60 protein-coding genes and 7 pseudogenes (1 of these 67 only partly in view) are annotated in these 55191 nt (G+C 67.9%); 32 read left to right on the plus strand and 35 right to left on the minus strand.

From position 1 onward, the window contains the following. Positions 1-116, plus strand: a pseudogene (locus ACWCPY_RS28905) (IS630 family transposase); the annotation flags it as partial. 161 nt (positions 117-277) lie between these two features. Further along, the gene (locus ACWCPY_RS28910; protein ID WP_451269816.1) at positions 278-820 is read left to right on the plus strand and encodes a hypothetical protein; all 543 of its coding nucleotides are present in this window, start codon (positions 278-280) and stop codon (positions 818-820) included. Between the two features lie 34 nt (positions 821-854). Here ACWCPY_RS28910 and ACWCPY_RS28915 read toward each other — a convergent pair whose 3' ends face one another. From ACWCPY_RS28915 to ACWCPY_RS28930, 4 genes are all read right to left on the minus strand, one after another. Next, a complete protein-coding gene (locus tag ACWCPY_RS28915; RefSeq protein ID WP_451269818.1) occupies positions 855-1028 on the minus strand; it encodes a CsbD family protein in 174 nt (57 codons plus the stop codon). Positions 1029-1115: 87 nt separating this feature from the next. After that, positions 1116-1373 carry a hypothetical protein gene (locus ACWCPY_RS28920; protein ID WP_451269820.1) on the minus strand — a complete coding sequence of 86 codons (258 nt, stop codon included), beginning with the start codon at positions 1371-1373 and terminating at the stop codon, positions 1116-1118. Between the two features lie 307 nt (positions 1374-1680). Further along, complete coding sequence (locus tag ACWCPY_RS28925; protein WP_451269822.1) at positions 1681-2235, minus strand: hypothetical protein; 555 nt, start codon at positions 2233-2235, stop codon at positions 1681-1683. Positions 2236-2342: 107 nt separating this feature from the next. Then, on the minus strand, positions 2343-2498 hold the full coding sequence (locus ACWCPY_RS28930) for a DUF6131 family protein (protein ID WP_145763116.1): 156 nt from the start codon (positions 2496-2498) through the stop codon (positions 2343-2345). A 188-nt stretch (positions 2499-2686) separates the two neighbouring features. Here ACWCPY_RS28930 and ACWCPY_RS28935 point away from each other — a divergent pair, with 188 nt between their 5' ends. Beyond that, positions 2687-3910 carry an IS701 family transposase gene (locus ACWCPY_RS28935; RefSeq protein WP_451269824.1) on the plus strand — a complete coding sequence of 408 codons (1224 nt, stop codon included), beginning with the start codon at positions 2687-2689 and terminating at the stop codon, positions 3908-3910. Between the two features lie 286 nt (positions 3911-4196). On the opposite strand, the gene ACWCPY_RS28940 is transcribed toward ACWCPY_RS28935, so the two are convergent. From ACWCPY_RS28940 to ACWCPY_RS28955, 4 genes are all read right to left on the minus strand, one after another. Then, positions 4197-5090, minus strand: coding sequence for a serine hydrolase (locus ACWCPY_RS28940; RefSeq protein WP_451269826.1), 894 nt, complete (start codon positions 5088-5090; stop codon positions 4197-4199). A 32-nt stretch (positions 5091-5122) separates the two neighbouring features. Further along, positions 5123-5491 (minus strand): hypothetical protein, encoded by a 369-nt coding sequence (locus ACWCPY_RS28945; RefSeq protein ID WP_451269828.1) that lies wholly within the window; start codon positions 5489-5491, stop codon positions 5123-5125. 474 nt (positions 5492-5965) lie between these two features. Further along, positions 5966-6631: a response regulator transcription factor gene (locus tag ACWCPY_RS28950; protein ID WP_351267950.1), complete on the minus strand. Its 666-nt coding sequence runs from the start codon at positions 6629-6631 to the stop codon at positions 5966-5968. Between the two features lie 36 nt (positions 6632-6667). Further along, positions 6668-7840 (minus strand): sensor histidine kinase, encoded by a 1173-nt coding sequence (locus tag ACWCPY_RS28955; protein ID WP_451269830.1) that lies wholly within the window; start codon positions 7838-7840, stop codon positions 6668-6670. 162 nt (positions 7841-8002) lie between these two features. On the opposite strand from ACWCPY_RS28955, the gene ACWCPY_RS28960 reads away from it, so the two are divergent. The 10 genes from ACWCPY_RS28960 (at position 8003) to ACWCPY_RS29005 (ending at position 15483) form a co-directional block, all read left to right on the plus strand. Further along, positions 8003-8728, plus strand: coding sequence for an ABC transporter ATP-binding protein (locus tag ACWCPY_RS28960; protein ID WP_451269832.1), 726 nt, complete (start codon positions 8003-8005; stop codon positions 8726-8728). 104 nt (positions 8729-8832) lie between these two features. After that, a complete protein-coding gene (locus tag ACWCPY_RS28965) occupies positions 8833-10065 on the plus strand; it encodes an FtsX-like permease family protein (RefSeq protein WP_451269834.1) in 1233 nt (410 codons plus the stop codon). Further along, positions 10062-10247 carry a hypothetical protein gene (locus ACWCPY_RS28970; protein ID WP_383976847.1) on the plus strand — a complete coding sequence of 62 codons (186 nt, stop codon included), beginning with the start codon at positions 10062-10064 and terminating at the stop codon, positions 10245-10247. Before ACWCPY_RS28965 ends, ACWCPY_RS28970 begins: the two co-directional genes overlap by 4 nt. Continuing rightward, positions 10238-10999, plus strand: a complete 762-nt coding sequence (locus ACWCPY_RS28975) for a DUF4097 family beta strand repeat-containing protein (protein ID WP_451269837.1) — start codon at positions 10238-10240, stop codon at positions 10997-10999. The genes ACWCPY_RS28970 and ACWCPY_RS28975 overlap by 10 nt, the downstream gene beginning before the upstream one ends. A gap of 588 nt (positions 11000-11587) precedes the next feature. Beyond that, positions 11588-13084 carry a D-alanyl-D-alanine carboxypeptidase/D-alanyl-D-alanine endopeptidase gene (gene dacB, locus ACWCPY_RS28980; RefSeq protein ID WP_451269839.1) on the plus strand — a complete coding sequence of 499 codons (1497 nt, stop codon included), beginning with the start codon at positions 11588-11590 and terminating at the stop codon, positions 13082-13084. Between the two features lie 57 nt (positions 13085-13141). Next, on the plus strand, positions 13142-13507 hold the full coding sequence (locus ACWCPY_RS28985; RefSeq protein ID WP_451269841.1) for a helicase associated domain-containing protein: 366 nt from the start codon (positions 13142-13144) through the stop codon (positions 13505-13507). Then, a complete protein-coding gene (locus tag ACWCPY_RS28990) occupies positions 13504-13935 on the plus strand; it encodes a helicase associated domain-containing protein (RefSeq protein WP_451269843.1) in 432 nt (143 codons plus the stop codon). The genes ACWCPY_RS28985 and ACWCPY_RS28990 overlap by 4 nt, the downstream gene beginning before the upstream one ends. Then, the gene (locus tag ACWCPY_RS28995; RefSeq protein WP_451269845.1) at positions 13907-14047 is read left to right on the plus strand and encodes a hypothetical protein; all 141 of its coding nucleotides are present in this window, start codon (positions 13907-13909) and stop codon (positions 14045-14047) included. The genes ACWCPY_RS28990 and ACWCPY_RS28995 overlap by 29 nt, the downstream gene beginning before the upstream one ends. 200 nt (positions 14048-14247) lie before the next feature. Next, a complete protein-coding gene (locus ACWCPY_RS29000; RefSeq protein ID WP_451269847.1) occupies positions 14248-14718 on the plus strand; it encodes a protein kilB in 471 nt (156 codons plus the stop codon). Positions 14719-15135: 417 nt separating this feature from the next. Then, complete coding sequence (locus ACWCPY_RS29005; RefSeq protein ID WP_451269849.1) at positions 15136-15483, plus strand: hypothetical protein; 348 nt, start codon at positions 15136-15138, stop codon at positions 15481-15483. Positions 15484-15933: 450 nt separating this feature from the next. Here the strand turns inward: ACWCPY_RS29005 and ACWCPY_RS29010 are convergent, their stop codons facing one another. After that, positions 15934-16422: a hypothetical protein gene (locus ACWCPY_RS29010; protein WP_451269851.1), complete on the minus strand. Its 489-nt coding sequence runs from the start codon at positions 16420-16422 to the stop codon at positions 15934-15936. Positions 16423-16655: 233 nt separating this feature from the next. Here ACWCPY_RS29010 and ACWCPY_RS29015 point away from each other — a divergent pair, with 233 nt between their 5' ends. The 4 genes from ACWCPY_RS29015 to ACWCPY_RS29030 all read left to right on the plus strand — a co-directional run bounded on the left by ACWCPY_RS29015 (position 16656) and on the right by ACWCPY_RS29030 (position 19537). Beyond that, entirely contained in the window at positions 16656-17420 is a 765-nt protein-coding gene (locus ACWCPY_RS29015; RefSeq protein WP_451269853.1) for a hypothetical protein, read from the plus strand. Between the two features lie 44 nt (positions 17421-17464). Beyond that, a complete protein-coding gene (locus tag ACWCPY_RS29020; protein ID WP_451269855.1) occupies positions 17465-18376 on the plus strand; it encodes a hypothetical protein in 912 nt (303 codons plus the stop codon). Between the two features lie 104 nt (positions 18377-18480). After that, entirely contained in the window at positions 18481-18948 is a 468-nt protein-coding gene (locus tag ACWCPY_RS29025) for a hypothetical protein (protein WP_451269857.1), read from the plus strand. A gap of 121 nt (positions 18949-19069) precedes the next feature. Next, positions 19070-19537 carry an RICIN domain-containing protein gene (locus ACWCPY_RS29030; protein WP_451269859.1) on the plus strand — a complete coding sequence of 156 codons (468 nt, stop codon included), beginning with the start codon at positions 19070-19072 and terminating at the stop codon, positions 19535-19537. 156 nt (positions 19538-19693) lie between these two features. Here the strand turns inward: ACWCPY_RS29030 and ACWCPY_RS29035 are convergent. Then, a pseudogene (locus ACWCPY_RS29035) lies at positions 19694-19931 on the minus strand (IS5/IS1182 family transposase); the annotation flags it as partial. Between the two features lie 124 nt (positions 19932-20055). Beyond that, complete coding sequence (locus ACWCPY_RS29040) at positions 20056-20202, minus strand: hypothetical protein (protein WP_451269861.1); 147 nt, start codon at positions 20200-20202, stop codon at positions 20056-20058. Positions 20203-20930: 728 nt separating this feature from the next. Here ACWCPY_RS29040 and ACWCPY_RS29045 point away from each other — a divergent pair. Both ACWCPY_RS29045 and ACWCPY_RS29050 read left to right on the plus strand, forming a co-directional pair. Next, positions 20931-21752, plus strand: a complete 822-nt coding sequence (locus tag ACWCPY_RS29045) for a phytanoyl-CoA dioxygenase family protein (protein ID WP_451269863.1) — start codon at positions 20931-20933, stop codon at positions 21750-21752. Further along, positions 21749-22219, plus strand: a pseudogene (locus ACWCPY_RS29050) (DUF6309 family protein); the annotation flags it as partial. The gene ACWCPY_RS29045 and the pseudogene ACWCPY_RS29050, both read left to right, overlap by 4 nt. Before the next feature lie 42 nt (positions 22220-22261). On the opposite strand, the gene ACWCPY_RS29055 reads toward ACWCPY_RS29050, so the two are convergent. Then, positions 22262-23011 (minus strand): SDR family oxidoreductase, encoded by a 750-nt coding sequence (locus ACWCPY_RS29055; RefSeq protein WP_451269865.1) that lies wholly within the window; start codon positions 23009-23011, stop codon positions 22262-22264. A gap of 90 nt (positions 23012-23101) precedes the next feature. On the opposite strand from ACWCPY_RS29055, the gene ACWCPY_RS29060 reads away from it, so the two are divergent. Then, entirely contained in the window at positions 23102-24436 is a 1335-nt protein-coding gene (locus tag ACWCPY_RS29060; protein WP_451269867.1) for an aspartate aminotransferase family protein, read from the plus strand. Between the two features lie 87 nt (positions 24437-24523). On the opposite strand, the gene ACWCPY_RS29065 is transcribed toward ACWCPY_RS29060, so the two are convergent. Continuing rightward, on the minus strand, positions 24524-25678 hold the full coding sequence (locus ACWCPY_RS29065; RefSeq protein ID WP_451269869.1) for a peptidoglycan-binding protein: 1155 nt from the start codon (positions 25676-25678) through the stop codon (positions 24524-24526). A gap of 224 nt (positions 25679-25902) precedes the next feature. Between ACWCPY_RS29065 and ACWCPY_RS29070 the strand changes: the two genes are divergently transcribed. Further along, positions 25903-27696, plus strand: coding sequence for a GH25 family lysozyme (locus tag ACWCPY_RS29070; RefSeq protein WP_451269871.1), 1794 nt, complete (start codon positions 25903-25905; stop codon positions 27694-27696). 327 nt (positions 27697-28023) lie between these two features. Here ACWCPY_RS29070 and ACWCPY_RS29075 read toward each other — a convergent pair whose 3' ends face one another. The 4 genes from ACWCPY_RS29075 to ACWCPY_RS29090 form a co-directional block, all read right to left on the minus strand. Beyond that, positions 28024-29466: a multicopper oxidase family protein gene (locus ACWCPY_RS29075; RefSeq protein WP_451269873.1), complete on the minus strand. Its 1443-nt coding sequence runs from the start codon at positions 29464-29466 to the stop codon at positions 28024-28026. Between the two features lie 319 nt (positions 29467-29785). After that, positions 29786-30013: a hypothetical protein gene (locus tag ACWCPY_RS29080; RefSeq protein ID WP_451269875.1), complete on the minus strand. Its 228-nt coding sequence runs from the start codon at positions 30011-30013 to the stop codon at positions 29786-29788. 159 nt (positions 30014-30172) lie between these two features. Beyond that, on the minus strand, positions 30173-30586 hold the full coding sequence (locus ACWCPY_RS29085) for an SgcJ/EcaC family oxidoreductase (protein ID WP_451269877.1): 414 nt from the start codon (positions 30584-30586) through the stop codon (positions 30173-30175). Between the two features lie 153 nt (positions 30587-30739). Next, complete coding sequence (locus tag ACWCPY_RS29090; RefSeq protein WP_451269879.1) at positions 30740-31006, minus strand: hypothetical protein; 267 nt, start codon at positions 31004-31006, stop codon at positions 30740-30742. Here ACWCPY_RS29090 and ACWCPY_RS29095 point away from each other — a divergent pair. Further along, entirely contained in the window at positions 30998-31291 is a 294-nt protein-coding gene (locus tag ACWCPY_RS29095; RefSeq protein WP_451269881.1) for a hypothetical protein, read from the plus strand. The two genes, ACWCPY_RS29090 and ACWCPY_RS29095, sit on opposite strands and share 9 nt — an antisense overlap. A 307-nt stretch (positions 31292-31598) precedes the next feature. Here the strand turns inward: ACWCPY_RS29095 and ACWCPY_RS29100 are convergent, their stop codons facing one another. From ACWCPY_RS29100 to ACWCPY_RS29120, 5 genes are all read right to left on the minus strand, one after another. Then, a complete protein-coding gene (locus ACWCPY_RS29100) occupies positions 31599-31997 on the minus strand; it encodes a hypothetical protein (protein ID WP_451269883.1) in 399 nt (132 codons plus the stop codon). Positions 31998-32892: 895 nt separating this feature from the next. After that, entirely contained in the window at positions 32893-33666 is a 774-nt protein-coding gene (locus tag ACWCPY_RS29105) for a transposase family protein (protein WP_451269885.1), read from the minus strand. A gap of 72 nt (positions 33667-33738) precedes the next feature. Then, the gene (locus tag ACWCPY_RS29110) at positions 33739-34500 is read right to left on the minus strand and encodes a hypothetical protein (RefSeq protein WP_451269887.1); all 762 of its coding nucleotides are present in this window, start codon (positions 34498-34500) and stop codon (positions 33739-33741) included. A gap of 2 nt (positions 34501-34502) precedes the next feature. After that, a complete protein-coding gene (locus tag ACWCPY_RS29115; protein ID WP_451269889.1) occupies positions 34503-35111 on the minus strand; it encodes a TetR family transcriptional regulator in 609 nt (202 codons plus the stop codon). A 160-nt stretch (positions 35112-35271) separates the two neighbouring features. Continuing rightward, positions 35272-35934 (minus strand): hypothetical protein, encoded by a 663-nt coding sequence (locus ACWCPY_RS29120; RefSeq protein WP_451269891.1) that lies wholly within the window; start codon positions 35932-35934, stop codon positions 35272-35274. Between the two features lie 145 nt (positions 35935-36079). Between ACWCPY_RS29120 and ACWCPY_RS29125 the strand changes: the two genes are divergently transcribed. Further along, the gene (locus tag ACWCPY_RS29125; RefSeq protein WP_451269893.1) at positions 36080-36577 is read left to right on the plus strand and encodes an IS5 family transposase; all 498 of its coding nucleotides are present in this window, start codon (positions 36080-36082) and stop codon (positions 36575-36577) included. A gap of 320 nt (positions 36578-36897) precedes the next feature. Here the strand turns inward: ACWCPY_RS29125 and ACWCPY_RS29130 are convergent, their stop codons facing one another. The 3 genes and pseudogenes from ACWCPY_RS29130 to ACWCPY_RS29140 form a co-directional block, all read right to left on the minus strand. Further along, entirely contained in the window at positions 36898-37233 is a 336-nt protein-coding gene (locus ACWCPY_RS29130; RefSeq protein WP_451269974.1) for an IS3 family transposase, read from the minus strand. After that, positions 37210-37431 (minus strand): annotated as a pseudogene (locus ACWCPY_RS29135) (DDE-type integrase/transposase/recombinase); the annotation flags it as partial. The pseudogene ACWCPY_RS29135 and the gene ACWCPY_RS29130, both read right to left, overlap by 24 nt. Positions 37432-37675: 244 nt before the next feature. Next, on the minus strand, positions 37676-38422 hold the full coding sequence (locus tag ACWCPY_RS29140; RefSeq protein WP_451269895.1) for a GNAT family N-acetyltransferase: 747 nt from the start codon (positions 38420-38422) through the stop codon (positions 37676-37678). Positions 38423-38731: 309 nt separating this feature from the next. Between ACWCPY_RS29140 and ACWCPY_RS29145 the strand changes: the two genes are divergently transcribed. The 3 genes and pseudogenes from ACWCPY_RS29145 to ACWCPY_RS29155 all read left to right on the plus strand — a co-directional run bounded on the left by ACWCPY_RS29145 (position 38732) and on the right by ACWCPY_RS29155 (position 40305). Next, complete coding sequence (locus tag ACWCPY_RS29145) at positions 38732-38905, plus strand: hypothetical protein (protein ID WP_451269897.1); 174 nt, start codon at positions 38732-38734, stop codon at positions 38903-38905. 213 nt (positions 38906-39118) lie between these two features. After that, positions 39119-39652 (plus strand): annotated as a pseudogene (locus tag ACWCPY_RS29150) (transposase family protein); the annotation flags it as partial. A 191-nt stretch (positions 39653-39843) separates the two neighbouring features. Continuing rightward, a complete protein-coding gene (locus ACWCPY_RS29155; protein ID WP_451269899.1) occupies positions 39844-40305 on the plus strand; it encodes a hypothetical protein in 462 nt (153 codons plus the stop codon). Positions 40306-40515: 210 nt separating this feature from the next. Here the strand turns inward: ACWCPY_RS29155 and ACWCPY_RS29160 are convergent, their stop codons facing one another. Continuing rightward, complete coding sequence (locus tag ACWCPY_RS29160) at positions 40516-41064, minus strand: aquaporin (protein ID WP_451269976.1); 549 nt, start codon at positions 41062-41064, stop codon at positions 40516-40518. On the opposite strand from ACWCPY_RS29160, the gene ACWCPY_RS29165 reads away from it, so the two are divergent. Further along, positions 40946-41611: a TetR/AcrR family transcriptional regulator gene (locus ACWCPY_RS29165; RefSeq protein ID WP_451269901.1), complete on the plus strand. Its 666-nt coding sequence runs from the start codon at positions 40946-40948 to the stop codon at positions 41609-41611. The two genes, ACWCPY_RS29160 and ACWCPY_RS29165, sit on opposite strands and share 119 nt — an antisense overlap. Positions 41612-42128: 517 nt before the next feature. On the opposite strand, the gene ACWCPY_RS29170 is transcribed toward ACWCPY_RS29165, so the two are convergent. Then, on the minus strand, positions 42129-42383 hold the full coding sequence (locus ACWCPY_RS29170; protein ID WP_326763256.1) for a DUF6332 family protein: 255 nt from the start codon (positions 42381-42383) through the stop codon (positions 42129-42131). A 94-nt stretch (positions 42384-42477) separates the two neighbouring features. Beyond that, positions 42478-42720, minus strand: coding sequence for a peptidoglycan-binding domain-containing protein (locus ACWCPY_RS29175; protein ID WP_451269903.1), 243 nt, complete (start codon positions 42718-42720; stop codon positions 42478-42480). On the opposite strand from ACWCPY_RS29175, the pseudogene ACWCPY_RS29180 reads away from it, so the two are divergent. After that, positions 42631-43870 (plus strand): annotated as a pseudogene (locus ACWCPY_RS29180) (IS3 family transposase). The gene ACWCPY_RS29175 and the pseudogene ACWCPY_RS29180 sit on opposite strands and share 90 nt — an antisense overlap. A 218-nt stretch (positions 43871-44088) precedes the next feature. On the opposite strand, the gene ACWCPY_RS29185 reads toward ACWCPY_RS29180, so the two are convergent. Beyond that, a complete protein-coding gene (locus ACWCPY_RS29185; RefSeq protein WP_451269978.1) occupies positions 44089-44769 on the minus strand; it encodes a hypothetical protein in 681 nt (226 codons plus the stop codon). Between the two features lie 860 nt (positions 44770-45629). Here ACWCPY_RS29185 and ACWCPY_RS29190 point away from each other — a divergent pair. Beyond that, complete coding sequence (locus tag ACWCPY_RS29190) at positions 45630-46928, plus strand: serine hydrolase domain-containing protein (protein WP_451269905.1); 1299 nt, start codon at positions 45630-45632, stop codon at positions 46926-46928. Between the two features lie 519 nt (positions 46929-47447). On the opposite strand, the gene ACWCPY_RS29195 is transcribed toward ACWCPY_RS29190, so the two are convergent. Continuing rightward, positions 47448-47708 carry a hypothetical protein gene (locus ACWCPY_RS29195; protein WP_451269907.1) on the minus strand — a complete coding sequence of 87 codons (261 nt, stop codon included), beginning with the start codon at positions 47706-47708 and terminating at the stop codon, positions 47448-47450. A gap of 653 nt (positions 47709-48361) precedes the next feature. On the opposite strand from ACWCPY_RS29195, the gene ACWCPY_RS29200 reads away from it, so the two are divergent. Continuing rightward, positions 48362-48736, plus strand: coding sequence for a hypothetical protein (locus ACWCPY_RS29200; RefSeq protein WP_451269909.1), 375 nt, complete (start codon positions 48362-48364; stop codon positions 48734-48736). A 185-nt stretch (positions 48737-48921) separates the two neighbouring features. Here the strand turns inward: ACWCPY_RS29200 and ACWCPY_RS29205 are convergent, their stop codons facing one another. Next, on the minus strand, positions 48922-49350 hold the full coding sequence (locus ACWCPY_RS29205; protein WP_451269911.1) for a VOC family protein: 429 nt from the start codon (positions 49348-49350) through the stop codon (positions 48922-48924). A gap of 97 nt (positions 49351-49447) precedes the next feature. Here ACWCPY_RS29205 and ACWCPY_RS29210 point away from each other — a divergent pair, with 97 nt between their 5' ends. Beyond that, positions 49448-50050: a TetR/AcrR family transcriptional regulator gene (locus ACWCPY_RS29210; protein WP_451269913.1), complete on the plus strand. Its 603-nt coding sequence runs from the start codon at positions 49448-49450 to the stop codon at positions 50048-50050. Between the two features lie 906 nt (positions 50051-50956). Continuing rightward, positions 50957-51439, plus strand: a complete 483-nt coding sequence (locus tag ACWCPY_RS29215) for a hypothetical protein (protein ID WP_451269915.1) — start codon at positions 50957-50959, stop codon at positions 51437-51439. A gap of 127 nt (positions 51440-51566) precedes the next feature. Here ACWCPY_RS29215 and ACWCPY_RS29220 read toward each other — a convergent pair. From ACWCPY_RS29220 to ACWCPY_RS29235, 4 genes and pseudogenes are all read right to left on the minus strand, one after another. Beyond that, positions 51567-51890, minus strand: a pseudogene (locus tag ACWCPY_RS29220) (aminotransferase class I/II-fold pyridoxal phosphate-dependent enzyme); the annotation flags it as partial. 60 nt (positions 51891-51950) lie between these two features. Next, complete coding sequence (locus ACWCPY_RS29225; RefSeq protein WP_451269917.1) at positions 51951-53168, minus strand: cytochrome P450; 1218 nt, start codon at positions 53166-53168, stop codon at positions 51951-51953. Beyond that, the gene (locus tag ACWCPY_RS29230; protein WP_451269919.1) at positions 53149-54327 is read right to left on the minus strand and encodes an acyltransferase family protein; all 1179 of its coding nucleotides are present in this window, start codon (positions 54325-54327) and stop codon (positions 53149-53151) included. Before ACWCPY_RS29230 ends, ACWCPY_RS29225 begins: the two co-directional genes overlap by 20 nt. Before the next feature lie 185 nt (positions 54328-54512). Next, a protein-coding gene (locus ACWCPY_RS29235) for a glycosyltransferase (RefSeq protein ID WP_451269921.1) crosses the window boundary here: on the minus strand, positions 54513-55191 show its 3' portion. 368 nt of this gene lie beyond the right edge of the window; the window shows 679 of its 1047 coding nt (coding positions 369-1047); its start codon lies beyond the right edge, outside the window — the gene reads right to left on this strand; the stop codon is at positions 54513-54515.

Genomic DNA, 55191 nt, shown 5'->3' on the forward strand with positions numbered 1-55191 from the left:
TCTTCATCGACAAGGTCCCCGACGTCGTGGGCCTCTGCCTCGACCCGCCGGAGAAGGCCCTGGTCCTCTGCGTGGACGAGAAGTCGCAGATCCAGAGCGATCCGGTCCGACAACCGCTCACCCGACGACTTCACCTGTCCAGGCCTTGGCACACCACACCCAACGACCCACCACCAACAGAGTCACCGGTATTGCGTCTAGCCGGTGTATTGCTGTTTGAGGTGGTATGAGGTCATGAATGAAAGCCACCGCGAAAGGTGACGAGGAGGTGGGTCCGATGCGCAAGAACACGGAACGGCGCAGAGATGACGAGCGCCATGAGCGGCGTCCAGGGCTGCTGCGGCGGTGGCGGGAAACCCTGGACGAGCACACCAGCCCCACCCAGCGTTCGCTCCTTGCGACCTGGCTCTCCTTCGGGGCCACTTTTGGGGGCGCACGCCTGATCACTCACGGGATTCGCAGCGGCCGACTGCCTTGGGGCAACATCTCCACGTCGGGCGGGACCCACATGCACCATTACAACTTCGGGATCGCCACACTGGCTGGCGTCGGACTGGTCGCCGTAAGGGGTGACGCACAATACGTCGGTCATCCCGGCGTCGGGGCGGCCTATGGCGCCGGAACGGCGCTCATCGCCGACGAATTCGCCCTCCTCCTGGACCTGAAGGACGTCTACTGGGCCAAACAGGGCCGGATCAGCGTCGACATCTCGCTCGGTATCATCTCCATCCTCGGTCTCTACCTCACCGCTGCCCCCTTCTGGCACGAACTGAGCAAAGTGACCCGCCGACATGCCCTGGAGCATCACATCCCCGCGTAGAGCCCCTGTGAGTCGGGTCGAGAGGGTCCAACGGTCAGTGCTTGAAGGCGTCCTTGATCTTCGCTCCAGCCTGTTTGATGTTGCCCTTGATCTGGTCGCCTCGTCCTTCCGTACGCAGACGGGGGCTACCTGTGGCGCGGCCGACGGACTTCTTGGCGCTGCCTTTGGCCGCTTCGGTTTTGTGCGCGAACTTCTTGGAGATACTCATGGTCAACCCTAATTCGTGAGTCTTCTGCTGGGTCATCGGGAGGCCGGCGAGTCAGCTGTTCTGCGGACGTGGCGGCAGCCGGGTTGGTCAGGTGCTGAGCAGGCGGTTGAAGGACGAACGGTAGCGCTGGAGCGCAAGGCGCAGATCTTCGGTTGCCACCTCTTCACCGCGTTGCCACTGGCCTTCGAGGCCTCGCTTGTGCTCGGAGAAGGTCGTGGCCAGTGCCTGCATCGTCTTGGCGACCAGCTGGTCGGCGGCGTTGACGGCGTTCTGGGGGTCGTCGACGAATTCGCCCTGGATCCTCTGCCACCTGGCGCGGAAGTCCTCCTGCTCATTCCCGAGCAAGGGCTCATTCTCCTCGTCCGGTTCCGCTTCCCTGCGCTCACTGGCGGATGCCCACCCGCCACTTTCCTCCCGACTCTCCCTGCCGGTGGTCGTGGCCTCCCCGGGGTACTCCGGTGGCGCGCCGGTCAAGTCCGGCGCTTCGTCTCGGGGGTCCTGCCGGGCACCGGTCAGGTCTCCCGTGGACAGGACGCCCTTGTCCCGCTGGGGTGTTTCTTGGTTGCGCATCTCTTCACTCCCGTCCCTCACGTGTGGGGCCCCGGCATCGACTGGGCCAGGATCGTCATCCTCAAGTCGCCGACTGCGGGCCTCATGCCTGGCCCTCGCGCGGCCGGTCGCAGTTGTGGAGCAGTTCCCCGAACAGCGCGCGGTAGTGCACCATCGCGCCCCGCAGCTCCTCCGTAGTCACCTGTTGGCGGCTGCTGCGGTCGCTGACCTCGTGGGCGGCGCGATAGTGCTCCAGCGTGCGCCCGTGTTCGACCGACAGATCCTTCAACTGCTGCTCGTACCCCTTGGTCGGATACCCGCGTTCACTCATGAGCGTGGTCACGAGCCGGTCCGCCTCGTGGACCGCGTCGCCGGGCCGGTCGACGAACCTCTCCTGCACCCGGGTCCAGTCCTGGGTGTAGCGGTCGCGGACAGGTGCTGGCAGTGGCTTGATGTCCAGCGCGTCGTGGCGTTCCTCGCGCTCGCGCAGCCCACGCTCGCCCGCCCGGCGGCCATGCTTGGCTTCCACGGCCCGCTCGTACTCAGGGCCGAACTGTTCCCGCAGCTTCCGCCGGCGCGTAGTTACCATCCACGCTGCCACCGTGCACAAGAGAAGCACCAGCACGACAGCAATGATGATCACAATAGTTGGGGACATTGAGTCCTCCGCTCGTTAGCCGAGTGAGCCCCCGTGCAATGCGGCCGCCGCCCCTGCCAAAGAGGGCGGTCCACCCGCCCACGCTGTACAGCGGGGCAAGGTCGCGTCTACCAGTAATGCCGTCGACCGCCCACCGCGTGACCCAGGCGTCCCAGCAGGAACAGGATGGCCCCGATCACGATCAGGATGATCCCAACAGTCCACAGAATGGTGATCTTGGCCAAGAACGCCACAATCAGCAGAACGACTCCGATGACGATCACGGTTTCCTCCGATCACGCACGCACTCCACATCTAATACTCCAGCAGGATTTCGCTGTCTGAGCTGGTCTTTCGCCGGGTGGCGGGTGTGTAGCGGGACTTCGGTCGTGCGGGGGCGGTCTCACGGCGACCGCCCCTCGATCGTGCGACAACGCCGCAGGTAGTGACAGCGGCGGGGCAGCCTCCAAGGGTGATCACCGAGTCTGCCACCGCGCAGTGGGACCTGGAACCGGACGATCTCTTCCTGACCATCGGCCATCATTTCGGCCGTGTGGAGCTTCGCGGCCGCATGCGTGACTACGTACGCGGGCTACTCGCCCCGGTGGCCCGCAAGAACAGCTGGCAGCTGGCCGAACAGGCCGGTCACGCCACCCCCGACGGCCTGCAGCACCTCCTCGCCGGTGCGAAGTGGGAATCCGATGAAATCCGCGACGACCTGCAGGAATACGTCGCCGGCAAGCTCGGCGAGGCCGGCGGCGTCCTGATCATCGACGACACCGGCTTCGTCAAGAAGGGCATCACCTCCGCCGGGGCCCAGCGCCAATACTCCGGAACCGCCGGCCGGACCGAGACCTGCCAGATCGGCGTCTTCGCCGCCTACGCCTCCGCCCGCGGCCGCGCCCTGGTCGACCGCGAGCTCTACCTCCCGAAATCCTGGACCGAGGACCGGGAACGCTGCCGCACCGCAAGGGTCCCCGACGAGCGGGAGTTCGCCACCAAGGGCGAACTGGCCCGGCACATGGTGCTGCGGGCTCTCGCCTCGCCGCTGCCCATCACCTGGGTCACCGCGGATTCCGCCTACGGTCAGGACAACCGCTTCCGCCGGCTGCTGGAACAGTCGGGCGTCGGCTACGTGCTGGCCGTCCCCAAGTCTCGATTCAGCGGGGGCTGCCCACGGATCGATGTTCTGTTCGCACAGGCCCCGGACGAGGCGTGGGAGAAGATCTCATGCGGCGACGGCGCGAAGGGACCCCGCATCTACCACTGGGCAGCGGTGCGGCTGTCGGCCGTCGCCGAGTTCGACTACCAGGGCGAGGTGCCTCACCGGATGCGGTGGGCACTGGCCCGTCGCAGCATTAGCAAGCCGGACGAGATCGCCCACTACCTCGCCTACGCACCCCTGCAGACCACGGTTCAGGAGCTGGTGCGGGTCGCCGGGGCACGCTGGGCGATCGAGGAGTGCTTCCAGGCCGCGAAGAACGAGTGCGGCCTGGACCAGTACGAGGTCCGCCGCTACGTGGACTGGTACCGGCACATCACTCTGGCCATGCTCGCGCACGCCTTCCTGGCCGCCACGGCGCACCAGCCCCCGGAAAAAGGGGCGGAACCGGTGAGACAGCCGGGGTCATCGGGCTCACAGTGGCGGAGGTTCGGCGACTCCTGGCAGCTTGTCGTGCCCGGCCCCCGCACCTGAGCGGACACCGAGGGCTACACCACGCGCTGAGCTGGTCGAACTGGCGCCGCCGACGCCAAGCCGTCGCCCGCCGCTGTCACTACCTGCGGCGTTGTCGCACGATCGAGGGGCGGTCGCCGTGAGACCGCCCCCGCACGACCGAAGTCCCGCTACACTCCCGCCACCCGGCGAAAGACCAGCTCAGACAGCGAAATCCTGCTGGAGTACTAACGAGGTGGTGCACGTTCACTTGTACGCCGACACCGGATGCCGCAGCGCGCATCACCAGCATGTGCGTGTTCGGCGCTCATCGCTGCCGGAGCCAGTCCACCGCCTGGGCGGCCGCGAACCCGATGAAGGCGTCGCGCGCGGGGACCCTCGAACGAGCGTCGACGGCCCTGGTGAAAACGGCCACCGCGTACCGGCCGCCGTCGGGGTACTCGACCACGCCGATCTCGTTGCGCACCGTGGGAAGGGTGCCGGTCTTGCCGCTGACCCTGACCTCGTCGCCGAAGCCGGAACGCAGCCTGTGCGGCCACACTTGCAGTTCCATCCAGCGCCGGACATCCGCGCAGGCCGCAGCAGGCGCGGCTTCGTCGCGCCAGATCAGTCCCAGCAAGCGAGTGGCCTCCTGTGCGCTGGTCCGGCAGGTCGCTTCGGGAGTCAGTGCGCGCAGCTCGCGGATCCGTTCGGCCGGCAACGCGGCCAGGATCCGCTCGTCGTCCCGGTATTCGATCGCGAGGTCTTCCTCGATCGTGTGCAACAGCTCCGCACAATCGTGCGGGACCGCCGTCTGCGGAAGCTCCAGTCGCTCCAAAGACTCGGCAACCGCAGCTTTGCCAACCCTTTCGAGGATGAGGTCGGTGGCGACGTTGTCGCTGACACCGATCATCAGCACAGCCAGGTCGTGCCAGGACATCGTGACCTCCTGGTGAAACGTGGCGAGGCCGTACGAACCGGGGGTCGAACGTCCCGGTGCCACCGTGACTCGCTCGGCGAGATCGACGGCGCCATCGGCTGCCTGCCGGGCGAGTTCCAGCCCGACGGGGACCTTGAACACGGACGCGGTGACCACCGGTTCCGCGGCGTCGATGCCCACTTGCCGTGCGCTGTCCAGATCGGCCGCATGCAGCCAGACCTGGACGCCGATGTCTTTCGCGCGGCTGGTGATCTTATCGACCAGTTCGGTTTCGCTGACCATGGTGGGAATCCTGTCTGTCGAGTACGGGCTGGCTACTTCGCGACGGCTGTCGGGAAAGTGAATTGTTCGACCCGCTGCGGAACCCAGAGTGCGGTCACTACGGTCGGCAGCGTGGTGATGACGAAGAAGCCGAATGCGGCACTGTAGGAGAACGTGTCCGCCGGCCAGCCCATCGCGACTGGGGCGACTACGCCAGCTACTTGGCCGCCGAAGTTCATGATTCCGGTGCCGAGTCCGGTCGTCGTGGTGGGCAGGGCCCGTCGCGGGAGGCCCAGGCTGTCCTTCTGATCCGGCTCGGTGTTCAGAGGGTTGTCTTCGCCATGGGTACCTCCGTATCGCTGCGCCGTCTTTGCGGTCTCATCCTGAACATCAAGCGACAAGACCGATTCGTCGAGCTCCACACACATTCGGCTGATACTCAGGAGCTAGCGACGAAAGACTCCTTGTCGAGGCGGGCATGGTGGCGTCCACCGAGCACCCGCCGGACCGCGTACTTCTCCGGTGTGCGGGCCTCGGAGCTGTGCCAGGTCCGGCTGGGCAAGTTGTTCTGGGACCAGGGGCAGTGGGGGCGGTTCCTGGTGAAGGGCAAGGGCGAGGAGATCCGGGGTCTGTTCCCCGACGACCCGTCCGACCCGCACGCGCCGCTGTTCCTGTCCGAGCGGTTGGCGACGGCGCTTGTCGATGTGCCGGTGGCGCCGGTGATCCACCCCTTTCGGCGGGCGCTGAGGGAGGCGTCGCTGGGAGTGTCCGAGGGGGCCCCGAAGGGACCAGGATTCGGCGGCCGAAACGTGTTGAGAGCGCTCCTAGGACCTGCGGCACGGACGCGGGGCTCACGGAGCTGTGGGAGCTGCTGGACGGTGCCCGGGGGCCAATCCTCAGTTGTATTCGAACCAGGTCAGAATGGCCTTGACGCGTCGATTGTCCTCGTCAGGAGGCATGCCGAGCTTCACGAAAACGTTCGCCACATGCTTACTCACGGCAGCGCCGGAAAGAAACAGCTCCGTCGCGATTTCTGCGTTGGAGCGCCCTTCGGCCATGTGGGCGAGCACTTCCCTTTCACGAGCGGTGAGCCGGGCAAGCGGCCCCTGTGGCGAGTCCGCGCGGGTGACGTGGCGAACAACCTCGGGGTCGATCACGACACCACCTGCGGAGACCGTCTCGACAGCTCGCAGGAAGTCGGCGACTCTGCCCACTTTCTCCTTGAGCAGGTACCCGACGGCTCCGTCGGCACCCGGGCCGTTCAGAAGCTCCCTCACATAGGGGCCCGTGACGTAGGCGGAGAGAACCAACACCGGCAGGTCCCGGTGCCGGGAGCGCAGATCGATCGCGGCACGCAGTCCGTCGTCGGTGTTTTTGGGGGGCATGCGGACATCCGTGATCACCATGTTCGGGGCGGCTCCGGCATGCACCAGCTCGTCGACTGCGGCAACCAGTTCGTCGGCGTCCTCGCATTCGCGGATGACATCATGAGCGTGGGAGGTCAAGATTTCCCGGATGCCGGCCCTTATCAGCACGCTGTCATCTGCCAGAACAATTCTCATGACCCCCCTCCCTGGGGAACGTCCTGCTTCAATTTGTCACCATGGGGGTTGGCTGGGAGCGGACGCCACAACCAGCGTCCCGCCACCCGGTGGGCTGAGAATTTCGAGATTCCCGCCGACACTTCGCATTCTTTCGCGCAGTCCGGCGAGCCCGGAGCCCGTGTCGATTCTCGCACCGCCGACACCATCGTCGTGCACACGCACGTGTACGTCTGTCGTGGCGCATCGTAGGTCGATCCGAGCGCTTCCCACACCTGCGTGTTTCGAGATGTTCGTCAGGGCTTCGGACACCGTGAAGTATACGGCGGTCGCAGTCGGTGACGAAAGCTGGGCGTCATCGCCGGTGCTGGTCAATTCGACCCGCAAAGGTGATCGCGCGGCCAGCTCTCGGACGGCGGCGATGAGGCCGAGGTCGCTCAGTTCACGGGGATGGATGTCGCGCACCGTGTCCCTCAGCCGTTCGAGTGCGCGCTCCGCGTGAGCCTGGGCCTGCCGTGCCAGCCGCACGATTCGTTCCTGGTCGGCGGCTGCGGCTGTGGCCGTGGCTTCCAGCATCCCGAGACGCATGACGACGGCGACGAGTTCCTGTTGGGCGCCGTCGTGCAGATCGCGTTCGATGCGCTGTCGCTCGAATTCGAAGGCCGCGGTCAGCGAAGCCCGACTGGTCCGGAGCTCCTCCAGTTTCGCGAGCAGATCCGGGTCCCGGCTTCTGGAGAAGGTGCGCAGGAGAAGGTCGCGAAGAAATGATGTGCCGGTCAGTACGGTAGTGGTGACCGCGCCGAGAACGATGCCTGCGGGCATCGCCAGGAGGGTTTCCCTAACGGATTCAGGGGTGAATGGACCGACCTGCGCGGCGATGCCGAAGAGCCAGAAGACGGGGGAGAACACCAACGCGGCAGCGCTGATGAATCCGAAGAAGGCCACCAGCAGTGACAGCGCGGACAGGAGCACGGCGGTCACGAAAACCGGGAGGTCGGTGCGCCACATTGACCGTGAACGCAGCCGGGGTGCCACCCACTGGGCCCAGCTGTGGTCAGAGGGTTTGAGGGGCATCGTCTCGACGCCGCACCACCGGGCTCTCGAACGGTCACTCTCCGCCACTACCGGGGCCGAGACCGGCGCAACGAGAATGGAAAGCAGCAGAATCGGAAAAGCCATTGCCGCGATGCATTCCGTCAGCACCCTCCGGGCAATACGAATCTGCGCCATGCCCGCCATTGTCACATACTGTGGATCGCGCAAAAGGTAGACCTAGGTCTACCTTTAAGCAGTGCAGGCACCCGTGTGGCTCCCGCCGTGCCCTGCTTAGCTCGATGCATGCCTATCTCAGCTGCTGCTTCCGTGCCGTGCATTCGTTTGCGTGGCCTTCATATGGACTTCCCCGTTCCGGGCCGTCGACGCGAGACGGCGCGCGTCCTGCAGGATATCGACCTGGACATTCCCGAAGGCCGGCTGACCGCCATCGTCGGCCCCTCCGGGTCGGGCAAGTCGACGCTTCTGCTCTGCATTGCTGGTCTGGAGCAAGCGACCGCGGGTTCCATCGAGGTCCTGGGAACGGATGTCCTGTCGCTCCCCCCTCGCAAGCAGGCCGCATTCCGCAGTGAGAACGTCGGATTCATCTTCCAGGAGTACAACCTCGTCAGCTCGCTGACGGTCGAGGACAACATCGCCCTGCCGGCGCGACTCGCCGGCCATCGGGTGCCCAGGTCGAGGGTCGGCGACGCCATGTCGAGGCTCGGTATCGCCCAGCACGCGCGGCGGCGCCCCGACCGGCTCTCCGGAGGTGAACGCCAGCGCGTCGCGGTGGCCCGGGTCGTCGCGAATCAGCCGCGGATCGTCTTCGCCGACGAGCCGACCGGCGCGCTCGACCTCAAGTCGGGTCACGTCGTGCTCGATTGGCTGCAGGCACTTCCCGCGCAGGGAACCACGGTCCTCATGGTCACACACGACCCTCATGCGGCCGCACGTGCTGACCAGGTCGTGGTGCTGGGGTCCGGGCAAGTGCACGCCGTCATTCCTGGTGGCGACTCCCACGCGGTGAGCGATGCCGTCCTCGCGGCGCAGTCGGAGGACGAAGCGGGTGAGCAGGCGTCGTGATGCGACTTGTCCTGTCGGACATTCGGATGCAGGCGTCCATGTGGTTGTGGACGTTCCTGTGCACAGTGGTCGGTGCGGCATGCTCAGCGGGCTCGGTCATCGCCATGTTCACCGCCGTCTCGACAGCGCGGGCGGCGGGTGATGCGCGGATGGTCTCCGCGTCGATCGCGCTCGGCGGCAATATCGTCTTCTTCACCGCGCTTGCCGCTGTGGGCATCGTCGCATCCACCGTCGGTCTGACCTTGACGACCCAGCGACGCGATCATGCCCTGTGGGCGATCCTCGGGATCCCGCGCAATCGCATCAGATTCATTCTGCGCACGGAACTGGTCGTGCTCGGCGCTGCAGCCGGCGCGCTGGCAGTACCGCTGGCCCCTCTCGTCGCGAGCACCGCCCTCGCACAGTGGACGACCACGGGACTCGACCTGCACGGAGCCACGGCCGGATTCCACCTCTGGCATGTCGGGGCGAGCGTGCTGTCCGGGGTGGTTCCGTGTCTGCTCGGCGGCTGGGGAGTCACGCGCCGTGCCGCCAAGACACCGGAGATGCGCGCGTTCCGAGACCTCTCCGATCCACCGGCGCGGCCCGGCGTCACGCGCAGCGTTCTCGCCCTCTGCCTCCTCGCCGGTGTGGTCGGGATGTGGATTCCCGGGCTGGGACTCGAACTCCAGGGCGGGATCGAACAGCGGACGGCCTTCGCTTTCGCCGGCGACCTCTTTCTCATCTGCCTGTTGCTGCTGATGGGGCCGTGGGTGCTCACACCTCTGATGAGGTTCTGGACCGCACTCGTGCCCTCGCGCGGTGTCGCCTGGCACCTTGCCGTGCAATCGTGCCGCACCCGCGCGGCGAGAAGCGTCGCCACGGTGCTGCCCTTCGCCCTCTCCCTGTCGTTCGTCGGACTCTTCATGGTCATGGGGAACGTCATGCCCGGAAGCACCGCCGGGCTGGGCGATGTCCTGGTCGTGCTGGGCTGGGTCTTCGTCGTGTCCTGGGTCGGCGGCCTTGCTGTGATCGCTCTGGTCGGGCGGGAACGCACACGTGATTCCGCCATCGTGACGGTCGCCGGTGCGCGACCAGGCGTGGTCACCCGATCAACGATCTATGAGGGAGTGATCTACGCGGGGACGGCGATCGTCTTCGGCGCGATCGCCATCGCGGTGACGAGTGCCACTATCGCCGTGGGCGCCGAGATCAGCGTCGTCCGGGTTCTGGACGGCCTCCCCTGGGCGACTCTCGGCGTGCTCGCCGGCGTGACGCTCGTGACCACCTGCCTCGCTCTGGCACTCCAAGCCGCCCGTGTGTCGCGCACGGTCGCAGCCCGGGCTCTGCGCTCGTGAAGCAGGGCGACGTCCGTACCGCCGCGACAGCAGAATCCCCCGGCCGGTATTCAGGTTGCCTGCTGACTCCACGGAACGAACTCGCCACCGACGCGATCGCGTCCTTCGAACCAACCACCACCATGAACGGCATGCGTCACCTGCATGTCCAGAATTATGAAGGAATGAATCAATGGGAATGAGGCCTCACACTGTGCTCGCCCTCGGGGGCGTCGCGATCCTCGCTGTCGCAGCAACGGGATGCAGCCCGGACGGAACCCCGGCGAACACAGCCGTGGAATCGAAAATGTTTGATTTCAGTGGGGACAGCCTGACCGTGAAGTCCGACTCCGCCGACCTGGAACTCGTAGCCGCCGATGTCAAGGGCGTTCGGGTGACGCGGCAGGTCAGCGGTACGAAAATAGGCGGCGAAATAGAATCCGGATGGAAGCTCGAAGGGGGCGTTCTCACGCTCTCGCTGGACTGCACGGGTCTCTCCGTCAACTGCGGTGCGAAGTACACCGTGAAGGTACCGCGCGACGTCGCGATCACTGCCGAGAACGACAAGGGGCTCGTTGAAGCCACGGGCTTCACCGCAGATTTCTCGGCCAAAGCCGGCGACATGCGGTTGTCGGACCTCAGCGGGCCCCATCTGGATCTGGAAGGCCGCGACGGAACCATCCAGGGCGACAGGATCTCCGCAAGGTCGGTCACTGTCGCCTCACGGAACGGCGACAACGAGCTGAACTTCGTCTCCGCACCTGACCTCGTCGATGTGCGAAGCCAGGACGGCGACGTTCGGCTCGGCCTGCCGGGGGCGACGTACGCAGTCGACACGGCCGCCAAGAAGGGCGACATCACAGTGGATGTCATGAAAGACGACACAAGTGACCATGCCGTGAGGATTCACACCCGTAACGGAGAAATCGCCATCGGCAAGAGGGAGGCACCTTAGTTGGATATGAGGAACGGGGGTTTTCCCTACCATACCCTCTCCCGCTGCCCGCATTGTTCGGGCGATTCCCTTCGGCCAGACTGGACGAGTCCAATGGTTGCCCGGTTCAGCTGGGCGATCACCGCCACTGGCAGTGCAGTGAGTCGCGCACCCATGGTTTCCGCTGGTTCCCGAACATTCCTTGACTATCCCATCAAGACAGAAAAGGAATTTATCGGTGGCGCGGATTGGCATTACGTTCTTGAAATCTTGCTCCATGCGCTGGCACCGGCACATTTCGATCACCTAAAGCACGGCCGCCGGCATTCATGACACCCCCTCATTTAACGCTAGAAATTAAAAGGTATCATCGCAATGTCTATAAAAGTCCCTGATCTCATGCGAAATCGCATCCGAAGGGAGCCCAGGCCCGCAGTCCATCGGAGGGCGGGAACCACACGGCGGGAGGCTACTGGATACGGCTCACGCCGGCTGCGTACCCGCGCAGCCGCAGTAGCTGTGGCATCGGCCCTTGCGGCCCTCACGATGTCGGCGTGCTCCAATGACTCAAAGGATCACTCGAATTCCGCGTCCCCGAACGCTCCAGGTGTGAGCGCCGAGCTGCAACAGCTCATGGACGCCTCACCGTGGGCAACAGGCGACTGGGGCGTGCAGGTCGCCGACCTGAAGACAGGAAAAGTCCTCCAGTCGAAGAATGCCGAATCCAAGTTCATGACTGGATCGACAGCCAAGACCTTCGCGGTAGGCGCAGCCCTCGACGACCTCGGCAGCGACCACCGTTTCCGTACGCCAATCGTGCACAGCGGTTCGATATCGGAGGCCGGACGACTCACGGGCAACCTGATCATGGTGGGAAGCGGCGATCTGGCTCTCGGCGGACGGACGACTGCAGGAGGACAACTGGACGTCCCCGACTTCGACCACTACGACGCAAACGCCGTGCCGGGAATGGCAACCATCACCCGGGAAGACCCGCTGGCAGGAATCAATGACCTGGCTCGTCAGGTCGCGGCAAGCGGCATCCGTCAAGTGGACGGCAACGTGATCATCGACAATCGGCTCTGGGACCCGGTGTCGATCGGTGGGACGCCTGTCACGCCAACGGTGGTCAACGACAACCTCATTGACCTGCTCATCACGCCCGGCACGCCCGGAAACCCGGCGAAGGTCGACTGGCAGCCCAAGACGGCAGCCTTCACCGTCGACGCGAACGTCACAACCACGCCCGCCGGCACGAAGCCGACGGTGAAGACCGAAAGCAACACCCCCGGGCACATCCGGGTTCGAGGCTCGGTGCCCGCTGACGCCACCGCACCATTCGTGGCGACATTCCAAGTACCCGACCCCGCAGCATTTGCCCGCACCGTGCTCATCGAGGCTCTTGAGCGGAATGGTGTCACCGTCAGCGCCCCGACGCTCGGATCCAACCCCGGCTCCGACCTTCCGTCATCGGAGGAGGTGAAGGCCTTGCCTGTCTCGGCGACGTACACGTCACCGCCCTTCAGGGAATACGCCAAGTTGATCAATAAGGTCAGCCACAATCTCGGCGCCAACCTCTTGCCACCGCTGATGGCAGTCCATCACGGCAAGCACACCTATGCCGACGGAATGCAGATCGAGCGGAACTTTCTCGCCGGCGCAGGTATGGACCCGAATTCGTTCGATCTCGTCGATGCCCAGGGGTTGACCGGGGACAAGGCCACACCAGCCGCACAGACGGAGTTGCTGCGGCATCTTTCCCGCAGTCGCGACTTCAGCACGTTCTACGACTCTATGCCGAGCCTGGGCGTCGATGGATCACTCGCGGATGTCATCGCGCACACCGACCCTGCCGCAGGAAACATTCGCGCGAAGACCGGCACCCTGGTCGGCGCTTTCAAGGGCAAGCTGGCTCTCACCACCAAGGCGCTTGCAGGATACGTTGACGCGAAAAATGGTCATCGTCTCGTCTTCGCTATCTATGTGAACAACGTCCCCGTCCCCAGCAACAGCGTCAGCGACGCGATCGACCTGGCAATAAAGGCCAACAAGCAATTGGGATCAATGGCCGCCAGCATCTACCAGAACCCCGAAGGGAGCAACTAAAGGCTGTCCCGAAACTGTCGGTTCAGGCGGCCGGGCGGTGGCTGCGGGAGCCCGGGAATGGTGCTGTACAGAGTCGTCACGCCGGAGAACTGCGGCGCGGTCAGCGGGTATCCGCTCGGGCAGTGGATCGCCGACCAGCGCCGCGCCTATACAGCCGGAACACTGGAAGCCGGGCTGGTCGCCGAGCTGGAAAAGCTCGGGATGGTGTGGTCGGAGCGGGAGGCGGCCTGGGCGGACGGGGTCGCCGTCGCCAAGCAGTACGCCGCCGTCCACGGCCACTTCCTCCCCCGACCACCGCAACGTGGGAGGGGCATCCGATCGGGGGGTGGGCGAAGAACGCGAGGGCGGCAGCGCGCAGGGCGTGGGAGAACGAGGAGCTGCGCGCGGCCGGCCGTCCTGTGCGGTCGGCGGCCGGGGCGATGACCGAGGCGCGGCGGGATGAGTTGGACGCGATCGATCCGGGGTGGTGCCCGGTATGGGACACCGGGTGGCAGCGGTGCTACCGACTGGTCCATAACCATGTCCAGGCCGGCGGTACGCTCCCGGAGGCTGCGGGCGACGTCGTGGTCCAGGGCGAGGGTCTCGGGCGGTGGGTGAACATGCAGCGGTTCGGGTGGGAGCAGCTGCTGCCCGTGCAGCAGTGGATCCTGGAGAACACCCTCGGGCTCCGGGCGGCCTGGGAGGACGAGCGGCCGGTGAAGCGGACGCAGGACACCAAGTGGGCCCTCAACCTCGCGGCGGCACGGCAGTTCCACGACCGTGAAGGACACCTAAGGGTGCCCCGCAAGCACGTCGAGCACCTGGAACCTGGAGGTGGAGAACATGCTGTCAGGCCGTCAGGACGGTGCTGACGGGGGTGTGGTGGTCAAGCTCGGCACCTGGCTCGACAACGTCCGCAAACGCGCCGCGAAACTCCCCGAGCAGCGCCGGGCGGATCTCGATCAGCTCGGGATGCGCTGGTAGAACGGGCAGGACGCAGAACCCGAGAGAGGGCCGGGATTCGATGGGGATCCGGGTCCATCTCTGGCCCGGCCGGAGACTAGCCGCCAGGGTAGGTCCCGGAGCGCCGCAGGCGTAACCCAGCCACCGAAGGTGCCGCCGCGTATCTCGCTCTCCGTTGGCCTCACCACCGAAACCGACTACCCGAGGGGACCCAACACCTGATGTCGATATGGCCTTCGATCGTTGCCGTGCTCGGTACCCTCGCCGGTGCCCTGACCGCTGGACTCCTCCAGCATCGTTCGGCACGCTCCGCACGCGCCGAGGAGCGTGCCGACAGCCACCGTCAGGATCAGCTCGGCGCCGTCACCGACTTCGCGGCCGCCCTGGACGCGCACCGCTCGGCGATGTTCCATCGGGAGCGCCTGGCCCTGGCCGAGGCAGGCACCGAGCACCAGCTGGAGGCCCAGACGAGATCCCACGACACCCGGGCGGCAATCACCGCGCCCCACATCCGCCTTCAGGTCCTGGTCCCCGGGCTGGTCGGCCCCGCCCAGCAGGCCGCAGATGCCACATACGCGCTGCGCAAGGCCATCGACCGGACCGAGCTGGACGCCCGGCGGCATGCGGCGAAGGAAGCATCCGTCGCCTTTATCGCCGCGGCCGCCATGCTGCTGAGCCCCGACAACCGCTGACTGAGGGTGACCGCTGCCAGCGTTCTGGCGCTCTGTGCGCCGCGTCGCGGTGCCATCCGAGGCACCGGCGCGCGCGGCCCCGCCGACGCGCGAGAGGGGACTGGCCAGCCGCCGATCCCCGAGGCGCCTCCGCCCGTCCGTCCCCCACTCTCAAGTTGACCGGCCCACCCCGGCCGGGCTGGGCCCGCGGTGGTCGATGGCCTCCTTTTTGGGGCCAGTGGGCTCTCGACGGTCCCCGATGGAGTGGTTCGGCCGCCGCAGCCGACTCCCTGAGAGGCCAGCTGGGAAGACATCGGTGGGCCGCTGCGATCGTCGGCGACCACAACCGCCCCGGGCGGGAACGGGAGAGCTGTCCGCGCCGTACCGCGCACGTCCGGGCACGCTCGGCCCCCGGGCAACCTCAAAGGAGAGAGCAGCATGACCACATCCCAGCACGTGCGCCGGACCGGTCTGCGGGTCCTGGTGGCCGGTGCCGCCGCCGTCTTCCTCGCCGCGGCTGCCCCGGTGGCTGCCACGGCGGCCGCGCCGCATGCCACGGCCGAGCGCGGCGCATCCGCGATGCGGGCCGCCTCGACGATCACCTGTCAGGAAGTGGACGCAGACCTGCCTGGCGTGTTCGGGCGGGACTGCAACAGCCAGCAGTGGGGCCCGTTCGCCAACTTCACCATCACCAACAGTGAAACGAACGAGGCGTTCCAGTGCGAGAGCGGGTGGGTCGAGGGCTCCTTGTGGGTGAAGGGTGACGGCTGCCGGCCTGCCAACTAGCGCAGAAGCCACAGGCCACCTCATCGCCCCCCGCCGTCCCGGCGGGGGGCGGTTGTCATTCCCCGTATTGGGACCGGCATCCCCCCGAGTACTGCCTCTCGGATTGGGGTCGGTGGTGGCGGGTGCGTAGGTGACACCCGTACCGCGGTGAACACCGAGGCACCGGCACTCGCGGCCCCGCCGTCGCGCGGGAGGGGACTGGCCGGTCGCCGGTCCCCGAGGCGACCACGACCAGGAGCACGACGGCAAGGACGTCCTGGAGGACGGGGACGGGGCGGGGGTGCGGGTGCTGGAGATGCCCCGGACCGCGGGTCTGGAGGGTGTGGTCGCGAAGCGGCTCGCCTCGGTGCACGAGCCCGGGGTCCGGCGGGTGCTCATGGCCTCCCACGTCACCGCGAGCGGGTCCTCGCCCAGGAACCGGCTGGAGTGGCGAACGGTTGGCTGTGGTGATCAGCAGAGGTTGAAGGGGAGATAGGTGCGATACGGGACGCTGGTGGAAAAAAGGGTGATGACGTCGTGTGAGCTGGGGCCGGGATCGATGACGACGCGCCAGGTGCAGCCGTTGACGGGCCGTTCGTAGCGGTAGCGGCCGTCAGGCTGGACGACGACGGTGCTGGGCTGGGCGGGCGTCGCGATGCGGGTGGTACAGGCGGCGATCTCCTGTGGGTCGATGAGGGTTCCAGCCTGACCGTGGTTGGTGTCGATGTGTGCCAGCGCCCAGCACCGCAGGTTCACGGAGTGGCGGACGCCCGAGGGCTGGATGTAGGAGAAGGCGCGGACGATGGTGTTGTCCGCTCCGTGGGGGCAGTCGGCAGGGTTGACGTCTGCGGGCCGTGGCGGTGGGACCGCGCTGGCTGGTGCGGTCGCTGTGTGCAGGGGGAGCAGCAGGGCCGCGGTGGCGAGGAATACGGAGAGCGGCCGACGGATTCGTGGTGTCACGGGAGCTCCGGGAGGGGCGTCAGCGAACTGGGGCTTCTTCACACGTTCGTGACACATGGTACGCGTCTAGTCACTGTGGGTAATAGGGTGTGGTGCGGGCGCCCGCCGCATTTCACCGGCGTGGAGACGTGCACGTCGCCCTCTTTCCCTGCCTCTAGCCGGATGCGCGCCCCCTGGTCGGGCGTTGAGCCCGTTTCCCGTGAGGCCCCTGACGGGGCTGGCAAGGAGTGCCCGTGACCTCTTTCCACCTGCCGAGCGAAGCCGGGTTCGACGACTTCCTCACCAACCTGGAGATCCCCCGGTATGACCCCGGGATTCCGTCCCGCCCGGTCACCATCAGTGGTGGCGAGGAGGGCGGTTTCGTCGAGGGGGCCAGCCTCGTCTCGTTCGTCGCCGACCTCTCGGCACAGAACCGCAACGACGTCCTGGCCTCGACCCTTCTCGCGCAGCTCGCCGCGGACAAGAAGTATGAGGACGACCCGAAGAACATGAAGGGCTGGTACGACTACTACCAGTACGTGCTGCGCCACAGTTACTGGGATGCCCAGGAATGGGACTTCAACGAAGTCCACGAGTCGAGCAGTATGTTCGGGGTCCAGAAGGTCATGCTCGACGTGATCACGGCGATGGTCACGGGCGACGAGCTCGCCGTCGTCAGGAAGACCATCGAGGCGCTGGACAAACTCCCCAAGGACGACGACCGGATCAAGCTGTGGGACAGCCAGACCCACAGCTCCAACACCGGAAAGTTCCAGGCCGCCGTCGCCACCGAGACCAAGGGAGCGGTAGCGCTCGCCATCGGCGGATTCTCCTTCACCTGCCACAAGCGCGTCGACCAGCTCCTCTGGTTCAAGTTCGAAAGCTCCGACGCCGACTTCTACCAGGCACACCAGACCGCGACGCTCTTCTCCGACGAGTACGCCAAGCACGCACGGCAGAAGATCCTCGACAAGCTCGGCGACCGTTTCGACCAGTTCATCGACGAGATCGAACTCTGACGCAACGCCCCGCCCCGACGGCCGCACCACACAAGAGGATCGCCGTGCCCGAAGTTCTGAGCTGCACCACCTACGACGGCCACTCCTGGTCGCGCCCCGACACCATCGAGGGCCGTCTCACCGGCTACCCGCCCGCCCTCGCCGCGTTTCCCGGCACCGTTGCGGACCAGCACCTGTACTGCGCGTTCAGGAACGCAGGCGGGCACTTCGCCTGGACCCGCACCAACGGCGAAGACGGCTTCACCTGGGAGAACACACAGGCGATCACCGCCTCCGCCCCCGACAGCGGCCCCGCACTCACCACCTACACCCCGACCGGCCACAAGGACGACGACCGGCTCTACGCCTTCTACGCCAAGGGCAACGCTCTGGAATGGCTGATCAGCCAGGACGGCGAGAGCTTCAGTGACCCGCAGCCGCTGAAACTGTTCACGGCCTCCGAGTTCACCGAGCAGTCCGCGCCGACCGCCGCGGTCTACAACGAGAAGCTGTACCTCGCCTCCTCCCTCACCATCGAACGGGAGGACACCCTCGCGGTCGCAGCGTTCGACGGAACCCGCTGGACCGTCCTTCCGGACACCGACAGCTACAAGGGCACCAATCCCGCCCTGGCCGTCTTCCAGGACGAACTCTTCTGCATCCGCGAAGCGGCCCAGGACGGGAAGCTCGCCTTCACCTCCTACAGCGACGAATCCTGGGCCACCGACCAGACCATCACCTCACCCACCGGCACCGCCGAGAACCCCGCCCTGGCCCTCTTCGAGGAAGACCTCATGGTCTGCGTCTTCAACGCCGGAGGCCACAAGGGCCAGGACGCCCTCTACGCCACCACCACCTCCAACGGCACCACCTGGACCACGCCACAACCCCTGCGCCAGGACCCCACCGAAGCCATCGGTGAACCCGCCCTCGCCAAATTCACCACCGAGTTCGTCTGCGTCTCCCACGCCCGATAACCCCGCACACCCGGCACGGACGCGACACACCCCAGCCCACCCCCGGTAACCCCGCCGCATGTCCCACCTGATCCGGCGTCGGCGATGACAGAGAGAAGCACACGATGAAAAAGCTGTACCGCCTGATCCTGGCAACCCTCGCCACCGGGACGCTGCTCGCCCCCGGCACCGCTGCCGCCTCGCCCCCCGGACCCGCCGAAGCCCGGCCACTGATCTTCAAGAGCGAAACCACGAGCAACTGCCTGGCCCGGGATGTGAACAACAATGCCGTCACTGCTCTCTGCAACCAGGACGAGACCCAGCAGTGGTTCGCCGATGAAGCGAACGACGCGGGCCTGTTCTACCTCCGCAACGGCGACAGCGCCCTGTGTCTGCACAAGGACATGAGTCTCGGATCATGCGAGGGCTACGACTCGCACTGGTTTCTCTCCAGCGGGCCTGTACAGGGCCGGGGCTACATCATTGCCGCGGACCTCTCGGGCATCGTGAAGAACGCCAGCGGCCCCAATGTCTACCTCGGCGGTACGGGGTACGACGCGGGCGCCATCTGGCAGCAGATCCGCCCATCCTGAGAGACCTCCCGAGGCAATACCGCGCTGACGCAACGGCCGGGCACTCCACGCCTCCTGCGACCGCCCACCGGTCCTCCCGATCACACAGCACACCAGCCAACACCTGCATGAGGACCCCACAATGAAACTGAGCAGCACTCTCCTCGCCACCACCCTGGCTGTCGGCGCCTTGCTCGCGCCCAGTACAGCCGAGGCACACACATCCGTTCCGAATGAAGCCCGGCCGCTGGTCTTCAAGAACGAAGACACCGGGAACTGTCTCGCACGCAACGCCGACAACAACGCTGTCACTGCGCTTTGCGACGGGAGTGACTCCCAGCAATGGCAAGCAGTGGCCGCGGGTGACGCGGGGATCTACTACCTGCGGAACGTCGACAGCGAACTGTGCCTTCACGCTGGCGGGGGCCTGGCCGAATGCGCCGGTCTGTACGCCCAGTGGATTCTCTCCATCGGGCCCACGACCGGGCACGGCTACATCGTCGCCGCCGACAATGACGGCTTCCTCGCCAACGAGGAAGGCACCACAGTGACCGTGAAGTCCTACATCAGTGGAGTCGGCACGCTCTGGGCGCAGAGCCATCCCGCCTGATACACGAAAGAGCAGGCCCGAATGCACCACTCGGACCTGGCCTGTCTGGACTCGCACCTGGACGAGATCGCCGGACAGCACTACTGCGTGTCGCGGAAGGCTGCGGGTGGGCAGGCGGAGCTGGGTTCTGTGACGTTGTGGATCAGGCGGCCAGGGCATGGTGGCGACGGCTTGGACTGCGTAGTGGAGGCCGTCGCCGCGTTGCCGGCAGTCGCGAAGGCCCTTGTAGTGCTTCATGCAGGCGAAGGCATGGTCCACGCGGGCCCGCACGCGTCGATGTTCGGCCGTGTCCGCTTCCAGGCTGGGCAGGAAGCGGGCGGCCGGACCGTTTCCGGTGCCGGATGACAAGGCCGGTGCTGGTCCAAGCGCCGTCAGCGAGCACGGCCTCGGCCTGCTACCGAAACCCGTGAACACTCTGCCCCCTGCCCAAGACCCGGGTGGCTCCGGAATCCCTGCACAGGGAACACCCCGGAAGGGGATCCGCCGGCGAACCTGATCTGGCCCCCAGACCGGGCAGGTCAGCACCGGACCATGCCGGTGTCCCCGTTCGATTCCGCCGCGGCGAGCATCAGCCCGAGGCGCCAGATCCGTTCGGCGACCTGCCGGTCCGACGCGCCTTCGGGCGGCCGGGCCCCGCAGGAATCGCAGAAACGTACGCGGGCCATACCTCCAGGGTCGCACGCGACGGTGTCCAGCGCGCCCGGCCACACCAGCCCGGATCCACGCCCGGCCAGGGCACCAGGCCCCGGCCCGCGCGAGGCCCCGCCGACGCGCGAGAAGGGACTGGCCGGCCGCCGATCCCCGAGGCACTCCCACCCGCCCCGCCCCCACCCTCTCCATTTCGGCAGTTCGGGCGGTAGGGGGTGCGCAGAGGGGATGTCAGCACCCCGACCGCGCTCGCGCCGGCTGGTGTCGCAGTGGTGGACATCGCTTGGTCACCGACGGCGAGCCCGGACCCTGGACCTGGATGTCCGGGCTCAGCGTCGATTCACAGGCTCAGACTGCCGAGGCCTTGACGCCGCCCTTGCCCCGGTAGTCCGGGGTCTGCGTCTTCTTCTGGGGCTGCTTGTGCTGCTCAGTACGTGTCGTGGTCGTGGCGGAGGTTGTCTTCTTCTGGGCCCGGAGCTTGGCGACCCGGTCGGTGACGCAGGTGCCGTACCCGCCGCGACTGGGACCAGATCACCGGCGCGACCGCCCTGCCTGCCGCGGCCTGAGCTCGGAGCCGGAACCCGGCCCCACCACCCCGACACACCGTCAGGCACCCACACGTTCCACAACGTGACAGCACCCGTTCAGTGCCTCTTTCTGGCCATTCATCCCGTCATGCGCATGACGCATGTCGGCCTTGGACAGGAAACGCCGAGCACTGTGGCGTCCATGGGGCAACATCTGAGTGAATCGGGGGGTCCGACAGATGAGTGGCACTCGTGCCGACAAGGTCCGGATTGAGAACTTTACCGAGGACGGCTTTCTAGTCCTACCTGAATTCCTGTCGGCCGACCTCGTCGACCGACTCGCGCCGGAGGTCGACAAGTGGGTGGAGACAGGCTGGCGTCAGAAATCCATCGATGCTTGTCTGCATCCGGGTGCTGAGCCGCCCCAGGTGGTCGAGCTGGACTTGAAGGCGCACGGTGAACTCGCGGTGTACCCGCCGCTCATGGACCTGCTCGGCCACCCCGACCTGCTGGGGGAGCCCTTCGTCTTCCACCATCTGCACAGCGACCGGCGACCGGCCGCGGGAGCCGGCAAGAGCTGGCACCACGACTACGAACAACGGCCACAGCGCGAGCGCCGCTTACCGATGATCCATGCCCTGCACTACATAGGCGGGCTCAAGCCAGAGTTAGGTGGCTTGGCCGTGCTGCCGGGTTCGCACCGGGAAGTCGCGGAGAAGGACGCCCGCAGCCACCTGGGCACGGCGGTCCTGCCGGGCGAGGTGCTCGTCGACGACTTACCGCCCGGGTCCACCGTCGTACTCCACTCGGCGCTCTTTCACACCCGCCGGGCCGCATCCGCCTCGAACCCGAGCGCGGAGCCGCGTTACATGATCGATGGCTCGTACTGTCGTACGGGCACTGTGTGGCCGCCGGTCAAGCCGTACTGGCGCCAGGTACTGAGAGTGGCGCGCTCACGCGGCCTGGACTCAGGACGTCCGGAGCTGTTCGCCGAACGACACTTCGGTGAGTACGAAGAGGCGGGAAGGTACAGCAGATGAGGATTGTGGGAGCGGTCCGGTTCGAGACAGTCATCGGCCACTTCGCCCAGGAGCACCCCTTCAACGCGTCTGATCAGGCCAACACCAACGACGAGGCCGAAGGGCACATCCGCAACGGGCAGCGGGAGTTGGGCGGCCGTTGGCATCAGGTGCTGCTGGAGGGCCCGGAAGTGTGCGGTGTGGTGCTCCCCTGGCACCTGGGTGAGGACGGAGAGGTGGAGCTCGTCCCCAAGGCGGGGCTGACGGTGGCCGCAGCGGCAGAGCGGCTGGCGGGGTTGGGCGCCTCGTACACGCGCTCCAATCCGATGTGTGCGCTCAAACTCGCCCGGCAGAGCACGGCCCCCCGCCGCCCGTTGTTCCTGAGTACACGGCCCGTTTCGGGACGCGACTACGACGGCTTGGCTGTCCGCGAGGGGTTGATCCATCTGGACGGGCTGCACCGCATGCTCGCCTGGGACCAGGCCGGGCAGCTGGTGTCCGGCAACTGGTTCCCCGCCTATGTGGCCGGGCTATCCCCGGCCCACGTAGGGCATGGCGCTGGGCATGACCAGGACGGACTGAATGTTCACCCCGAGCGGCAGAGCGGCCATCGTGCGCACCATGTCCACGACGTGCTTCACGTCCATGGTGGGTTCGACCCGCCGTGACCCGTCGGCCTGTAGGACGACCGGCTGGGGGCGGTCCTCCGGGGTGACGTTGCCGATGTCGATCTGACCGCAGGAGATGTCGTAGCGGCGGCCGTCCAAGGACAGTGAGCGAGTGATCCCCGCGACCGCGTGCTTGGCTGCGGTGAACGCGAGGGAGTCCGGCCGGGGCGCCTGAGCGGAGGGCGCTCCGTTGTTGATGATCCGTCCACCGCGCGGGGTCTGCTCCTTCATGATGCGGAAGGCAGCGCGGGAACACAGGAAGGTCCCAGTGGCGATGGAGTCCATCACGCGGTGCCAGTCCTCGACGCTCACGTCCTCCGTCGGGGTATAGGGCATGACGTCGGCGGCATTGTTGAACAGCACGTCCACCCGGCCGAACCGTTCCGCTACGGACCTGAAAAGGTCGTCCACCGCGGTGGCATCGGTGATGTCGGCCGGGAATGGGACGGCCCGGTCGCGGCCGGCGGCGGGCGTGAGCGCCGCCGTCTCCTCCAGCGGCTCCTTGCGCCGACCCACCAGGACCACCGTCCAGCCGTCCGCCAGCAAACCAAGCGCACACGCCCTCCCGATTCCGCTGCCCGCGCCGGTGACGACCGCTGTCTTCCGAGCCACGTCCCGCCCGTCCTCTCCTCAAGCAATCCCCTGCGTATGAAGGGCTCTCCGAACGTGCCCAAGCATCCCTCACCCAAACAGGAGACGCATATGACCGGCCATATAAGGGCGTTGGGCGGGACCGACGGCAGTCGAACCTGGTTCGAACGGGCCCAGGCATCGCTGGCGGGTGGCATCAGCTCCTCCTCCAGACTGACCTCGACCGGCCCACACCCCTACCCGCTCTATATCGCCAGCGGGTCCGGTACGCGCATCCGGGACATCGACGGCAACGAGTACCTCGACTACCTCATCTCCTACGGCAGCGCGATCCTGGGCCATGCTGCCCCGGAGCTCACCGAGGCACTCACCGCCGTCCTGAGCACGGGCGCGATGTTCGGCACCTGCAACACCGCTGAAGTGGAACTCGCTGAACTGATCTGCGAGATGGTGCCTTGTGCGGAGCTAGTCCGGTTCGCCAACTCGGGAAGCGAGGCGGTGCAAGGGGCCGTGCGTGCCGCCCGCGGGTACACCGGGCGCTCGAAGATCCTCAAGTTCGAGGGCCACTACCACGGATGGTCCGACACCCTGGCCATCTCCAACCGCCCCGATCTCTCGGAGGCTGGCCCCTACGCCACGCCGCACCCCGTACCCCACTCCCCGGGCATTCCGCCCGGGGTCATCGACGACGTCGTCGTCTGTCCGTGGAACGACCCTCCGGCACTCCGAGCCCTACTGGACGCCCACCGGGTGGATCTCGCGGCGGTCATCTGCGAGCCGATCGTCGCCAACAACGCCTGCACCATGCCCGATCCGGGCTATCTCGACCTGCTGCGGGAGGAGTGCACGGCACGCGGAATCGTGCTCATCTTCGACGAGGTCTGCACTGGATTCCGCACCGACCCCGGAGGAGCCCAGGCACTGTTCGACGTCGTGCCCGACCTCGCAGTCTTCTCCAAGGCACTGGGCGGCGGCCTGCCGATCGCCGCGTTCGCCGGGCAGCGCCACGTGATGGAACCTCTGGCGCGAGGGGACGTCAAGCATGGCGGCACCTACAACTCCTCACCGCTGTGCGCGACATCCGCGCTGATCACCCTGCGCCACCTCAACCAGCCAGGGGTCATCAAGCACATCGAGGACAGCGGCCAGCGGCTCATGGAATCGATCCGCCGTGCCGCCCACGACCGCCGCGTTCCCTGTGTAGTCCAGGGCGTCGGCGCCATGTTCCAGACCGTCTTCACCCCCGACGGCACACCCACCCGCCAGTACCGCGACCTGCTCCGCACCGACCAGGCCCGCTACCACGCCTTTCGCCACGAACTCCTCAAACGCGGGGTCCACGCCAATGCCTTCGCCATGGCCTGCTGGTTCGTCCCCGCCGCAGTCACCGACGACGATCTGGACGCCACGTGCGAGGCCGTGGAAGAAGCCTTCAACGCCCTGTGACCGGCTTACAGACCAGTCCCCCACGCCAGGCGAAGGAGCCGTGCCGCCCGGAGGCTGGGCGGCACGGCCGGTACTGGATCGCTCGTTTCAGTGTCCGCAGCCGGACATGGGGGTGTCGAGGTACTTCCAGGTCTGGGATCCGACCTGGCCGTCGGGCTTGAGGCCACTGCAGCTCTGGACGGCGCGTACGGCGACGTCGGTGCCTTCTCCGAACTTGCCGTCGACGGTAAGCGTGTAGTCGTAGTTGGAGTTCAGCAGGCACTGGATCTGCTTCACCTTCGAGCCGACCATGCCCTTGGCCATGACCTGGGTGCGGTCCCAGTTGTAGCGGCAGCTGGCGCGGCCGGCGGCGCCGGGCGAGGCGGCCGTACTGGGCGGGACAGGAGCAGAGGGTGAGGAAGAGGTCTCGTCCTTGGCTGGACTGCTGGGGTGCGACGTCTTCGTGTTCGTGTCCTCCTCGCCCGTGGAGTCCTGGTCCTTGTCCTTCTTCTCGTCGCCTGTCGGGGTCTTGGTCGGGGCGGTGCTGCTCTTCGGGGGCAGGGGGGTTTCGTCGACCACTGGTTGGTCGTCGCCGGGGCGGTTGTCGCCGCCGGTCTCGGGCGGGGAGACGGCGGGGGTCTTCGTCTCGTGGACCGAATACCAGCGTCCGACCAACAGCAGCGCGGCGAGGGCGGCGGCGATCAGCGCGAGGATTTTGATCCGGCTCCGGGGAGCAGCGGCCGGCCTTGCCGGTTCGGCCGGGCCGGGCATGGACGGTGCGGGAGCCGGGCTGGCCGCTGCGGGTTTCGGAGCTGCGGTGCTGGGAGCGGGGTCCGGGGCTGCCGACGGCGGCACGGGGTCCGGGGCTGCTGCCGACGGTACGGGGCCTGGGGCTGCTGTCGGTGGTGGGGGGTCCGGTACGCCTTGTGCGGGCCCTGCCGGCGCGGGAACGGGCGCCGCTTCGGGCGGTGCTTCTTGCTGGGCGTCTTGGGCGCGGCGGGCTTGGTCGGCGGTGTCCCAGAGGCCGAGGAGGGTGTTCTTGTCGAGGCCGCGGCGGGTGCAGAGGCGTTCCACGGCTGTTCGGGGTGGGAACGCGGTGCCTTTGAGGACGCGGTTCCAGGAGGAGCGGGAGTAGCCGGTGTCGTGGGTGAAGGCGTCCAGGGAGAGGTTATTGGATGCCTTGACCTGCCGTAGTGCCTGGAGCAGTGCGGTGACTTGTGGCAGTGGCTGTGCGGGTGGGTTGTCGCCTTGGTCAGGCCGCATGGGTCCTCCCCCTGGTTCCGATGTGATCGTCGTGTTCCAGAGCCGTTTCTTTTCGCAGGTCAGGGGCCTTGTGGAACGGCCGGGACGGCGCGGTACGGCTGGAATGGCGATCAGGCTACCGGTGGGACGGCGGTACCCCGAATCTTCATCTCGTCGACGCCGCAAAGGCGCCGTGTGAATCGCCTTCCGGGTGTGTGCCGGTGGGTCTGAAGAGAGGTGAAGTCGTGCGGATCATCAGCAAGAAGACGGGTCTTCAGGCGGGTGCCATGGTGGCGGGTGCCATGGTGGCGGGTGCCATGGTGGCGGTCGCGGCCGCTGGATTTGGCCGGATCAGCTTCTCCGGGCAGGAGCAGGCGCAGGCGAACAGTCCGGCCGCGTACGGGGTGAAGGGGTTCGACACGAGCCATCACAACTCCCACCCGATCCAGTGGTCGGCGTCCGTCGGGGCGGGGTACTCGTTCGTGTTCCAGAAGGCAACGCAGGGCACCGGTTACCGCGACCCGCGGTTCGTCGGTGACTTCGCGGGGGCGTCGCGGGCCGGGCTGATGGTCGCGCCGTACCACTTCTACGACTCCGGTTCCGGCGTGGCTCAGGCCGACCACTTCATCCGCACGGCCCGCGCCGCCGGCTACGACGGGAAGCGTGCGGGGCAGTTGCCGCCGGTGGTCGATCTGGAGAAGATCCGCGGCCGGTGCCCGGTGGGGGTGAGCAACACCCAGGTCGCCGCGTTCCTCGCCAGGGCCCGTCAGACGTTCGGGGTGAACCCCATCGTCTACACCTCGAGGGACTTCGCCGACACCTGTCTGCGTGGCAGCACCGGTGCTTTGGCCAACAGCCCTCTGTGGCAGCCCCGCTACGGGAGCGGGACGCGTGAGCCCGCTCCGGTCGGCGGCAGGTACTGGTCGATCTGGCAGTACACCGAGAACGGGTCGATGCCCGGTCTGCGGGGCAAGGCCGACGTCAACGTCTACAAGGGCACGCTGACCCAGCTCCGCGCGCTCGCCCACCTGGCTCCTGGCCAGACCCCCACCGGCCCCGGCGCGGGCACGTCAACGCCCGCCACGGGCAACAGCACCGGGGCCGGTTCCGGGACTGGTTCCGTGGCTGGTGCGGGGGCTGGGGCTGGGGCTGGGACTCGTGGGGGTGCGTCGGCTCCGTCCACGGCGGTCTGGCCGCTGCTGAAGAACGGGGCGCGCGGCGTGAACGTCACCACCGCCCAGCACCTGCTGGCCGCGGCCGGCCAGTCCGTCACCGCCGACGGGATCTACGGCCCGAACGCCCAGAACGTCACCGCCGCGTTCCAGCGGTCCCACGGCCTGACCGCCGACGGCATCATCGGCCCGAACACCTGGAACAAGCTGGTCCGCACCGTTGGCCAGGGCGCGAACGGAGCCGCGGTCAAGGCCGCCCAAGCGCAGCTCGCCGGGTATGGCAACCGCATGGCGGTCGACGGCGCGTTCGGGCCGGCCACCCGGAACGCGGCTGTCGCGTTCCAGCGGTCCCACGGGCTGACCGCGGACGGGGTCATCGGTCCGAAGACGTGGAACAAGCTGGTCAACGGAACCAAGACGACCCAGCCCGCTCAGACCACGCCTGCCCCGACCACGCCCGCTCCGGCGAACGGCAGGCTGACCCAGCGCCAGGCCCTGACGCAGCTCGCCGCGGCCGGGATCAAGGCCCCGGTCGGGCGGACCTCCCTGGCGGGTGTACGTGCCCGCACGATCCAGGGCGTCATCGCTCTGAAGAAGGCCAGCGGTTGCACCATCGTCATCACCGGCGGCACCGAGTCCGGCCACAGCACCAGGGGCAACCACTCCCACGCAGGCGGTTACAAGCTCGACCTGCGTACCCGTGACGAGGGCCGTTGCGTGACCAACTGGATCAAGACCACCCAGCGCAAGGGAGCTCCCCGGGGCACCGACGCCCGCTGGCACGGCACCCTGGCCGGCATCACCGCCGAGTACGTCTACGAAATCCGCCGCAGCGGCGGCGTCCACTGGGACATCACCTTCACCTGATCCCCCACCAAGCCAACTGACACCTGCGCCACCGACGCCCGGTGGGCGGCACCCCATGCGGGTGCCGCCCACCAGGCGTTTCACGGGTACGGCACCACGGGGGCAGCACACCGTTGGCTTCTTCCACGAGAACGGGTTCTGGCACAACTTCTGTGATGCCACTCTGCTTCTACTCGTGCTCGCACCGGTTCAGCCCGCTGACCTGCTGTTTCCGCGCTTCTCCCGAGCCGACGTAGCGCAGGCCATAGTCACAGAAGTTGAGCCGGAACCGGGATCCGTGAATGGAACCACCGCGCCGCTGACCGCGCTCTACGGGTCGCCCGGTGGTCACTTGCTGTGTGACTCCTGGCCCCGGCTGCGGGGCGGGACGATGTCGAGGACCGTCATCATGCCCATGTCCTCGTGGTTGAGGATGTGGCAGTGCAGGACGGTCTTGCCTGTGAAGTTGGTGAAGTGGATGCGGATGACGATTTCGCTGCGCGCGGGCACGTTCACCGTGTCGTACCAGCCGCGGGAGGGTTCGTGGGCCTTCCCGTTCGTGCTCATCAGCTGGAAGTCGTTGGTGTGGATGTGGAAACTGTGGTCCTCGTCCGTGTCGTTGCGGATGGTCCATTCCTCAACCGTGCCGAGGACCGAGGTGAAGTCGATCCGCTGATGGTCGTACATCCGGCCGTTGATGAAGAACTTCGTGCCCGCCGCGTTCTCCGTGTAGACCACGGTCTTGCGGGCCGCGATCGTTGCGCTGCTCAGGTCCTCGTGCGGGGCGAAGGCGGTCGGGACAGCGGCCTGCTTCGCGTGTGTGCCGCCGGTGACGACGGTCGCGAGGGTCGCTTGGGGAAACTGGTTTCCGGCCGAGCCGGTGTTGTACTGGAGGGTTTCCAGCGGGGTGGTGCCGGGACTGCCGCCCTGGACGAGGACGTCGAAGCGGGCGCCGGCGGAGATGATCAGCGTGTCCTGGGCGTAGACCTTCCGGACGGGAATGCCGTCCTGGGCGATCACGTGGAAGAGGGTGCCCGGCAGGTGGAGCTTGTAGTAGATGTTGGCGCCGATGTTGGCCAGCCGCCACAGCTGTGTCTCGCCCGGCCGGATGTTGATGACGGGGTTCGTCTGGCCGTTGACGGTGCGGTTGGTGGCTGCGCCGATGCTCAGGGGATGGGTCTTGATCGAATCGCCCTGGACCTGGAAATCCTTGAGCGCGATCGTGTGTTCGGTGATGCCGCGCAACGACGGGGGCAGGTAGTGCCGCAGACCGTCGACGATGAGGACGCCGGACTCGCCGCCTGCGACCTGGGCGGCGGACTTCATGTCGGCGTGTGAGTGGTACCAGTAGGTGCCGGTGGGCTGGTTGTGCTGCAGCTGGTACGCGTAGTGGTACGACTGGTTGTACTTGATGGCGATGAAGATGTCGTCGGCAGGAGCGCGCGGCGAGACATGGAGCCCGTGCGTGTGCACATTGGTGTCCTCGTCGATGCGGTTGGTCATGGTGAGGTCGATGCGGTCACCGGGCCGTACGCGCAAGGTGGGAGGCATGTACGCCCCGTTGTAGGTCGTCGCGTACAACTGACGGTCGCCGACCCGGACCTTGTGCCGTTCCACCACGATGGTCGCCTTGAGGAGACCGCCCCGGCTGACCAGCTCCGGCGGGTCCTGCAGTCGCGGGCCCAGGAGCGCAGATGCGGCGCGGCCCTCCGCCGCGAGCTGGCTCCCCATCGGTGTCTGGCTCGCGCAGCCGACCAGCCAGGCCGAGGCAAGGACCAGACCGATAACCATCCGGGCCGGCGCAGAACGGGTACTGGACCGGGTCACATCTCTCCCCAAAGAAGTCGTACAGCCGGGCGGGGTGATGCCCGGCTGAAGTCACGAGGAAGGCCGGCGGCCTGTCAGCCGGAGCGTAGGCATGCGCATTTCACGAGCCCCACGGCAACGCGCCGACGACGGTGGCACCCGCCCGAACGGTGTACGCCGTGCGCCAGGGTGGCGGAGCGGAGGGCCAGGAGGGAGGGAGAGTCCGTCGGTGCGCGGCACCCCATGCAGTACCGCCCACCAGGCGCTTCGCGGGTGCGGCACCACGGAGGCAGCACCGAGGGGATCAGGCGGGCTGGTGGGGCAGTTCCTCGTCGGCACGGCCACCGGTCCCGAGGGTCCGCCGCGGAGACGGCGGCGCCGCCGGGCGCGTGCCGACTACGCCTCGGGCTCGCAGTTCGTCGAGGTCGGACAGACGCTCTCCGGGAAGAGCGTCGAGCAGGTCGGCCTGGGCGGCGCGGATGCTGGGCGCGGGAGCCTGGGGGCCTGCGCCAAGAGCGCGGCGGGCAGTCACGCCGGACATCGTACGGGCAGCACATCACCGACCACCCCAGCCGCCGGGATCGTGCTCCAGGAGCAGTGTGCTGGCCCTGGCCTGCAGTGCGGGTCTGTGGTTCGGCCTACGTCGGCCCGTGGTCGGGCCCGACCACAGACCCGACCACGGTCCGCCTAGCTAGTCGGTGACGACCTCCGTGTTCTGGCAGGCGGTCAGCAGCCAGCGGCCGTCGGCTTGCTTCGAGATCACGTACAGCGGGGCACCCTCGCTCTCCTCGCCCGGGGCCAGGTAACGCTGACGGACCTTGACTGCCGCGACGTCGGGACGGATGAAGAGCACGTGGACCACCTCATAGGTGACCTTGCCGTCCCAGCTTGCCGCAGGGAGGACCTTGCGGGTGAACTCCGAGATCGCGTCGAGGCCGATGAGGACCTTGCCGTGGGCCGTCGTCCAGATCGCGTCCGGGTGGAAGAGGCCGAGGAACTCTTCGGGTTCCTTGTTCTGCTGAGAGTGCTCGACGGTCGCGACGAGTTGGTTGATTGCTTCGATGTCTGCCGCGTGGGATGTGGATTCCGTGGTCATGTGGATCATCGTCATACCTCAAGCACGATTGAGGTCAAGCGTGTGATCACATGGCGATGTGAGACTGACCGGACATCTGGCGCGGTTCCGGCACAAGCTGCCTCCTGAGCCCAGGACAACGAACCGGGCACGAGACATTTACATGATCGGCCGGACAAGCCCCTAGTTGAGGACCTGGACCTCGCCCGCTGCGGCGGTGAACGCGGTCTGTCGGGTCTCGGTGAACTCGCCGCCGTCGCCGAAGGCGGGGGCGGTCCACGTGACGGTCCAGGTCGCGGTGGCGGTGCCCTTGTAGCGGCCGTCCGGGCGGCCGGCCGAGTGCGCTCGTAGCGGTGACCGCAGTCCGGGGACGGGGGCTTGCCGCGGTCGGCTGTGTATGGGGTGCCTGGGCCGTGGCAGGTGACGGTGGTGCCGTCGCCCATGTCCCACCGGATCGCGGCCACCTTCGCGGTGGCGATGACCGTGACGCCGCCCGCCGTCGCCTTCGCGGTCGCCGGGCCGTACGACGACGAACGGGTCACCCACATCCACATCGGCATCCCGACCACGTACCGCCCGGCCGCGCGCGGGCTCGCCACCGCCGGACCCACCAGCTTCATGGAGTCGACCGCTCGGCACGCCACCAGCTCGGGGCCGATCGTGGGCGCGGCCGGGCCGGCGCCCGTCGGGACGAACGTGACGCCGACGCGTCCGGAGTCGGGGCAGTTCACCTGATAGACCGCGCCGTCCTTGGCGGTGTGGTCTTCCCAGCCCAAGTTGTTCTTCGGCGGCTGCGGGTTCAGTTTGGTGTAGGTGCAGGGGGGAGGCGTCGGCTTCTTCCCGCCCGTGGAGCTGGCGGGCCTGGTCTTGCCCGAGCCGTCTCCCGGGGGTGTGCTGACGGTTTCCTCGGCGCACACCTTGACGAACATCGTCGCCCCTTTGCAGCCGGAGGTACCGACTCCCGAACCGCCGTCATCCGCGTGTGCGGCAGGCGCGAGCGCGAGAGCACCGGCCAGGGCCGCCGTGGTCGCCGCGGCCCGCTTCAGCATGTCGGGCCGCCCTGCGGGTTGATGGCTGTCACCATCCAGCCGTCCGGCCTCTTCTCGGCCGAGACCGTCATGACGTACCGCAGCGGCTGGTCCGTCGGCAGCGGGATCACCTTCTTGGCCTTGGTGTCGTACGTCTCGTACGACGACAGGTCCACGCAGTCCGTGAGCGTCGCCTTCGGCGTCTTGGCAGCAGTGTCGAGTGCGGTCACCTTCGGGTCGTGTCCGATCCCGCCGCGCACGACCGTCCCGGCCGCCTTCATCCGGGCCAGGTCGTTGCGGATCTGCCCCAGCGCGTCGAGGGTGGCGTACTTCTCCAACTGGGTGCCCTTGGCGTCGGCCTTGCCGTACGCCTTCGCCTGTTCCGCCGACATCGAGCTGTACGCGGCGAGCACCGCGGCTTTCTCCGCCGCGTCCGTGTCGGCCGACGACGTCGCGGGCGCAGCCGTCGCCGAGGCGGCTGGAAGGGCTCCAGACGGCTTCGCCCCGTCGTCGCCGCCACCGCAGCCGGCGAGCGGTACAGCGCCGCCGTGCGCCTCGTTCGAGCCGTCATCATCCAGGCCACCCCAGCGTGTTGATCAGTCGGCGCCCACCGTAACGCGGCGCAGCTGCACGCTCACGGCCCTTTGCCCCCGGCGGGGTGGATGAGGGGGACCTCTCTCCTGCAGAGAGAGGTGTCGGCCCTGGGGCGGTGCTGACCCATGGGCGGTGACCTGCGGCGCAGCGGCGTCTGGGGCAGGAGCATTCGCAACCTGTTGCGCAACCTGTGAGGCAACCTGTGAGGCAACCTGTTGAGCAACTGGTAGAGCAACCTGTTGGGCAACTGTGCCTCGCAGCGATAGATGTCACCTCGCAGCCGAAACTGTCACCGCACAGCCGTTCGCCCTGATGACGGTCCCGGCGCCTGCGCGACGCTCCGGGTCACCGGCTCGCACCTCTGACCGTGCGAGCCGGGCTTGCCGGCCTTGCAAGTGGCTTGCCTGTGGGCGGGGCGGGGCCGGGGCATGCCCGGGAGTGGGGGCACGGGCCCCGGCACGCACTCGGATCCGTCTGCGTGCGCGTCGGCGCCCATGTACCTCTCCCGGCCTGCTGATGCACGTACGCGCACCGATTTAGCCGCGCCACGGTGGAGTTCAGCCCGGCCCCGCCCCGGCCCCGGCCCCGGCCCCGGTCGGGCCGGGGCGGGGCCGGGACGGGGTCATCGGCGCAGCCACGCGGCGACACCGGCCGCTGCGCCGAGGAGTCCTCCGACCGAGCCCACCGGGCCTTCAAGCGTCGGGTGTTCGCGCGTCACGTACAGGGCGCAGCACACACCGAGCAGGACCACCACCGCCCACAGGGCACGTACGGACTGCTGCGTCGCCAGGGGCGCGGCCGGGGCGGGCGCGGGAGGCGCAGCCGGGGCCGGGACGGGCGGGTTCGGCGGGCGGTGTACCCGGTGACGATCACGGGGGCGAGGATGTCGTTGTCCAGGCCGCGGAAGCCGAGGTCGGCCAACGCTCCGAGGCCGGCGGCGCGCAGGTGGGCCAGGATGTGGTCGTGGCGGGCGGCTGTGTTGTCGTGGGTGCGGCCGGTCCGGGCGGCGGATATCCAGATCAGCCGCCCGTTCTCGTCGGTCAGGGCGAGGAAGTGCAGGCCGTGGCGGCGGTGCTTGCCGGAGTAGTTCCGTCGGTCGGCCTCGCCGGTGCGGCGCTGGGTGCGGATGAGGGTGCCGCCGATCAGGACCAGCTCCCCGCCCTGCTTGGCGATCTTCTTCAGGGAGCGGTCCAGGCGCGGTGCCTGGGCGGCGAGCAGCCCGATCAGCTCGTCGTGCCAGCGGCGGACGGTGGACTCGGACACGTCGTTGCCTCCGGCCATGTCGACCAGGCGCTGGTCGTGGCGCAGTACGCTCAGGACGATGATCGCGATCTTCCCCGGCGGCAGGATCCGCCACCTGGACCGAATCGCCTTCAGATGGCGTCGCAGTAGATCGGCGAGGTGGTTGACGGTGCGCGTGGACAGCGGCAGACGGCACTGGTAGACGAGCGGGCAGGTGTCTTCGGCGTGCTCCTTGGTATTCGTCACACAATTCCAACGGCTGCCGGGGGCACCCTGGTTACGCCCGTGCCGAGCCGCTCTGAGTTGCGGTGTTGCTGGTCATGGGCGGGTGGTGAACCGGCCGTCGGGCAGTTTGCGGAGCCAGCCGCGATCGACGAGTCCGACCAGCTTGCTGCGTAGCGGTTCCAGCTTGGCCTTCACGCTGACGTCCACCCCCACTACCTCGCCGACCTCGCGGGCCATGACCGGGCCGGCGATGCGGAAGGTGTCGGCGTTCTGCGCGGTTCGGTAGGCGTCGATGCCCACCAGGTCGAACGGGCCCCAATCGATGGGCTCCCAGGGGCCGGAGGCGTAGGTGATCCTTCCGCCGAAGTGGGCGCGGACCGTCGTCGCGGCTTGGGCAAGGAAGGTGTTGAGGCGTTCGGGGACCGGCCCGAGGGAGGTCCACCATTGGATGTCGGCGGTGGCCATGGCGTGGAGGCGGTCGAGGTAGGTGTTGCCGGGAAGGAAGCCGTGGGCGAAGGCGCTGAGCTCGCAGCCGGCAACGAACACCACCTGGGCGCCGTCCTGTCGCAGGACCTCGGCGCGCTGCGCGCAGTCGGCGAGGAACGGCAGGATCTGCCCCGGGGCAAGGTCGGCCGGGAACGGGGAGAACCACACTTCGAGGCCGGCATCGGCTGCGTGCCGGGCTGCGATGCTCAGCCGCTCGGCGTCGCCGCCGGAGATGCGCACGGCGTCGCAGTACAGGTTGTCGGCGATCGCGGTCATCCCGTGTCGGACTTGCTCGGGATCGAAGGTCTTTCGGGTGAGCAGGTGGCCAGAGAAGGTTCCGGTGTCGTAGTTGATGCCTCGTGCGCGCAACGTCAGTGCCCTTCCGCGTGGGTAAGTCCGTGTTCCAGCAGGTCGAAGGCCAACTCGACGTCCCGGGCCAGAGCGCGGCCGGCGTCCTGGACGGAGGCGCCACCGAGGAGACGCTGAAAGTACGTCTCCTGGAGAGTGAGCAGAGACGCTGCGATCTGGGCGGCCATGAGCGCGGCTGCCGTGGGGCCGTACTCGTCGGCCAAGATCTGCGCCAATGCCTGGCGCTGCTGGTAGAGCAAGCCGTTCGCCGCGTTCAGCAGTGCCGGGCTGTCCTGGACCACACGCACGCGAGCGAGCAGCGCGTCAAGGTCCGCATCCGGTATCTGTCCGGCGGCGAACGCACGATAGTGCGCTCGTAGCGCTTCCAGGAAGGTCTGGTCGGCCGGGCGCCGGGCGACGATCCCGGTCAGGTCGTCGCCGCCCACACTGTCCAGGGCGAGTGATTCCTTGGTCGGGAAGTACGCGAAGAGCGTTGCCTTGGCCACCTCGGCGGCCTCGGCGATCTCGTTGACCGTCACCGCGTCGAAACCGCGCTCGGCGAACAGCCGCAACGCCACCGCAGAGATCCGCTGCCTGGTCTGTTCCTTCTTGCGCTCGCGAAGACCTGCCACACAGGCACAATAATCATACTCGGTTCAAAAACAAACTCGGTCTGCCATTTGATCCACTGACAGATGATCCCTTCCGCGGACTGCCACCCACAACCAGCACGAGCGCCCCGGAAGGCCGTCACACCATCCCTTTGACCTGCTTCTTCAGGTTGGTGGAGAATCAGTGACAGAGTAGGTCGAGGACGACGGCCTCGGCGTCGAGGTCGTCGAGATAGCGGTTGGCTTGTTCCCAGTGGCCGTCTGTGTCCGCGTCCATCCACGCGCCATCGAGGGTGACCAGGGCGAAGCCGGGCACGGCGCACCGGACCGACCACAGCCGTGCTTCCTCGTGTTCCTGCGCGAAGTACGCGACCGGGTCGCTGAGCAGGAACGACGTGTCAAAGTGCGGGTCTCCTGCGACGGCCCGCTGGGCCACGTCCTGCACCAGCGGCTGGGCCAGATGCTCCTTCCTGGCGTCTGCCAGGGAGTACCTTTCAGGGTCGGCCTCGTGGCGAGCGAGGAAGTCGGCGAGCGGGCGGGCCGGCGGGTGCATCGCGGTCAGCTCGGTCCAAGCGGCGAGCAGGGCGTCATGCGTGCGCGCCGCTCGTTTCCGCATACCGTCGAAGTCGAGCAGACCCCGAGGCCCGCCGTAGCATTCCAGCGGCCCGAGGGCATCGAGCTTGGCCTTCCTGCGCGGCACGGTTGAGGCCGTGACGAGCCTGCGGTCGCCGTCGTGCGGCGGCAACACGAGGTAGGCGTTGCCCGCGCTGGAGTGGATGGCCCACCGGTCCCAGTGGCCGACCGGATTCCATTCCTCGGTGAGGTTGGCGTTGCAGGGCGCCATGATGGCAGCTATGGCTTGGGGAACCTTCCGAGGCGAGGTCGGCGGCAGGCACACAGTGGTGAAGAACTTGGTCGTGCCCGGGAGCGTAAGCCCTGGGATTTGTCCGCTCATGTGACTGTCACGTCGGCGGATCGTTGTCTCGGCCATGGGGCGGGGTGATCTGACAGATGCGGAGTGGGAGCGGCTGCGGCCGTGCCTGTTGGTGGGCAATGGCCGATGCGGTAGGTGGCGGGATCATCGGCAGGTGACCGACGGGATCTTGCTCCGGGTGCGGACCGGCATTCACTGGCGTGATCTACCGGAGCGGTTCGGGCCGTGGAAGACGGTCTACGAGCGGCACCGGCTGTGGTCGGCCGACGGAACCTGGGAGCGGCTGCTCCAGCAGGTCCAAGCCGAAGCGGCTGCCGCCGGTAGGAGCGACTGGGACATCGGGGTGGATTCCACGGTGGTGCGCGCTCATCAGCACGCGGCGGGCGCCCGTACCAGCCCGCCGCCCGCGCCCCGCACGTCAAAAGGGGACGCGGGCGGGGAACATCAGGACGAACCGCCGTGGCAGAGCCTTCACGCCCGCCTGGTGGAGGTGGTGAAGCAGGTGAGGGACCGGGCTGCTCAAGGGGCGGCTTCACGACCAAGCTCCACCTGAGCGCCCAAGGCCGGTGCCGGCCGCTGTCCCTGGTCGTCACACCCGGCCAACGGGCCGGCCGCACCCAACTGGACCCCGTACTCGACAAGATCCGCGTTCCGCGCACCGGACCGGGCAGACCGCGCAAGAAGCCCGGCAGCCTCGCCGCGGACAAGGCGTACAGCAACGGGCCGTGCCGGGACATCCGGCACACCATCCCGGAGAAAACCGACAGCCAGGCCGCCCGCCAGCGCAAAGGCTCACGCGGCGGACGGCCACCCGGCTTCGACAAGCAGCGCCACAAGAAACGCAACTGAACCGCCCCGGGTTCGGCAGAGGTCTCAGATTATGGTTGCGACCTGGGATTTCGTGTATTTCATGCAGTGGTTGGCTTCGTACTCGACGGGTGGGACGTGGCCGATCTCACCGTGGAGTCGGCGGTGGCAGTACCAGTCGATCCACTCGGCGGTGGCGAGCTCGACCTGGGAGAGCGTCTTCCAGGGCCGGCCGGGTTTGATCAGCTCGGTCTCTTGAACAGGCCGATCGTCGATTCCATCAGGACGTTGTCGTAGGCGTCGCCGACCGAGCCGATCGATGCCGCGAATCCCTGCTCGGTCCAGATGCCCGCCCAGTGCGAACGGTGTGTACTGCAACCCCGCATCCCAGTGATGTATCAACTCGCCCTGTTCGTACAGGAATCCGTCCCGGTCGCGCTGCCACAGCGCCCTCTCCGGAGCGTCCAGGACGAGCCTGGTCTCCTCGGTGGCAGCAGCGGACCAGCCGACGATGCGACGGGAGAAGGTGTCCACGACGAAGGCGACGTAGACAGCCCCGTTCCAGGTGGAGACGTGCGTGAAGTCGGCGGCCCAGCAGCGGTTGGGGCACTGGCGACGAAGTCACGGTCGAGGAGATCCGGGGCCCGCTCCGCGGCCGGACCGGCGATCGTCGTGATCACCTTCCTGCCGCGGACGGCGCCGGTGATGCCGAGCTTCTCGGTCACCGCCTGCAAAGCCCGTCTCGTTCGGGTAGTCGTCGCGCACCTCGGCGACTCGATCCTTTCATGAAATCGAGCCTCCACCTGACACGGGGCGGTTCACTGGCGGTACGGGGTTTCGAGACCTACGGCACTACGACAGTCAGTGATGTGCCAGTCAGCTCAAAACCGAGCTTTTCGTAGACGCGGCGGGCTGGATTCGCATCGCTCACGACAAGCGAAATGTCTGCCAGCCCGTCGGCCGCAGCAGCGCTGAGCACCCGGCGCAGCAGATTGGCGCCAAGGCCCGCGTAGCGGGCTTCGGGCCGGCGGAACACGTCCGCGATCCACGGCAGTCCGTCACGGTCGGTGATAATCGCCCCAGCGACAACACGGTCCGTCTCGTCCACCACCAGGGCGCTGCACGGAAGGACCGGCCCGAGAACGGAGCCCGCCAGCATGGGTGCCAGGAGCTTGTTGAGCGCTTCTTCGTCGCTGCCGGAATGGTGGTCGGGATGGTCGGCAGGAAAGGCGGCTCGCCATGCCGGGAACACCGCGTCGGCAGCGAGGTCACAAGGGACTGCCCGAAGTCCGTTTCCCAGGGCGCATGATGACCAGTCGGCCGGTGGCGGACACGCGACCAAGTCCCTCCGCATCTCATGGGCATGCCGCATCACCCGTGCGCCACGGCGCAGCAGTTGCTCACCGAGCTCCACGGCTCCCGAGACTGCCCATCCGGACATACCGGAGACGATGGTGTCCACGGGGTCGGGGCCGACCACTTCGGCCAGGTCCGCCCACGGGTGCCCCTCCCGAACACCCTGCAGATAGGTCAGGACCGGCACGCCCTGCCCATTGGTCAGGGTTTGGCGCTGCTCGTCGTTCTCAGTCACTCTTCGTCCTTGAAAGATCATGTGTACTTTGCGTGCGCATTCTGCGGTTCCGCATCCGGTGTCGCAACGGAATTTCCGCAATCTGTGCAGTGAACGATTCACCGGTGCCCGTAAGGGTCGAGTGGGCCGTCCCGATCGCCGTGTCGGCGAGCTCGACCAGGAATCCGCCGTGCACCGTGCCCTGTTGGCTGCCGTACAGGGCCGTGTCCACCAATGATCTTCGGGTTGATCATGTTGGAGGGGTGTCCGCAGGCAATACGCCGCCGTCGTACAAGGGACACCGGTACCCGGTGGAGCAAACGGCGGACGTTGCGCGGGATCGTGCGGCCCTGCCCCGGTCTGGCCGCTGCCTGCTCCAAGCTCGCGGAGGAACTCGTCCTGGCCCGCAGCGCCCAGAAGGCACGCGAGCTCGCCGAGGTCCTCCCCCAGAGCCGGATCGTCGACCTCGATCTACCCGAGCACGAGCAGCTCACCACGTACTGAGACAGCCGCCGGGGCCAGGGTCGTATCCGAGGTTCCCCACGTCGACCTGTCCCGCGTGAGGATCAACGGCCGCACTGGGCTGTCGGCCGATTCGGCTGGCAGCCCGTTCGGTTGCTGGAGGGCGGCCCAGGCAATGATCGCCGTTACGACTGTGGCAAGGCGGGACCGTGGCGGGCCGTGGTCGAGGGGCGTCGTCACGAAGCTCGCGGCGGGGCAGGAAGCGCGGGGCAGGAGCTGCGGTTGGACGCCACCGAGGTCCAGGTCCGCCGGCCCCCGGCCGGCCGCGGCGGGCGCCGTGCATTCGTCTCGGGCAAGAAGAAACAGAACACGATGAAGGCTACCGTCGTCGCCGACCACCAGGGCCGTACGCTCTGGACCGACGCCCTGCGGCCAGGGCGGATGCACGACGCGACCGCCGCACGCAACGAAGGCATCGGTACCTGCTTCTGGCACTTCTCCGACGTGGAGGTCCTCCTGGACGACGGCTGCCTCGGGCTCCGCCGCGACCATCCCGGCCAGGCGGTGACCCCACCCAGGAAGGGAAACAGGATCAACCCGCCCGAGGTCCTCGAAGCCCGCCTACGAGCCCGACACCGGCACTCCTCGAAGCGTATTTCCGTCGAACACGCCCTCGCCGATCACAAACGCTGGAAGCAACTGGTCCGCTGGACCCACCGCCGGGAGACCCTGCCCGTCACCTGCCGGGCCATCGCAGGCCTCGTCTCCGACCGCAACACCACCGGCTGACACAAACCCCCAGCTCAGGCCCCTCACGTCTCCAACACAATCACGCACCAGCTCGTAAGTGCCTGACTGTAATCCCGTGCCTGCGCGGATGGAGAGCGCCATTCGCCGACGGTGAAGTCTGGGAGTGCCCAGGGACTCCATCCCCGTTGTACGGTCGGGCGGGTACCGCAGCCATCGACACGGGAGCCGAAATGGGACCGGATCATGTTCCTGATTGGTTCTGGGAAGTCCTGGAAGCGACACGACCGCGCCTGTCTGCCCTTGAACTGTGGTTGGAGTCCCAGCCGCGGGAGATTCTTGAAGCCTTCGCGCTCGCGTACGAGTCCGCGGCTGATTCGCTGGCTGACTTCTCTGAAGGCGTGAGCGTGGAGGGGGACGTCTGGTCCGAGGACAGCACCGAAGATCTGTGCATGTGGGTGGTCGGGCAGGGCTGCGGGCTATGGAGCTCGGTGATCGCAGGAGAAGTGCAGTTGGAAGAGGCTGCACAGATGTATCTGGGCCGTGCGCGACTGCTTCCAGACTGCGTAGTGCCGTGGGACGAGGATGTCTCGGACCCGAAGCACAGGGGCTACCAGTCTCCCCGGACCATCGTCCACGGCATCTACCGGACGCGTTTTGCCGAAGAACTCCATGAACGGTTCGGGGTTACCTGAGGAGGTTGCACGGCCGGGCAGATATCGCGGCGGGGCGCCCGCGGCATAGACGTCGCTCGTCTCCCGCCTGCCCGCCGTCAGCATGCTCGAAGCCGAGGCGGGACCAGACGAGATGCGTCTGCCCCGGCCGCCCCGACGGCGAGATATGGACACCGGCGTGGGCCGGCGTTCCGGTCTGCCGCGGTAGCCGATGGGTGATTTCCCTCTCTGTCAGCACCGGGGCCGCTGTGCGGTCAGGGGTTTGGCCAGAGCCACGAGGGCTGCTCCCAGCACCGCGCCGAGCACCGGAGCAAGCAGGTAGATCCACAGGTGGGTGGTGTCCTGGGCCAGAAGCGCCGGACCGAACTGTCGTGCCGGGTTGGCCGATCCGCCGCTGAGGGGACCGAACGTCGCGATGATGACCGCGGTGGCGAGCCCCACCGCGCAGGCAAGCAGTCTGCGGCCGGCCGGGTGTGCCAGGAACACGGAGAGCATCATGGTCAGCAGGACGAGGACTCCGGTCTCCGCCGTGAGGATCGCGGTGGCGTCCCATGCCGGGTCGCCGTGGACGGTCGCGTAGGCGACGGGGACGCGGGAGACTGCCGGTCCCGAGACGAGTCGGCCGAGCGCCGTTCCCGCGACGGAGCCGGCCAGTTGGGCCGTGACGAACGCCGGTGACGACGAAGAACAGCAGAAGGCCGGTGAGGCCGAATTCGCAGGCTGCGCGATGCAGGATGCCGGATTCCTGGAGCGGGGCCTGGACGCCCCGCTGGACCTGATCGTGCGCCGGGCGGGTGTGGGGCCGGCCACGCTCTACCGTCGCTACGCCGACCGCGAGGCACTCGTGCGTGATCTCACCGGTGACCTGCTCTCACGCCTTGAGGCCGCGGCCCACCAGGCGGCGCGGGAGGAGGGTGACGCGTACGCCGCGGTGCGGCGCTTCGTCCACGCGGCAGCCGACCTCCGGATGGGCGCGGTGATCCCGGTGCTGCTCGAACGGCTCGTTGTCGACCAGAAGTTGGTCGAAAGCCGGACCCGCACATCGGGGGCGCTCGACGACCTGATCCACGCGGCGCACGAATCCGGCAGGCTGCGCCCCGAGGTGGGGGCAGGGGACCTGATCCTCCTGTCGATCCGGCTGTCCCGCCCCCTGCCCGGTGGTCTCTCCCGGCTCGACACGGACGGCACTCTGCTGCACCGCCATCTCGACCTTGCCCTCGACGGCCTGACCACGCAGGCCGCACCGGCGCCCGCCCCTGCCCCGGCCGAACCGCTCACCTTCGCCGACCTCGTCACCGCCGCCGACCGCCCGAACACGACCGACTGAGCCCCCCGGCACAGCCCGGAGCACGAGAGCCTCCCCCCACCAGGCGGCCCCTTTCGTCGCGGTGCACCGGGACAGTGCCGAGTCCGCCGACGGGCGGGCACACCCGGCCACCCCACGAGGCGCGGCGGGACGAGCTGGACGCGATCGATCCGGGTGGTGCCCGGCATGGGACACCGGGTGGCAGCGCTGCTACCGCCTCGTCCAGAACCACGTCAGGGCCGACGGCACGCTCCCAAAGGCTGCGGGCGACGTCGTCGTCCAGGGCCGGGACCTCGGACGCCGGGCCACGGTGCAGCGGTTCGGTGGGGACAGCTCCTGCCTATACAGCAGTGGATCCAGGAAAAACCCGCAGGGCATGACGCAACAGGTGCCGCAGGAGATTCCGGCTCCGGGACACCGGCCGGCCCAGGGCACAGTCGCCATGCCGGCCGCCACTCTGAGGCCGTGGGGGTGCCTCCGGCACCACACGCCGGAACAATCGCCGGCGGGTTACCGGCCCCAACGAGGAGGCCTGCGGTCAGTGACCTTTACGGCGCTGTGCGTCGAACCGACGCAGCACCCGCACCAGACGCCACACTCCGGCCGCCGCTCCGAGCAGCGCACCCCCCACCAACGCGCCCTTCCCCGCTGGACCAGAGACACCAAAAGCCAGTGCGAGAGCCAGAGCGACGGCAAAGACCGCCGCAGCCAGCACGACGGCAGTCACCAGAGCAAAAACGATCTCCACCGTCATTGCGTCCTTTTCCCACCGCGACTCACGCCCCATATCCATGCTGCAAGTCTCACATCACGTCAAGCCATTGCGCCTGGACCGAACAGCACCTGGCTCAGTGGCCGCAGCCGGACATGGGGGTGTCGGCGTACTTTCAGGTCCGGGACCCGACCTGGCCGTCGGGATTGAGACCGCTGCAGCGCTGCACGGCACGTACGGCGACATCGGTACTTTCTCCGAGCCTGCCGTCGACGGTGAGCGTGTAGCCGTAGTTGGAGGCTGACCCTTTGGAGTGGACACCCTGACAATGGATCTTGATGGTCCAAGGAGGGATGTCCAGGCGGGACGGAAGTCTCCGTATCCGAAGGAGTTCAGGAAGGGCGCTGTCGCGCTCCACCGCGCCGCGGCCGGGAAGCGGACGTACGCGGCGGTGGCCGCAGATCTGGGTATCACCGCGGAGTCGCTACGGACGTGAGTTCGCAAGGACGAGGCCCAGGCCACGCCCGAAGGCCGCGACGGCAGCGTCAGCGCGGCGGAGGAAATGACCCGGCTGCGGGCTGAGGACGCCAGGCTGCTCAAGGCCGAGCAGGAGTGGCGGCTGGAGCGCGAGATCCTGCGCCGGGCAGCCGCCTATTTCGCCCGGGAGGTGAAGTGAGCCCCCGCCGCTGGGCCTTCATCTCCGACCACCGCGCCGTCTTCGGCGTCAAGCGGATCTGCCGGGTGCTCGGTGCGTCCCGGGCCGGCTACTACCGGCACCTGGCCACCGAGCAGACCCGCGCCGGGCGCCGGGCCGAGGAGAAGCGGACCGTGAGCGAGATCCGCGCCATCCACGCCGAGCACCAGGGCGCCTACGGAGCCCCACGCGTCCCTGCCGAGCTGCGCGAGAGGGCACAGGATCAACCGCAAGCGCGTCACCCGGCTGATGCAGACCAACCACATCGTCGGCCGTCACCTGCGGAAGAAGCAGCGGACGACGATCGCGGACAGGACCACGCCGCCCGCGCCGGACCTGGTGATGCGCGACTTCACCGCGGACGCCCTGAACACCAGGTGGTGCGGCGACATCACCTGCGTAGCCGTCGGTGCGACGTGGCTCTACCTCGCCACGGTGATCGGCATCGCTCGAGGAAGGCCGTGGGCTGGTCGATCGCGGACCACATGCGTACCTCGCTGGTCACCGACGCGATCGAGATGGCCGTTGTCGCCCGCGGCAGCCGGGGCCGCGGCGTCATTTTCCACACCGACAGGGGCGCCCAGTACAGCGCGGCCGCCATCACCGACGACTGCCGCCGGTCCGGCATCCGCCGCAGCATGGGCCGGTCCGGCTCGAGCTACGACAACGCCCTCGCCGAGTCCTTCTTCCAGGGCTCAAGCGCGAGTTGCTCCACGGACGCCGCTGGACCTCGAAGGCACAGACCCGGCTCGAGCTGTTCCGCTGGCTTTCGTACTACAACCGGCGCCGTCGGCATTCCGCGCTCGGCTACCTCACACCAGCCGAGTTCGAACGGCAACTGACCACGACACATACGCTGTCACTCGTTGCATGAAACCCGGTGTCCACTCCCCGGGATCAACTCATTGGTGTCCTCGCCCCTGACCGGATGCAGCTGCCGGCCGTTCCCGAGGATGCTGCCGTTGGACGAGCAAGGTCTCCGAGGCGGTGGGCACGACAGTGATCTCCGCCAAGGCCTTGGTGGAACCTTTCACCCGCGTGGGGAGGAAGACTTCGCGGGAGTTCGTGTTCCAGGCACTGGAATCCGGTTGATCAGATGATGCGGGGGATGGTCTCGTTGCGCTTGGTGGACCAGTTGGTGACGACGGGCTTGTCCACGGTGGCCATGTCGGGAAGTTCGAGCTCGGCGGGGTTGGGGTCGTCCTCGGTGGTGGCGATGATGACGTTCCCGAACTCCGTGCCGCCTTCGCCGTCGGTGGTCTTGGGGTTGATCCCGGTGTACGCGACGGCGGAGCCGGAGAGCTTGATGGGGTCTTCGCCGCCCTGCCCGACGGGGGACGCGACGCCGTCGGCGTCGGAGCCGAAGGAGACACTGGGGGTGTTGACGTCCAGATAGCAGGTGATACCGGACTTGGCCCTGGCCGTGACGAGGTAGTAGCTGATGGGCTGAGCCTCCCAGGTGACCGTGAAGTCCAGGTCGTTGGTGCCGCAGGACTGCCCGTAGCCGCTCTTCCCACCGTCGCCGGAGTCGGTCTTGACGGTCGAGCCGCGCGAGCTGGAGCCGCCGGTGGAGGAGCTCTCGCCGGAGGAACTCTTGCCGGAGGAGCTGTCGCTCCCGCCGCTGCCGGCCGTGGCGACGGCGGAGGGTGCCGCGGGGCTGCCGGTGTCCGCGACGTCGTCGGGGTCGCAGGCGGTGGTGGTGGCCGCGAGGGCCGTCACGGCCGCGGCGGCAAGGACGAGACGGGCGGAACGGGCGGCGAGACGCGAGCGCATCATGATCTCCAGCGGCTTTCGGTTGCGGTGTCTCCTGCTGACACCGACGACACTAGGGCCGAGTCGATCCTGAAATGATCCCGCGAATGTCCAGGTTCTGTCTCAGCGATTCGGTTCCATGAAACGGCATTGGGTTTCACGAACCCAGCTCAAGAAGCCCGCACCTGACCACAAGTCAGGAACACCGGTCGGCACCGGCAATCAGAAGACAACACCGCGATCACCGCCGCCACCAAGATGACTTGCGCCCCGGAAAAAGGCCTCTGCCGCCGTCGGCACCGCGAAGCTGGAGGCCGGCGGCAACTACTCGTCCTTCTGCACCTTCCCCGGCCACATCTCGATGGAGAAGGGCAAGGCCACCGTGAAGTGACGACCTCCTACATGAGCGCCAGCGCCCTGAGCCGGATGCTGGACAGCGCACCCGACCGCCGCGAGCACCGCCCGATTCACTCACCCGGCACCCGGCGCCGGGCCCGCCCCGGGGCGATACCTCAAGGGCAGCACCAGAGACACCGACCGTGCCGCCCCTGGGCACCTCTGTGGCGGACCAAGGACCTCGTACCCCGCCGGTCCGCGAGTGCAGCGGCGGCGAGCCGCCCCGGCGCCGAACCGACTCCTCCGCCTTGCTGCACGAGCAGCACCCGTGTGCCGACCGAACCGCTTCGGGCGCCGTGCCCGGATACACCGCCGCGGGTCCGGCCCGATCGCGTCTTCCGGAGAGGCGGAGCCATCTTTGACAACAAGGAGGAGATCCGGCGACAACTCGTCCCCAGGAAGGACGCCATCACGAACATGATCGATCAGGATGACCTGGATATATTCGGACACGAAGGAAGGGACTCCCCTTGCGCCTCCTCCGGATGACCGGAACCGTCATCGCCGCCACCCTGTTACTGACCGCTGCCGCACCCGTGGCCTCAGCCGGTGCCAGACCCAGTGCGGCCGCCGCGTCCGCGCCGATGTCCCCGCCCGGGGAGGCCCTGGACCCGGCAGCGCTCGGCAGCTCCCTGCTCGCCGTCCACGAGGCGGGCATGTACGGCGTCTACTCCAGCGTCCGCGACGGCGCCCAGAGCTGGACCGGCGCCTCAGGGGTCGCCGACGTGAACACGGGCCGCCCGGTGAAGCCGGGGATGCGACAGCGAGTGGGCAGCATCAGCAAGACCTTCGCCGCGGTCGCCGTGCTCCAACAGGTCGAACGCGGCCGTATCCGCCTGAACGCCCCCATCGGCGACTACCTGCCGGACCTGATACCCGGGCAGCGCGGCCGCCAGATCACCATCCGGATGCTACTGAACCACACCAGCGGTATCGGCGACTACATCACCGGCGCCTTCCCGTCCCTGGCGCGCGGCTCGACGGCCAGCCTCGACGAGGAGCGCTTCCGCTTCGTCAGCCCTCAGGAACTGGTCCGTCTGGGGCTCACGGCCCCGGCCACCGGAACGCCCGGGGCCCAGCCCGGCCACTACTCCAACACCAACTACATCATCGCCGGCCTGCTCCTCGCCAAGGTCACGGGCCAGAACCCAGAGACGTACATTACCCAGCACGTCATCGACCGCGCCGGACTGCACCACACCTCCTACCCGAGCAGCCCCGGCATCCAGGGCCCGCACGCCCGGATGTACGAGAACTTCTACGGCCTGATCGACCCGCCCCGCGACTACAGCGTCTACGACATGTCCTGGGCCTACACGGCGGGCGCAGTCGTCTCCACCACCGGCGACCTGAACCACTTCTACCGCGCCCTGCTGACCGGCCGGCTGATCGGCCCAGCGGCACTCAAGGAGATGCAGCGCACGGTGTCGGTGAACGGCATGGACTACGGCCTCGGCCTGTACGCCGTCGACATCCCCGGCTGCGGCCGCTTCTGGGGCCACGACGGCGCGGTGTTCGGTGCCGGCACCATCGCGCTGGCCAGTCCAGACGGCAGGCGCCAGGTGGCCGCAGGCTGGAATCTGATGAAGTACCAACGGATCAACGCGGACGGCACCGGCTTCGAGCCGAGCCCGATCGACGACGCCCTCAACCGCTACGTCATCGGCGCTCTGTGCCCGGCGTACGCCACAGCCCCCTCAGCGGCTCTGTCGGCTACACCAACCCCCACGGTACTCACCGGCGCCGACCTCTCCCCGGAATCCTGGGCGACGGTCCTGCGCTGAACCGATCAGCCCAGCGAGACTCAGCTCGCCGGGCTGAAACGGGAGTCGGATCGCATCCCGCCGGCCCACGGCCGGCGGGACGTGGACCTCGCGCAAGGTGACGATCAGGTCCGGGAAGCAGTCCTCGCGGCGGGCCGAGCGAGGTGGACGGGTACCGGTACATCGACGCAGTGCGCGGCAGCACCCCCTCGGGGGCCAGGCGGTACATGACCTGACGCAGCATGACTCCACCCTCGCAGCCCTCCACGACCTCCCGGGCCCGGTCCACGACAACCGGACACCCGATCCGCTGACGCGTCATACCGGTACTTGCACTTGTACCCATCACGCCGCCGCCGGCCCCACGGAAAGCTTCCTCCCTCCCACGGCCACCACGGGAAAAGCACCTCATGCGGCCAACGGGTCAAGTCGACCTCGTCCTGGGCGGGGTCAGCCACCGCGAATCCCGTGCAGCAGGGTGTCTGCCCGGAGCCCCAGCACCAGACAATGAGATCCACAGTCGCGAGGAGTTGGCTGCGCTCATCTGCTCGCCGGGCTCGCCGCCGCCCGCGAGTACGCCGCCACCCACGGCCACTTCCTCCCTCCGACCATCGCGGTGTGGAAGGGGCATCCGATCGGGGTGCGGGCGAAGAACGCGAGGGCGGCGGCGCGCAGGGCGCGGGAGAACGAGGAGCTGCGCGCGGCCGGCCTCCCCGCCCCCTCGTCGGCCGGGGCGATGACCCAGGCACGGCAGGACGAGCTGGACGCGGCCGATCCGGGGTGGTGCCCGGTATGGGACACCGGATGGCAGCGCTGCTACCGACTGATCCACAACCACGTCCAGGCCGGCGGCACACTCCCGGCGGCCGCGGGCGACGTCGTCGTCCAGGGCGAGGACCTCGGACGGTGCGTGAACACGCAGCGATACGGGTGGGAGCAACTGCTGCCCGTGCAGCAATGGATCCTGGAGAACACCCCCAAGAACACACCAGCCGAGGAAGACGAACGGCCGGTGAAGCGGACGCAGGACACCATGTCGCCCCTCAACCTCACGGCAACACGACAGTTCCACACCCGGGAAGGACACCTACAAGTCCCCCGCAATCACATCGAACACCCCTGGAGACGGAAGACGCACTGTCAGGCCGTCAGGACAGCGCTGACGGGCCCGTGGTGGTCAAGCTCGGCACCCGGCTCGACAACGTCCGCAAACGCGCCACGAAACTCCCCGAACAACGCCGGGCGGATCTCGATCAGCTCGGCATGCGCTGGCAGAGAGGCGGACGGAAGTCGGGCGGGGGCTATGCGCCTGATCCGAGGCGGCTGAAGGACGAACGGAACGCAAGCGGGGTGGCCCAACCGACGCGTCCCGGCACACTATTCGAGTGACCTTTCGATTGATGCCCGGCACCGGGCTCGTCCTCCCAGCGAACGCAGGCGTCCTGCGATTCGGCATGACCGAGCATGCGGCGCAGTGGACGGCGTCAACTCTGGCGGACATCCGCGCCGGCGGGTGGATGTGCGGAGCGCACTGGACCTTCTTCTTCGTTCACTGCGACATCCTGGTCACGGCCTATGCCTGCACGGCTTGTGCCGATCAGGTCATGGGGCACTTGATCGTCGAGCGGACCGAGCGCGTCCCGGACCGGGCCGCCGACGTTCCGGTCGCCCTCGGCGACTTCGACCTCTTCGGCTACCCCATCCATGAACTGACCGAGGTCCTCGACCCGTCGGACCGCAAACTCCTACTGTCCGCAGACGTCAACCCTCAGAGCACGCACTACCTGTCCGCCGTACGCCTCGACGCCTGTGAGAGCGACCGCCGCTAGGTCGTCAGCTCGGGCTCTCTGGGTCCGGCGACGGCGCACGATGAAGAGCATGCCCGCGCCCGTGGCCACCGCTGCGGCAGCCGCGCCCGTGATCGGCAGCGTCGAGGAGCCGGTTTCTGCCAGGGTGCCGCCGTTCGTCGTGGTCCCTGACTGCACCATCTGGTAAATCAGGTCGACACTGGGAATCAGGCGTCGGTGTACTTGGCGGCGTATTCCTCGCTGGGTGGGACGACGGTGATGACGTCGATCAGCACGCCGTCCGGGGCGGCGACGATGAAGTGGCGCTGGCCGAACTTCTCCGTGCGCAGTGGCAGTACCTCGGGCAAGCCGGCCTCAACCACGATTCGCTGGTGCTCGGCATCCACGTCGTCCACCTCGAAGTTCAGCAGCAAGCCGCCCCGGAGCGCGACCTGGTGGTCCTCGGGGAGGGTCGGGTGGGTGTGGTCCAGGAGGGCCAGCTCGTACTGCGGGGCGTCGGGGCGGCGCAGACTGACGTACCAGTCCGCCTCGAAGGTCACCTCGAACCCGAGGTGGCGGGTGTAGAAGTCACGGGAGGCCGCAACGTCCCGGGTGGCAAGCACCGGGTAGAAGCCCCCGAGTTCGGTCGTGGGCATGGTTGTGAGTTTGTTCGTCATGGCAGAGGCCCTTCGGATCCATTTCGCATACCCTGGGTATGTGAACCGTGGCGTTAGCATACCCCCGGTACGCGAAATGGAAAGGGCGGTACTCGCGATGGCGATCAACCGGGCGGAGCAGCGGGCGGCCACGCGGCAGGCGCTGCTGGCCGAGGGACGGCGCCGGTTCGCCGCCGACGGGTACCACCACGTGGTGCTGGCCGAGGTGGCGCGGGCTGCCGGGGTCACCAAGGGGGCCGCCTACCACCACTTCGACAGCAAGGCGGGACTCTTCCGGGCAGTCGTCGCCGAGGTCCAGCAGGAACTCGGCGAACGCGTCGCAACCACAGCCGAGCGGTACGAGGACCTCTGGGAGCAACTCCGGCACGGCTCCCGGGCCTTCCTGGCCGCGGGGACCGACCCGGCGGTGCGGCAGATCCTGCTGGTCGACGCGCCGACCGTGCTGGGCTGGGATGAGTGGCGGGCCCTGGACGAGGAGTCCTCCGCCCGGCACCTCGCGGACGCCCTGACAGCGCTCACCGCGGCCGGAATCATCGCCGATCAGCCGGTGGAACCCCTGGCCCGGCTGCTCTCCGGGGCGATGAACGAGGCCGCGCTCTGGATCGCGCGGGGCGGCGACCCCCAGGCCGCGGAACAGGCGCTCGACCGGCTCCTGGCCGGGCTGCGCACCCCGGCCTAACGTCCCACGCAGACGCTCAGCGCCATTCGAGTTGATGCAGAGAAGGCTGAAGCTGCGGACCCGTATGACAGAAGACCGCACACGCACCGCACGGCCTTTCGCTCGGCCGACTCTACGCGGACGGCCGTCTGCGCATGGTCGCCCGCTCCACGCCGCTGTCCCGCAATGCAGCGGCCAAGCTGGATGCTCTCCTGCGACCGGCGGGATCAGAGCATCCCTGGTGGGGCCGGCACTTCTCGACCGGGTGGGGAACGAAGGAGGCGTTGGTATTCCAGCCCGTGGTGCCCGACCTCGTCGCCGAAGTTGACGCCGATACCGCCCTCGACCTGGCAGGCACCGGCATCCAATGCGATTCCTGCACTTTCGTGGGGACATGGCCCCGGCGACGTCCGGGAATGACCGGGACCGTCGAACCCCGCGATCGAGGCCGCTCGTTGCGGCGCCAGGCTCAAAGCGGTCACCATCGGCCGGGGGCGCCCGCAGGCATAGCGGAAGACGGGACGACCACGGCGGGCAGCACGACCAGGAGCAGTGGGTGACCTCTGAGGAGACGACTGACGCTCGCCACGCCGGCGACCACGAGCCTGGCACAATGCCGGGCAGCACTGACGGGGAATACCCCTCGTTACGAATGACGCTCCCTGCCTGGTATGCCGGCCGGCGGGATCAGACGGTGCAGGTGTCGAGCATCTCGGACAAGGCTGCGACCTCGGCAGGGTTGGCGGTGAGCTGGTAGGTGGCCTTCACGCGGATCCAGGCCCGGCTGTACGTGCACCGGTACGACTGCAGCGGCGGCTTCCAGCTGCCGGGCGGGGTCTTTCGGCACTCCGTTTTGACGGGTGTGAGTAGTCCGAAGGCAGGGGGTCTTCCTGATCGGTGCTGTCAGCCCTCGGCTAGGGTGCCGGGATGCTGGAGAAGGTGGGTGCTGAGGTTCTGGCCGAGCGCGAGCGCATCGCGGCCCGGGCACGGGACGAACTGGTGGCTGCCGGCTTGCCGGTCGTGGCGCCGGGGCTGAATCCGAAGCTGTCACAAGGCGTCGAGGTCACCGTCGACCCGTTCGACGACGACGCCGGCGGGGTGTCGGTGGCCTGGAGGTCCAGCCCGCGGCTGGAGAGCTGTGTGCTGCGTGCGGTCAAGCTCAATCTGCTGGACGATCCGGCGTTCGAGCATCAACGGGTGGTCCTGGAGGCGATGCTTGCGGCGATCACCGCGATCCTGGGGTCGGCCGGGTTCACGGCGCGCGCCAGCCTCAACGACTACGCGCCGTTCACTTTGGAGGTGCTGACTGGGCCGAGCGGCAGTCCGTCGTGGGGGTTGCGCGAGGAAGAGCTCACCATGTCGGGCCGGTCGACTGGCAGCGGCGGGTCAGCCGGTGAATCCGAATCCTGACCAGGCCGAGGTGCCCAGTTGCAGGCTGTGCTGTACGCCGGGCCCGGTCGGCCCGGCGTCATCGTGCTCGACCGGGTGGAATCGCCATCAGGTCACCGTCGGCGAACCGTTCGACGGTCGCGGCGGTCGCGGCGGGATGTCCGAAGGGGTGGACGGGGATCACTGCCGCGGTGCGCGGGGTGATCGCGGCCCGTACGGCGTCGGGGTCCAGGCAGAAGGTGTCCGGGGTGATGCCGGCGAAGACCGGGGTGGCTCGGGTGAGACGGACGGCGGCGGCCGTGGCGGCGAAGGTGACGGAGGGCACGATCATCTCGTCGCCGGGGCCGATGCCCAAGGCGAGGAGGGTCGGCCACAGGGCGGAGCTCCCGGAGTTGACCGCGATGCAGGAGTGCCGGTCCACGCGGCCGGAGGGCGGGGTGGCTGGATCCGGCCAGAGGGGAACCCGGGAGGACGAGGCCCCCGGTGGCCGTGGCCGCCGGCGGGCGCCGCAAGGCCCTCGGAGCCCCGGACGTCACCAGACGACCGGCAGGCTCCGCAGGCCGAACACGATGTCGTTGTGCTTGAAGGCGGACTCCGCCAACGGCTCGGCCAGCCGTAGCCCCGGCACGCGGCGCAGCAGGGTGGTCAGCGCGACCTGCAGCTCGATCCGGGCCAATTGCTGGCCGATGCACTGGTGCGGACCGAAACCGAACGCCAGGTGCGTGCGGGGCGGTCGGCTCAGGTCGATGGTGTCGGGGGCCGTGAACACGGCCTCATCCCGGTTGCCGGACGGGATCGCGGCGACCAGCCAGCCTCCCGCCGCCACCGCGGTAGCGCCGACGGTGACGTCTTCGGTGGCGTACCGCAGCAGCCCGAACTGGATCACGGACAGGTAGCGCAGCAGTTCCTCCACGGCGGTGCCGATGGTGTCCGGGGCGGCGCGTAGCGCGGTCGTCCGTTCCTGGTCCGCCATCAGCACGAGGGCGCTGAGCGCGATCATGTTGGCGGTCGACTCGTGCCCGGCGACCAGGAGCAGTACGCCGAGCGTGGCCAGCTCCGGTACGGTCGGCGGCCGGTCGGTCGCCTTGCCGCGGACGATCAGCCGGCTCAGCAGGTCGTCCTGCGGCTCGACCAGGCGTCGGGTGATCAGTTCGCCGAGGTAGCCCTCCAGCCGCCGGGTGGCCGCGTCGCGGGTGGCCTCGTCGGCGTCGAAGCCGATCAGCACCTCGCTGTCGCGCTGGAAGGCCCCGTGGTCGTCGTAGGGCACGCCGAGCAGCTCGCAGATCACCAGCGACGGGATCGGCAGCGCGAAGTCCCGTACCAGGTCGGCGCTCGACCCGCCGAGCATCGCGTCGATGTGCCGGTCGGTGATCCGCTGGACGGACGGTCGCAGCGCCTCCATCCGTCGCATGGTGAACTCGCCGATCAGGAGCCGTCGCAGCCGTGCGTGCTCTTCGCCGTCCAGCTGGATCATCGAGCCCGGGGACGGGTCGCGCCCGTCGTAGGAGGGCAGCATGTGCATCGATCCCGCGCCGCGGGAGCTCAGCCGGGGATCCGTGAGCACGCTCCGGATATCCTCGTAGCGGCTGACCAGCCATGCGTCCATCCCGGCCGGGCAGCGCACCGGGGACACGGGCGAGTGGGCGCGCAGCCGGGCGTAGGTCGCGTCGGGGTCGAAGGGGCAGGAATCCGGCCGGGTGACCGGGAATTCGGGGACTTCGGACGCCGGGTCAAGGCGGGGTTTCGTCATGGGTGACGGCTCCAGGATGGCGGAGGGCGCGCGCATCGCGCCGACGCGGACGGGGCGGGCTCTCCTCGTGGACCGAGATGGGTCCGGCGCGACGGCCGCGCGGCCGACTGAAGCATCGGACCGCCGGGCGTTCGACCAGCGTGTAGAGGGCCGCCGCGAGGACGAGGCTGATTGCGGCGGTGAGCAGGATGTGCACCAGCCTCGTCGACGGGGCGGCGGTCACCGCTTCGCCCGTGGCGTGCACGCCGTCGATCGGGCCGTACTGGATGACGAGGTAGTGCACGAGGTACAGGGCGAACGAGATCTCGCCGAGCCACACCATGGTCCGACCGCTGAAGGGCGTGCGCGCGGTGCGTACGTCGGCGGCGGCGCCCGCCGCGATCAGCAGGGCGAGTGCGGACGCGGTCGGTCCGGCGCAGAGTCGGAACACGCCGGGCAGGTGGGACTGGACCACCACGCAGGCGATCGTGAGGAGGAACGCCGGCGTCATGCCCAGGCGGATCCACCTCCCCGAGATCACGATGCGCGCCATCAGGATGCCGAGGACGAATTCGAGAATCCTGGTGAAGGGCAGGCTGTAGGCGAACCAGGACTGCAACTCGGCGATCGCCGGGTCCCATGAGGTGGCCGGCCGCGTCGGTAGCGCCTGGGCGGCGAACGGGACGGCGATGATCGCGAGGGCGACGCCCGCCGCCCACGACCACAACCTCGATGGCCGGATGCGCCCGATGAGGCGGATGAGCCAGGGGAACGCGAGATAGAAGACCAACTCGCAACCGAGGGTCCAACTCGGCACGTTGATTCCGGTCAGCCCGCCGAGGGCGTCCAAGTTGGGAATCCAGGGCTCGATCAGCAGCAGCGGCGGAATCGTGTTGATCGCCATGATCGGCACGCCCGCGGCGGCCATCAGCGCCACGGTGGCCGCGAAGGTCACCAGGTGATTCGGAAAGATCTTCACCAGGCGTCGGCGCCAGAACAGTCCGGCGGTGTCGTTCGAGTCGGCGACCCAGGTGAGGATGAAGCCGCTGAGTACAAAGAAGAAGGCCACCCCGACCGGTCCGAGGGTCGTGATCAGGTACGGCAGACCGGGGTGTATCGATCCGACAATCTGGCCGGCCAGATGGGAAACCAGCACGGCGAACGCCGCGATGAACCGCATACCGGTCAACGACGGCAGACGGCTCGGACGAGCGGACGGTTCCGGCGCCTGCATCACCGCATCCCTGTCGACGACGACATACACGCCACCAAGGCTTCTCGGGTGGCGTCCGAACATGTGCGTAGACCGTTGGACCACTATCGGATGGCCCCGTCGGAACGGTCAAGTAGTGTCTCTCCGGAGCGTTAGGAAGCGGCCGGTGGTTCCACCCGGGCGTACGTCTCCGGCGGCACCGGGAAGCGCCTCACCAATTCCTCCATCCAGGCGGCCGGATGGGTGGCCAGCGCCGCACCACCGGGGAGGGCACGCGCTTTGCGGATGCCCTCGATCTGTGCCTCGACGGCGGCCTGAGTGGTGTACCGGTCGGCAACCCACTGACGGCCCGCCTGCCGCACCTCGTCCTGGTCGGGCAGGTCGAGCAGCTCAAGGGCCTTGTCCGCCAACTGATCCGTTTCGAGCTCCGGAATCCGCCACGCAGACGGCGATTCGAACAGTTCCGCTCCGCCGCCACCAGCGTAACCGGTCACCAGGCAGCCGCTGGCCATCGCCTCGGCCGGCGGCAATCCGAAGCCTTCGCCCTCGGGCGCTCCCAACGCGATGAACACCGACGTGTCGGACAGGACGCGAGCGACCTCCTCGTGGGGAACCGCGTGGATGTCGTACAGTTCGACGCCCTTGGACCGCGGGTCGGCGTGGAACAGACGGCGGAGCAGCGTGCTTTCGATCGGGCGCTTGCGGGACATCCACGCGATGCGCCGAACCCGCTCGGTCGATGCCGGTCGGAACAGCTCGGTGTCGATGACGTTCGGCACCAGGTGCGGTTCGAACTCAGGCAGGGCGCGGCGGAACATGTCGACGCCCGCC

It is taken from the genome of Streptomyces sp. NPDC002403, assembly GCF_053593015.1.

Bases quoted from the DNA above. Each gene is read 5' to 3' on its own strand.
- ACWCPY_RS29210 (WP_451269913.1), top strand. From the start codon at position 49,448: ATGGAAAGGGCGGTACTCGCGATGGCGATCAACCGGGCGGAGCAGCGG.
- ACWCPY_RS29190 (WP_451269905.1), top strand. From the start codon at position 45,630: ATGACCGGAACCGTCATCGCCGCCACCCTGTTACTGACCGCTGCCGCA.
- ACWCPY_RS28975 (WP_451269837.1), top strand. From the start codon at position 10,238: ATGGGAATGAGGCCTCACACTGTGCTCGCCCTCGGGGGCGTCGCGATC.
- ACWCPY_RS28925 (WP_451269822.1), bottom strand. From the start codon at position 2,235: ATGTCCCCAACTATTGTGATCATCATTGCTGTCGTGCTGGTGCTTCTC.
- ACWCPY_RS29215 (WP_451269915.1), top strand. From the start codon at position 50,957: ATGCTGGAGAAGGTGGGTGCTGAGGTTCTGGCCGAGCGCGAGCGCATC.
- ACWCPY_RS29185 (WP_451269978.1), bottom strand. From the start codon at position 44,769: ATGCGCTCGCGTCTCGCCGCCCGTTCCGCCCGTCTCGTCCTTGCCGCC.
- ACWCPY_RS29000 (WP_451269847.1), top strand. From the start codon at position 14,248: ATGTCGATATGGCCTTCGATCGTTGCCGTGCTCGGTACCCTCGCCGGT.
- ACWCPY_RS28950 (WP_351267950.1), bottom strand. From the start codon at position 6,631: ATGAGAATTGTTCTGGCAGATGACAGCGTGCTGATAAGGGCCGGCATC.
- ACWCPY_RS29085 (WP_451269877.1), bottom strand. From the start codon at position 30,586: ATGATCCACATGACCACGGAATCCACATCCCACGCGGCAGACATCGAA.
- ACWCPY_RS29230 (WP_451269919.1), bottom strand. From the start codon at position 54,327: ATGCGGTTCATCGCGGCGTTCGCCGTGCTGGTTTCCCATCTGGCCGGC.
- ACWCPY_RS29095 (WP_451269881.1), top strand. From the start codon at position 30,998: ATGTCCCACCGGATCGCGGCCACCTTCGCGGTGGCGATGACCGTGACG.
- ACWCPY_RS28940 (WP_451269826.1), bottom strand. From the start codon at position 5,090: ATGGTCAGCGAAACCGAACTGGTCGATAAGATCACCAGCCGCGCGAAA.
- ACWCPY_RS29170 (WP_326763256.1), bottom strand. From the start codon at position 42,383: ATGGATATGGGGCGTGAGTCGCGGTGGGAAAAGGACGCAATGACGGTG.
- ACWCPY_RS29120 (WP_451269891.1), bottom strand. From the start codon at position 35,934: ATGGCGCCCTGCAACGCCAACCTCACCGAGGAATGGAATCCGGTCGGC.
- ACWCPY_RS28985 (WP_451269841.1), top strand. From the start codon at position 13,142: ATGGTGCTGTACAGAGTCGTCACGCCGGAGAACTGCGGCGCGGTCAGC.
- ACWCPY_RS28955 (WP_451269830.1), bottom strand. From the start codon at position 7,840: ATGGCGCAGATTCGTATTGCCCGGAGGGTGCTGACGGAATGCATCGCG.
- ACWCPY_RS29125 (WP_451269893.1), top strand. From the start codon at position 36,080: ATGGGGCGGGGTGATCTGACAGATGCGGAGTGGGAGCGGCTGCGGCCG.
- ACWCPY_RS29065 (WP_451269869.1), bottom strand. From the start codon at position 25,678: ATGCGGCCTGACCAAGGCGACAACCCACCCGCACAGCCACTGCCACAA.
- ACWCPY_RS29030 (WP_451269859.1), top strand. From the start codon at position 19,070: ATGAAACTGAGCAGCACTCTCCTCGCCACCACCCTGGCTGTCGGCGCC.
- ACWCPY_RS28910 (WP_451269816.1), top strand. From the start codon at position 278: ATGCGCAAGAACACGGAACGGCGCAGAGATGACGAGCGCCATGAGCGG.
- ACWCPY_RS29205 (WP_451269911.1), bottom strand. From the start codon at position 49,350: ATGCCCACGACCGAACTCGGGGGCTTCTACCCGGTGCTTGCCACCCGG.
- ACWCPY_RS28965 (WP_451269834.1), top strand. From the start codon at position 8,833: ATGTTCACCGCCGTCTCGACAGCGCGGGCGGCGGGTGATGCGCGGATG.
- ACWCPY_RS28995 (WP_451269845.1), top strand. From the start codon at position 13,907: ATGCTGTCAGGCCGTCAGGACGGTGCTGACGGGGGTGTGGTGGTCAAG.
- ACWCPY_RS29005 (WP_451269849.1), top strand. From the start codon at position 15,136: ATGACCACATCCCAGCACGTGCGCCGGACCGGTCTGCGGGTCCTGGTG.
- ACWCPY_RS28960 (WP_451269832.1), top strand. From the start codon at position 8,003: ATGGACTTCCCCGTTCCGGGCCGTCGACGCGAGACGGCGCGCGTCCTG.
- ACWCPY_RS29040 (WP_451269861.1), bottom strand. From the start codon at position 20,202: ATGGCCCGCGTACGTTTCTGCGATTCCTGCGGGGCCCGGCCGCCCGAA.
- ACWCPY_RS29155 (WP_451269899.1), top strand. From the start codon at position 39,844: ATGGGACCGGATCATGTTCCTGATTGGTTCTGGGAAGTCCTGGAAGCG.
- ACWCPY_RS29200 (WP_451269909.1), top strand. From the start codon at position 48,362: ATGACCGAGCATGCGGCGCAGTGGACGGCGTCAACTCTGGCGGACATC.
- ACWCPY_RS29075 (WP_451269873.1), bottom strand. From the start codon at position 29,466: ATGGTTATCGGTCTGGTCCTTGCCTCGGCCTGGCTGGTCGGCTGCGCG.
- ACWCPY_RS29225 (WP_451269917.1), bottom strand. From the start codon at position 53,168: ATGACGAAACCCCGCCTTGACCCGGCGTCCGAAGTCCCCGAATTCCCG.
- ACWCPY_RS29060 (WP_451269867.1), top strand. From the start codon at position 23,102: ATGACCGGCCATATAAGGGCGTTGGGCGGGACCGACGGCAGTCGAACC.
- ACWCPY_RS29025 (WP_451269857.1), top strand. From the start codon at position 18,481: ATGAAAAAGCTGTACCGCCTGATCCTGGCAACCCTCGCCACCGGGACG.
- ACWCPY_RS28990 (WP_451269843.1), top strand. From the start codon at position 13,504: ATGACCGAGGCGCGGCGGGATGAGTTGGACGCGATCGATCCGGGGTGG.
- ACWCPY_RS28915 (WP_451269818.1), bottom strand. From the start codon at position 1,028: ATGAGTATCTCCAAGAAGTTCGCGCACAAAACCGAAGCGGCCAAAGGC.